Source organism: Streptomyces sp. NPDC057623 (assembly GCF_042800355.1).
Lineage (GTDB): Bacteria > Actinomycetota > Actinomycetes > Streptomycetales > Streptomycetaceae > Streptomyces.
Genome location: NZ_JBHVGZ010000047.1, coordinates 1 through 56,533, shown reverse-complemented (window position 1 = coordinate 56,533; position 56,533 = coordinate 1). Strand labels below are relative to the sequence as shown.

Sequence of the window (56,533 nt, the reverse complement as noted above, 5' to 3'; positions counted from 1 at the left end):
GCAGCTCGTCGATGTTCGCGTGCGGGTACTCGACGCCCAGCTCGATGCCGTACGGGGACACCTCGCCGCCCACCCAGCCGTCCGTGCCGGGCTGGCCGAGGTCGAGGCGGCCACCGAGGAGGGCGTCGAAGGCGGCCTTGCCCGCCGCCGCGTCCAGGCTGCCGTTCTCACCGTAGGCCTTGGGGTGCTCGGGGTGCGGGGACCAGTAGGCGCGGGTGCGGATCGCCTCCAGCGCCTGGTCGAGGGTGGGCCGGTGCTTGGCGATCAGCTCGTGGGCGGTCAGTTCGGCGGCCATGCGGGACCAACTCCTCGTTTCCAGAGCTCTCCGTCGAGCTCATGACCTGGGCAGAAACATGGGCAGGAACAGGCAGTCAGAGTTAGAGTAACCGAACGATCGGTCGGTTCAAGGGGGTCCGCCGCATCTGTGGAAAACCCCGTGCGGGAGGATCGCGCACATGACAGCACTCGACCTCAACAGCCCCGTGGCCGTCGTCGGCACCGGCACCATGGGCCAGGGCATCGCGCAGGTCGCGTTGATCGCGGGCCATCCCGTACGGCTGTACGACGCCGCTCCCGGGCGTGCCCAGACCGCGGCCGACGCGATCGGCGCCCGCCTCGACCGGCTCGTCGAGAAGGAGCGCCTCGCCGGCGCCGACCGCGACGCGGCCCGCGCCCGGCTGCTGCCCGCGCAGTCGCTCGCCGACCTCGCGGACTGCACCCTGGTCATCGAGGCCGTCCTGGAGCGCCTGGACGTCAAACAGGAGCTGTTCCGGGAGCTGGAGGGCATCGTCGGCGAGGACTGCCTGCTGGCCAGCAACACCTCGTCCCTGTCGGTGACGGCCATCGGTGGTGCTCTGGAGAACCCCGGCCGCTTCGTCGGCCTGCACTTCTTCAACCCCGCGCCGCTGCTGCCGCTCGTCGAGGTCGTCTCCGGGTTCGCCAGCGACGTCACGTCGGCCACGCGCGCGTACGAGACGGCACGGGCCTGGGGCAAGACGCCGGTCGCCTGCGCGGACACCCCCGGCTTCATCGTCAACCGCATCGCCCGGCCCTTCTACGCCGAGGCCCTCGCCGTCTACGAGGCGCAAGGAGCCGACCCGGCCACCATCGACGCCGTTCTGCGCGAGTGCGGCGGCTTCAAGATGGGCGCGTTCGAGCTCACCGACCTCATCGGGCAGGACGTCAACGAGTCCGTCACGCACTCCGTGTGGCAGTCCTTCTTCCAGGACGTGCGCTTCACGCCCTCGCTCGCCCAGCGGCGCCTGGTGGAGGCGGGCCGGCTCGGCCGCAAGAGCGGACAGGGCTGGTACGACTACTCCGACGGGAACGGGGCCGCCGAGCGCGACGAGCCGCACACCGCGGAGAAGAGCCGGCCGCCCGCCCATGTCGTCGTCGAGGGTGACCTGGGCCCGGCCTCCGAGCTGCTCGCGCTGATCCGCGAGGCGGGCATCCCGGTGCGCGAGGAGGACGAGGACCACGGCACCCGCCTGGTGCTGCCGAGCGGTGGCCAGCTCGCGCTCGCCGACGGCCAGACGTCGGTGGAGTTCCGGGACGTCGTCTATTTCGACCTCGCCCTGGACTACCGCCGGGCCACCCGGATCGCCCTGTCCGCCTCCCAGGACACCTCGCCCCAGACCCTCGCCGAGGCCACCGGCCTCTTCCAGGCGCTCGGCAAGAACGTCAGCGTCATCGGCGACGTCCCCGGCATGATCGTCGCCCGCACGGTCGCCCGGATCGTCGACCTGGCGCACGACGCCGTCGCCAAGGGCGTGGCCACCGAGGAGGACATCGACACCGCGATGCGCCTCGGAGTGAACTACCCGCTCGGCCCCTTCGAGTGGAGCCGCAGGCTCGGCCGCAACTGGGCGTACGCCCTCCTCGACGACCTGCACCTGCGCGACCCCTCCGGGCGCTACGCGCCGTCCCTGGCGCTGTACCGCCACGCGTACGCCTCCGACAAGCGGGAGGGCAACACCTCATGACCACGGCCAAGCGCGACACGTACACCCCGGAGACGCTGCTCTCCGTCGCCGTGCAGGTCTTCAACGAGCGCGGCTACGACGGCACCTCCATGGAGCACCTCTCCAAGGCGGCCGGCATCTCCAAGTCGTCGATCTACCACCACGTCAGCGGCAAGGAAGAGCTGCTGCGCCGCGCGGTCAGCCGTGCTCTCGACGGGCTCTTCGGGATCCTCGAAGAGGAGCACGCGCGCGTGGGGCACGCCGCCGACCGGCTGGAACACGTCGTCCGGCGCATGGTCGAGGTGCTCATAGGCGACCTGCCCTACGTGACGCTGCTGCTGCGCGTGCGCGGCAACACCGACACCGAGCGGTGGGCCCTGGAACGGCGCCGCGACTTCGACCACCAGGTCGCCGAACTGCTGAAGGCGGCCGCCGCGGACGGGGAGGTGCGCGCCGACGTGGAGGTACGTCTGGCGACCCGGCTCGTCTTCGGGATGATCAACTCGATCGTGGAGTGGTACCGCCCGGACGGCCGCGGCATGAACGAACGCGAGGTCGCCGAGACGGTGGTGCGGCTGATCTTCGGGGGCCTGCGGCAGGCGGGCTGACCGCCCCTGGCGGGGCCGTCCCCGGCGCCTCGGCGAGCTGAGTACAGGCGCGTGGGCGGGTGAGTACGCCGACGGATGTCCGGGGCGGTGCGGGCTGGTGGGCTGTGCCGCATGACCCAGAACGACGTACGGCCCTCCGACGCCGATCCGACGTGGTGGAAGGCGCCGCTCGTGGCCACGGTGCCCGGACTTCCCCTCCTCTTGTGGGAGTTCATCATGGGCGCCGAGAAAGCCCTCGGCGCCATCGGCGGCGCGGTGTACTGGGCGTTCGGCCTGCTCGCCCTCGCCTGGGCGCTGCCGCACCGCCGGTCCGTGCGGATGCTGCGGGTGACGGCTGCCGTCGCCGGGCTCGTCTGCGCGATCCTTCCGTTGCTGCTCCTGGTGTGGATGGGCATGTGGATGGCCTCGGCCTGACGGCTGGGGCGGACCGCTCAGCCCTGTGGCTCCAGGTCCTCCTCCTCGAACACCAGCAGCGTGCGGGTGCTGAGTACCTCCGGGATCGCCTGGAGGCGGGTGAGGACCAGCTCGCGCAGGGCGCGGTTGTCGGGTGTGTGCACCAGGATCAGTACGTCGAAGTCGCCGCCCACCAGGGCGATGTGCGCGGCGCCGGGCAGCAGGCGCAGCTGCTCGCGGACCGTGCGCCAGGTGTTCTGGACGATCTTGAGGGTGATGTACGCCGACGTTCCGTGGCCCGCCCGCTCGTGGTTGACGCGGGCACCGAACCCGCGGATGACGCCGTCCTCGACGAGGCGGTTGATGCGGGCGTAGGCGTTGGCGCGTGAGACATGGACCCGCTCGGCGACCGACCGTATCGACGCGCGGCCGTCGGCCTGGAGCATCTGGAGGATGTCCTGATCGATGGCGTCGAGCGGGCGGGCTGGTGGCAGGAGGGAGCCGCCGTCCGGGCTTTCGGCCATTTGTTCAGGCGACATGTCCCCCCACCTTCCTCCTGTGGACGTACTGCGTTCATTGGAGGCTGTGGAGAACCGTTTGTCCACAGCCTGAGGCCGCCTGTAGCCAAAATGTGCCGACGACCGAACAATCGGTAGGGAGGCGCGTCACCGAAGCCGCGCCTCCCGTAGCCACTCCCACGAGGAGGTGCCGTCATGACGGTCATGGAGCAGCGGGGCGCGTACCGGCCATCGCCGCCGCCCGCCTGGCAGCCCCGTATGGACCCCGCGCCGCTGCTGCCCGACGCCGAGCCGTACCGCGTCCTCGGGACCGAGGCGGCGACGAAGGCCGACCCGGGCCTGCTGCGCCGGCTGTACGCCGAGCTGGTGCGCGGCCGCCGGTACAACACGCAGGCCACCGCGCTCACCAAGCAGGGTCGCCTCGCCGTCTACCCCTCCAGCACCGGCCAGGAGGCCTGCGAGGTCGCCGCCGCGCTGGCTCTGGAGGAGCGCGACTGGCTGTTCCCCAGCTACCGCGACACCCTCGCCGCCGTGGCGCGCGGGCTGGACCCCGTGCAGGCCCTGACCCTGCTGCGCGGCGACTGGCACACCGGCTACGACCCGCACGAGCACCGCGTGGCGCCCCTGTGCACGCCGCTCGCCACCCAGCTCCCGCACGCCGTCGGTCTCGCGCACGCCGCCCGCCTCAAGGGCGACGAGGTGGTCGCGCTCGCCATGGTCGGCGACGGCGGCTCCAGCGAGGGCGACTTCCACGAGGCGCTGAACTTCGCCGCCGTGTGGCGGGCACCGGTCGTCTTCCTCGTCCAGAACAACGGCTTCGCGATCTCCGTCCCGCTCGCCAAGCAGACCGCGGCCCCGTCGCTGGCCCACAAGGCCGTCGGCTACGGCATGCCCGGCCGCCTGGTCGACGGCAACGACGCGGCCGCTGTGCACGAGGTGGTCGGCGACGCCGTACGGCACGCCCGCGCGGGCGGCGGGCCCACGCTGATCGAGGCGATCACCTACCGCATCGACGCCCACACCAACGCCGACGACGCGACCCGCTACCGAGGCGACTCCGAGGTCGAGACCTGGCGCGGGCACGACCCGATCGCCCTCCTGGAGCACGAGCTGACCGAGCGCGGCCTGATCGACGAGGCCGGCATCCAGGCCGCCCGCGACGCCGCCGAGACCATGGCCGCCGACCTGCGCGAACGCATGAACCAGGACCCGGCCCTCGACCCGATGGACCTGTTCGCCCACGTGTACGCCGAGCCCACCCCGCAACTGCGCGAACAGCGGGCGCAGTTGCGGGCCGAGCTCCAGGCCGAGTCGGAAGGGTCGCACCGATGACCACCGTCGCCGTCAAGCCGGCCACCATGGCGCAGGCCCTCACCCGCGGGCTCCGCGACGCCATGGCGGAAGACCCCGCCGTGCATGTCATGGGCGAGGACGTCGGCACCCTCGGCGGTGTCTTCCGGGTCACCGACGGGCTCGCCGAGGAGTTCGGCGAGGACCGCTGCACGGACACGCCGCTGGCCGAGGCGGGGATTCTGGGCACGGCGGTGGGCATGGCCATGTACGGCCTGCGCCCGGTCGTGGAGATGCAGTTCGACGCGTTCGCCTACCCGGCGTTCGAGCAGCTGATCTCGCACGTCTCCCGCACCCGCAACCGCACGCGCGGCAAGATGCCGCTCCCGATCACGATCCGCGTTCCCTACGGCGGCGGCATCGGCGGCGTCGAGCACCACAGCGACTCGTCCGAGGCGTACTACATGGCGACTCCGGGGCTCCATGTCGTCACGCCCGCGACCGTCGCCGACGCCTACGGCCTGCTGCGCGCCGCCATCGCCTCGGACGACCCGGTGGTCTTCCTGGAGCCCAAGCGGCTGTACTGGTCGAAGGACGCCTGGAACCCTGAGGACCCGCAGACCGTTGAACCGATTGGCCGCGCGGTGGTGCGGCGCTCGGGGAGGAGCGCCACGCTCATCACGTACGGTCCGTCCGTGCCCGTCTGCCTCGAAGCCGCCGAGGCGGCGCGGGAGGAGGGGTGGGACCTGGAAGTCGTCGACCTGCGCTCGCTGGTGCCGTTCGACGACGAGACGGTCAGCGCCTCGGTACGGCGGACCGGGCGAGCGGTCGTCGTACATGAGTCGGGCGGGTTCGGCGGACCGGGAGGGGAGATCGCGGCCCGGGTCACGGAGCGCTGCTTCCACCACCTGGAGGCGCCGGTGCTGCGCGTGGCCGGGTTCGACATCCCCTACCCGCCGCCGATGCTGGAGCGTCACCACCTGCCCGGCGTGGACCGGATCCTGGACGCCGTGGGGCGTCTTCAGTGGGAGGCGGAGAGCTGATGGCCCAGGTGCTGGAGTTCAGGCTGCCGGATCTCGGCGAGGGCCTGACCGAGGCGGAGATCGTGCGCTGGCTGGTCGAGGTCGGCGACGTCGTCGCGGTCGACCAGCCGGTCGTCGAGGTCGAGACGGCCAAGGCGATGGTCGACATCCCCTGCCCCTACGCCGGTGTGGTCACGGCCCGCTTCGGCGAGGAGGGCAAGGAGCTTCCCGTGGGCGCGCCGCTGCTGACGGTGGCCGTCGGGGCGCCCGCCTCCGGCGCCGAGACCGAGGGCTCCGGGAACGTGCTGGTGGGGTACGGCACCTCCGAAGCACCGGCACGGCGCAGGAGGGTACGGCCGCAGGCGCCGATGCCTGCCGCACCCGCCCCGGCTGCCCCACCCGCGGAACCCGCGTCCGCCAACGGCAATGCCACCGCCCCGGAGCCGGCCGACGGACCCGTGCCGGTCATCTCCCCCCTCGTACGCCGCCTCGCCCGTGAGAACGGCCTGGATCTGCGGGAGCTGCACGGTTCCGGGCCCGACGGGCTCATCCTGCGGGCCGACGTGGAGTACGCGCTGCGCGCCGCCGAGGTGCACGGGCGGACGGCACAGCCCCCGGCCGCTCCGCACACGCCCGTGACGCCGGTGCCGGCGCCCTCCGCCGCCGTCCCGCCCGCGCAGCCCCCTGCCCGTTCCTCCGCCGCCCCCGCCGGTCTCCGCGTTCCCCTCAAGGGCGTTCGCGGCGCCGTCGCGGACAAGCTCTCCCGCAGCCGGCGGGAGATCCCGGACGCCACCTGCTGGGTGGACGCCGACGCGACGGAACTCATGCGGGCGCGGACGGCGATGAACGCCGTCGGCGGGCCGAAGATCTCCCTGCTCGCCCTGCTGGCCCGGATCTGCACCGCCGCCCTGGCCCGGTTCCCCGAGCTCAACGCCACGGTCGACATGGAGGCCAGGGAGATCATCCAGCTCGACCATGTGCACCTCGGGTTCGCGGCCCAGACCGAGCGGGGACTCGTCGTCCCGGTGGTGCGGGACGCGCACGCGCGGGACGTGGAGTCGCTGACCGCGGAGTTCGCCCGGCTCACCGAGGCGGCCCGCACGGGCACCCTCACCCCGGCGGAACTCACCGGCGGCACCTTCACGTTGAACAACTACGGCGTGTTCGGCGTCGACGGCTCCACGCCGATCATCAACCACCCCGAGGCCGCGATGCTGGGTGTCGGCCGCATCATCCCCAAGCCCTGGGTGCACGAGGGAGAGCTTGCGGTGCGGCAGGTGGTCGAGCTCTCGCTCACCTTCGACCACCGGGTCTGCGACGGCGGCACCGCGGGCGGGTTCCTGCGGTACGTGGCGGACTGCGTGGAACACCCGGCGGTGCTGCTGCGCACGCTGTGACGGATCCCCCGGGGCCCGCTGCTTCCCCCGCGTTCCCTGTGATCGTGGGGGCACGCATACTCGGGGGGTGACCGCGTACGAACCGACGGGCGCGCGAGACGCCGCCGATGCCGGGCACGACGTCGCGTACGACGCCGTCGTGCTCGCCGGGGGCGGCGCGCGGCGGCTCGGCGGTGTGGACAAGCCCGGGGTGCGCGTCGGTGGGCGCCCGCTGCTCGACCGGGTGCTCGCCGCCTGCGCCGACGCGCGGACCACCGTCGTCGTCGCCGAGCCCCGGCCAGCCGCGCGGCCGGTGACCTGGGCGCGTGAGGACCCGCCCGGCGGCGGCCCGCTCGCCGCCCTGGACGCCGGCCTGCGGCACACCACGGCGGAGCAGGTCGTCGTCCTCTCGGCCGACCTGCCGTTCCTCGACGAGGGCACGGTACGGCGGCTGCTGGCCGCCCTGCGCACCAGCGGCGCCGACGGCGCGCTGCTCACCGACGCCGACGGCCGCGACCAGCCCCTCGTCGCCGCGTACCGCGCGCCCGTACTGCGCCGTGAACTGGCCGCGCTCACCCGAGGGAACGACGGTCTCACCGGCCTCCCCCTGCGCCGGCTGACCGGCGCGCTCGGTCTCGTCCGCGTCCCCGACCCCGTCGCGTCCTTCGACTGCGACACCTGGGACGACATCGCCACCGCCAGGGCACGCATCAGGGAGCATGGGCACGTGTTGGATGAATGGATTTCCGCAGTCAAGGACGAACTGGGCCTCGACCTCGACGTCGACACCAAGCTGCTGCTGGACCTCGCCCGCGACGCCGCCCACGGCGTGGCGCGGCCCGCGGCCCCGCTGACCACCTTCCTCGTCGGGTACGCGGCAGCGCGGGCCAAGGGCGGTGAGGGCGGCCCCGAGGCCGTCGCCGAGGCTTCCCGCAAGGCCGCCGCCCTCGCCCTGCGCTGGGCGGAAGAGGCCGCGGCCGCACCGTCCGCCACGGCCCCAGAAGCGGCCCCCGACAGCCGTCCGGACGCCGGATGACCCCCCGCGGCATCCGCGCCGACGAGGACGCCGAGGACCTCGACGTCGAGGAGGTGCTCGCTCTCGTGAACGAAGGCAACGGCCACCACACCCCGGCCGACCACGTGCCCGCACCCACCCCGCGCACCACCGGCCCCGACCAGCCCGACCGGCACCAGGCGGACCGGCACCAGGCGGACCGGCCCAGCCCGGACCAGCACAAGCCGGATCGCCACCACAAGGCCACCCCCTGGCCCGAGGCCCGCGAGATCGCCGCCCGCGCCGGCCACGCCGCCCTGGCCGGCACCCGGGCCGCCGGCCGCGCTCCCGTCTCCGTCCCCCTCGACGACGCCCTCGGTCTCGCCCTGGCCGCCCCCCTGACCGCCTCCACCGACCTGCCCTCCTTCGACACCTCGGCCATGGACGGCTGGGCCATCGCGGGCCCCGGCCCCTGGGCCGTGCGGGAGGAAGGCGTGCTGGCCGGGCACGCCGAGCCCGAGCCGCTCACCGACGGGGAGGCCGTCCGTATCGCGACCGGCGCCCGCATCCCCCCGGACACCACCGCCGTCCTGCGCAGCGAGCACGGACGCACCGACACCAAGGGCCAGCTGCACGCCACCCGGGAGGTCCAGCCCGGTCAGGACATCCGCCCACGCGGCCAGGAGTGCCGTAGGGGCGACGACCTGCTCGCCGTCGGCACCGTTGTGACCCCGGCCGTGCTGGGCCTGGCGGCCGCCGCCGGATACGACACCCTCAGCGCCGTACCCCGCCCCCGCGTCCAGGTCCTCGTCCTCGGCGACGAGTTGCTCACCGCGGGGCTGCCGCACGACGGGCTGATCCGTGATGCCCTCGGCCCGATGCTGCCGCCCTGGCTGCGCGCACTCGGCGCCGAGGTCACGGCCGTACGCCGTCTCGGCGACGACGCCAAGGCCCTGCACAAGGCGCTCACCACCTCCGCCGCCGACCTCATCGTCACCACCGGCGGCACCGCGGCCGGCCCCGTCGACCATGTCCACCCCACCCTGCACCGCATCGGTGCCGAACTCCTGGTGGACAGCGTCAAGGTGCGGCCCGGCCATCCGATGCTGCTGGCCCGTGTCAAGGAGAACCAGCACCTTGTCGGTCTGCCCGGCAACCCCCTCGCCGCCGTCTCCGGCCTGCTCACGCTCGCCGAACCCCTGCTGCGCGCACTGGCGGCACGCCCCGCCCCGGAGCCCTACACGCTGCCGCTGAAAGACGCGGCACACGGGCATCCGTACGACACCCGGCTCATCCCCGTCGTGCTGCGCGGCGACCATGCCGTGCCGCTGCACTACCACGGTCCGGCCATGCTGCGGGGAATGGCGGCGGCCGATGCCGTCGCCGTCGTGCCGCCGGGCGGCATTCGCGCCGGACAGGAGGCCGAACTGCTCGACCTGCCCTGGGCGATGGCCGGCATCGAGGTGTGTTTCACGTGAAACTTCCGGGCCAGGACGCGATCGCCCGTCGGGCGGACGAGAGGGTCGCGACCTATCGGGTGAAGCTTCCGAAGAAGATCGTGGAGCATCCGTTCCGGCAGGTCGCCAAGCGGGTTCTGCTGGCGCTGTCGCTGCTCGTTCTGACCGCCTTGATCGTCTACGCCGACCACGAGGGCTACAACGACAGCTCCGACGGCTCCGTCGACCTCCTCGACGCCTTCTACTACGCGACCGTCAGCCTCTCCACCACCGGATACGGCGACATCACCCCGGTCAGTGACGCCGCCCGGCTCACCAACATCTTCGTCATCACGCCCATGCGAGTGCTGTTCCTGATCATCCTGGTCGGCACCACGCTCGAGGTCCTCACCGAGCGGACCCGCGAGGAATGGCGTCTGAACCGCTGGAGGTCCACCTTGCGCGACCACACCATCGTCGTCGGATTCGGCACGAAGGGGCGCTCGGCGATTCAGACCGTCTGTGCGACGGGCCTGAAGAAGGAACAGGTCATCGTGGTCGACCCGAGTTCCAAGGTGATCGAGGCGGCCGTCGCGGACGGGTACGCCGGAGTCACGGGGGACGCGACACGCAGCGAGGTCCTGAAGCGGGCCGAAGTGCACAAGGCGCGGAAGATCATCATCGCCACCCAGCGGGACGACACGGCCGTCCTGGTGACCCTGACGGCCCGGCAGCTCAACCGCGGCGCGAAGATCGTGGCCGCGGTGCGCGAGGAGGAGAACGCGCCGCTGCTGAAGCAGTCCGGCGCCGACGCGGTCATCACCAGCGCCAGCGCGGCCGGCCGGCTGCTCGGCCTCTCCGTGCTCAGCCCCGCCGCCGGCATGGTCCTGGAGGACCTGATCCAGCAGGGCAGCGGGCTCGACATCGTCGAACGGCCGGTCATAAAGGCCGAGGTGGGCAGGCGGCCGCGGGAGATGGACGACCTGGTGGTGAGCGTCCTGCGCGGGCACCGTGTGCTCGGATACGACGATCCGGCCGTCGGGACACTGGAGTTGACGGACCGGCTCATCACCATCGTGCGGGCGACGCCGGGCAGTCAGGTCGCACCCGACGACCGGCGTCTGCCCCCGGGGATGAAGCCCGTCTGACGCCCCGGGGGAGGAAGGCCGTCCGACGCCCCCGCCCCCCCGGCGGATGAAGGCTTTCTGACGTCCGGTCCGGCTACTTGCGGTTGTACAGCCGCATCGTGATCGGCCCGAAGACCACCACGAACAACGCCGCCCAGCCCAGCGACCAGGCGATCTCGTCCGCCGGCCAGTCGCCCGCCATCATTCCGCGGACGGCCGAGGACAGATGGGTGATCGGGCTGTTGTTGACGAAGGCCTGGAGCCAGCCCGGCATGGTCTTCGGGTCGACGAAGACGTTGGACAGGAAGGTGAGCGGGAAGATCACCATCATGCTGACGCCCATGACCGACTTCTCGGACCGCAGCATCAGCCCGAACATCGTCCAGATCCACGAGAACGCGAACGAGAAGGCGACCAGCAGCGCGATCCCGGCGAGCACTCCGCCGACGCCGCCGTCCGGGCGGTAACCGAGGATGATGCCGACGGTGAGCATCACGACGGACGCGATGGTGTAGCGCAGGGCGTCGCCCAGCAGATAGCCGACCATGGTCGACGGCCGCCAGATGGGCAGCGAACGGAACCGGTCGAAGACACCCTTCTCGATGTCGGTGTTCACCGAGACCCCTGTGTACATCGTGATCATCACGACCGACATCACCAGGATGCCGGGCAGCAGGAACTGGATGTACTCCTTCGGGGACCCGGCCAGGGCGCCCCCGAACAGGTACGTGTACATCAGCACCATCATGATCGGGAACGCGGTGACGTCGAAGAGCTGCTCCGGCACATGCTTGATCTTCAGGATCGCCCGCCAGCCGAAGGTCATGGAGGCCGACCAGGCGCTGGGCCGCGGCGGTCGCTCCCCGGAGACCAGCAGAGCGGCGAGCGACTCGGCGCTGACGGGGGCGAGTTCCTTGCTCTCGGTCTGCGTCACGGTGCTCATGCCGCCACCTCGTCCTTGTCGTCCTTGTCGCCCTTGCCGGCGTTGCCGTCGTTTTCGGGGGCGTCATGCGTGTCGTGTCCGGTGAGGGCGAGGAACACCTCGTCCAGGCTGGGCTGGCCCAGCGAGAAGTTGTCGACGGTGATGCCGGTGCGGGCCAGCTCGGCGAGCGCGCGGGCGGCCTGTTCCGCCGCGCCCCGGCCGTTGTTCGCCCCGGAGCCGACGCGGGCGGTGAGCGCCACGGGATCGGGCTCCAGTTGCACCTCCGTGTCCAGGGCCAGCCGCAGCACCTGCTGGGCCTGTGGCCGCTGCGCCGCGTCCCGCAGCCGGAGATGGACGGACCCGGCGCCGACGGAGGCCTTGAGCTCGCCCTTGGTCCCCTCGGCGATCACCTTGCCGCGGTCGATGACGGCGATCCGGGACGCCAGCTGGTCGGCCTCGTCCAGGTACTGCGTGGTCAGCAGCACGGTGGTGCCCTGGGCGACGACCGCCCGCACGATGTCCCACACCTGGTTGCGGCTGCGCGGGTCGAGACCGGTCGTCGGCTCGTCGAGGAAGAGCAGGTCGGGGGTGTTGAGGATGGACGCGGCGATGTCGATACGGCGCCGCATGCCGCCGGAGTAGTTCTTGACCTGCTTCCCGGCCGCGTCCGAAAGCCCGAAGGCCTCCAGGAGCTGCCCGGCCCGCTCCCGCGCGGCGTGCTTGCCGTGTCCGAGGAGCCGGGCCAGCAGAACCAGGTTCTCCGTGCCGGTCAGGTCCTCGTCCACGGAGGCGTACTGGCCGGTCAGGCTCACCCGGCCGCGCACCTCGTCGGCCTCGCGGACGACGTCGTGGCCGAAGACATGGGCCTCGCCGCCGTCGGGTCGTAGGAGGGTGGCGAGCATCTTCACCGTGGTGGTCTTGCCGGCGCCGTTCGGGCCGAGGACGCCGTAGACCGCGCCGGCCGGAACCGCGAGGTCCACGCCGTCGACTGCCCGTGTCTCACCGAACGTCTTCACCAGGCCCGCGGTCTCGATCGCGAGACCGGACGTCGTCTGCGTGCTCATGCTTCGGGGTCCTTCCGAGTGGCCTTCCGCGTTCTTGGGCTACGCATGGGGAGACTTTTACGGTCGCGCAAACTCATCGGTGCCGCACAGGGATTTTCGACCGGACCCGTCCAAGGGCCGAGGGACATGGGTCCGGGGACCGAGGCGGACCGCGCTCATGCGGTACCCGCACCCGGGCGAAAGGCCACGACGGGAGTACGCCCACCAGGGCGCGCGGGCCGGGGGTAGCGTCCGTCCCATGCATGCGATCACGATTCCCGAACCTGGTGGGCCCGAGGCGCTGGTGTGGGACGAGGTCCCCGATCCCGTGCCCGGTGAGGGCGAGGTACTGGTCGAGGTGGTGGCCGGGGCCGTCAACCGCGCCGACATCCTGCAACGGCAGGGCTTCTACAACCCGCCTCCCGGCGCCTCCCCCTACCCCGGCCTGGAGTGCTCCGGCCGGATCGTCGAGCTCGGCCCCGGCGTCTCCGGCTGGGCCGTCGGCGACGAGGTGTGCGCGCTGCTCTCGGGCGGCGGCTACGCGGAGAAGGTCGCCGTCCCGGCCGGCCAACTGCTGCCCGTGCCCAAGGGCGTGAGCCTCACCCGGGCCGCCGCCCTGCCCGAAGTGGTGTGCACGGTCTGGTCGAACGTCTTCATGGTGGCCCACCTGCGTCCCGGCGAGACCCTGCTCGTGCACGGCGGCTCCAGCGGCATCGGCACCATGGCCATCCAGCTCGCCAAGGCCGTCGGCGCCAAGGTCGCCGTCACGGCGGGCAGCAGGGAGAAGCTCGACCGGTGCGCCGAGCTGGGCGCCGACATCCTGGTCAACTACCGGGAACAGGACTTCGTCGCCGAGGTCAAGAAGGCCACCGACGGGGCCGGCGCCGACGTGATCCTCGACAACATGGGCGCCAAGTACCTCGACCGCAACGTCCAGACCCTCGCCGTCAACGGCCGCCTCGCCATCATCGGCATGCAGGGCGGCGTCAAGGGCGAGCTCAACATCGGCGCCCTCCTGGCCAAGCGAGGCGCCGTCAGCGCGACCTCCCTGCGTGCCCGCCCCCTCGACGAGAAGGCGGCGATCGTCGCGGCCGCACGCGAGCACGTCTGGCCCCTGCTGGACGCCGGCCATGTCCGCCCGGTCGTCGACCGCGAGGTCCCGATGAACGACGCGGCCGAGGCGCACCGGGTGCTGGAGGAGAGCGGTCATATCGGCAAGGTGCTCCTGGTGGCGCCGTAGCACCGGTCACCGGCCTGATCCGACGGACACCCGCCCAGGGCCCGTCCGGCGGAAAGGGCCCTAGCCGCGCCGCAGCCGTAGCCCGACGAAGGCGAGGCCCAGACCGAGCCCGACGAGGACCAGGCCGGTGCCCAGCGGCAGGACCTGCAGTACGGGCTCGGCGGAGTCCTCGGCACGCACCACCGGCTGTCGTACGGGCGGGTCCGGTGAGGCGGACGCCGCCGCGGAGGTGTCTTCGGCATCCTCGGCGTCCTCGTCGGCGCTGTCCGAACGGCCGGGCGGCGCACTCCCGCCGTCGTCCTCGCCCTCCGACTCCGACCGCGCCGAGCCGTCACCCGCCTCTTCGTCCTCCCCCGCGTCCTCGTCCCGGTCCGGCTTCTCCGCCGGTACCGCTTCCTCGTCCTCCAGCGGCCCCTTCTCCCGCCCCGGCCGCTCCCGCCCCTCACCCGCCCGGCTTCCGGCCCGGGAGGGCCCGTCGGAGGGGCTGGGACGGGCCGCGGCGGCCCCGTGGGCGCTGGCGGTGGGGGGCACCCCGGAATGCCGGGCCTTCCTGGCCTCCCGGGACTCCCCGGATCCGCCGGACTCACCTGGCCTCTCCGGCCTCCCTGACCTGCCAGGCTTCCCGGGCTCCCCCGACCCGGTGGCCGAGGAGGCGGAAGGACCCGGGGACCCACTCGCAGCGGTCGAGGAAGGCCGGGACCCGGCCGTCGGGCTGGGGCCGCCGGGACGGGAGTCGGAGGCGCCCCCAGGGGCGGCCGAGCCCGCGGAGGCAGCCGTAGGGAGACCCGCGGGCGCGGACGGGACCCGGGAGGCAGCCGGCGATCCGGACGGGGCCCCCGGCGCAGCCGGACCACGGGGACCCTCGAAGCCGTACGCCGCCCCGGCCGTCCCGTACGGCCCCACCACCAGCCCGGCCGCCAGCACTCCCAGCGTCCCCGCCGTCCGCAGCGCCTCCGTCGACAGGCCGCGCGGGCCACCGCGAACAACGCGCGGCCGCCCCCGCCGCCCCGGCACGACCCCCAGCCATGAAGTCATGGGACAAGCCTCACAGCACATGGCACACCCGGCATTCCGGACTCCGCCACCCGACCGAATCCGACGAGACGGCCGCCGGAATCTCCCGCGGCGTAAACGGTGGATCACCCCACACAGGGGGCACCACGATGATGAGCTGTACGGGTGCGAGAGAATGGCGGCATGGAGATGCCGAGGAACGAAAGGTCGTCCGAGACGCCCCAGATCCTGGTCGTGGGCCAGGACGGGATGGCGCTCAGCGGAGGCAACGGAGACGAGGACTCCCGCGAGATCCCGGTGACGGAGCAGGTCGAGCAGCCGGCGAAGGTCATGCGGATCGGCAGCATGATCAAGCAGCTGCTCGAAGAGGTGCGCGTGGCTCCGCTGGACGAGGCGAGCCGGGTCCGGCTGAAGGAGATCCACGCCAGCTCCGTGAAGGAGCTGGAGGACGGCCTGGCCCCGGAACTCGTCGAGGAGCTGGAGCGGCTCTCCCTGCCGTTCACGGACGAGGCGACACCGAGCGACGCGGAACTGCGGATCGCGCAGGCCCAGTTGGTCGGCTGGCTGGAGGGCCTCTTCCACGGCATCCAGACCACGCTCTTCGCCCAGCAGATGGCCGCGCGCGCCCAGTTGGAGCAGATGCGCCGCGCCCTTCCGCCGGGGGTCGGTGGCCACGAGGAGGGTGGCGAACACCGCCAGGGCGGACCGTACCTGTAAGACACCCGTAAGACATCCGACGCGTATGCGAAGGGCCCGGCAGCAGCTGCTGCCGGGCCCTTTCACCTGGGCGGTACCACGTTCGCCGGGATCACTCCGGATTGCCCGTGGAGACCTGGAACTCCAGCTCCGGCGGGTTGTCCGGATCCATGTCGTAACGCGCCGTGGGCGACTGCCGCATGACGGTGCCCTCGCCGAACGTGTTCTCGTTGACGTCGACCTTCTTGTACTTCCAGTTCGCGGCATCGAGGCACTTGACGACGGACGGCCAGTACTTGAAGGAGAAGTCCGGCATCTGCACCTTGTCGGGATCGAGAAGCGACTCCCGCGGCTCGGTGCACTCGGTCGTCTCGACCGTGTCACCGCTGTCCCCCGCCCGGTATCCGGGGGCCTTCGACGTCGACGTCGTGGCGGTCGAGCCACCGCTCCCGCCGCTTCCGCCCTCGTCGTCGGTGCCGCCGCCGAGCGTCAGGGCCGCGATCAGGCCGCCCACCGCGACGACGGACACGATGACCGAGCCGACGATCACCGGCCGGTTGCTCTTGCCGCCGCCCGAACCGGGCTGCGGCTGGGGCGACATGGTGTACGGCGGCGGGGTCGGGTGGCCCGGCTGCGGGGAGTACGAGGCGGGCGGCGGCGTCTGGTAGCCGGGCTGCTGCGGGTAGCCGTACGCCGGCGAGGGCATCGACGGCGGCGGGGTGCCGTACGGGTTCGGGGGCGGGGTCTGCGGATACGGCGTCTGGACCGGGCCCGCGGGCGGCGGCGCCTGGCCGACCGGCGGGAACACCGAGGCGCCGACACCCTGGCCGTGCTGCGTCTGTGCGCCTGGCACGATGCTGGGCGGAGCCGCCTGGAAGGACGCGACCACGCGCAGGCACTCGTCACGCATGGCCTCGGCGCTCGGGAAGCGCTCGTTCGGGTTCTTCTTCAGGGCGCGGGCGACCAGCGCGTCCACGGCCGGGGGCAGCGCGCGGTTGATCGAGGACGGAGCCACCGGCTCCTCCTGCACATGCGCGTACGCGATCGCCAGCGGCGAGTCCGCGTCGAACGGCAGTCGCCCGGTGACGAGTTGGAAGAGCATGATGCCGACCGAGTAGAGGTCGGAGCGGGCGTCCACACCGCGGCCGAGTGCCTGTTCCGGCGAGAGGTACTGCGGGGTGCCGACGACCATGCCGGTCTGTGTCATGGACGTCACACCGGACTGCATGGCGCGCGCGATGCCGAAGTCCATCACCTTGACGACGCCGCGCTTGTTCATCATCACGTTGCCCGGCTTGATGTCCCGGTGGACCAGGCCCATCTCGTGGCTGATCTCCAGCGCCGCGAGCACATCCGCGGTGATCTTCAGCGCCTTGTCGGCGGGCACCGCGCCGAACTGGCGGACGTCCTCGTCGAAGACCGAGCTGAGCGGGCGGCCCTCGATGTACTCCATGACGATGTACGGCATCGTCGTGCCGTCGAGGTCTTCCTCGCCGGTGTCGAAGACCGAGACGATATTGGTGTGCGTGAGCTTCGCCACGGCCTGGGCCTCGCGGCGGAAGCGCTCACGGAACGCCTGCTCGCGGCCGAGTTCGGTGTGCAGGGTCTTGACCGCGACCTGCCGGTCGAGCACGGAGTCGTACGCGAGATGCACCGAGGCCATACCGCCCTCGCCGAGCAAGTCGCGCAGCTGATAGCGGCCGCCGGCCAACGCCCGCCCCGCGTACCGGCCCTGCGCGCCGTCCTGGCTCATGTTCTGCGTCCCCCGTACCCTCTCGGGCGCCTGCGACCCTCGTGAACCGAGTGATCCCGAGTGATCCAATGTGCTATTCCCGGCCAAGTCTGCCCCACGGCACTGACAGGTCAAGCGCGGTGCCCGTTCCGTGACCGTACGCGAAGGGAGCGTCGCGGAAGCGTTACAAGGGTCGTACGGCCGGTGCACAGAATTTGCACGAGTGGACGGGGTACCGGTTTGATGGCCGGTCCGGCTCCTTCCGGTTGGGGCGGCCGTCTCGGACCGGCGGCTTGCGCGGAGGCTGTAGCGTGGCCGACGGAGACCGTAACAACACCGCGCGCACCGCGGGCAGAAACGACGGCGAGGACTGATGGCACAGCAGCAGCGCGCTCAGGGCCCGTCCGACCCCGAGGCGGCTGGCGGCGGTATGTCAGATTCGCCGGAGATGTGGGGTAACGGCGGGCTTGTCGGGGACGGCCGTTATCGGCTGACCCGCAGACTCGGCCGGGGCGGCATGGCCGAGGTGTTCGCGGCCGAGGACGTGCGCCTCGGACGCACCGTGGCGGTCAAGCTGCTGCGCTCCGACCTCGCCGAGGACCCGGTGTCCAAGGCCCGCTTCACGCGCGAGGCCCAGTCGGTGGCCGGCCTCAACCACCACGCGATCGTCGCCGTGTACGACTCCGGCGAGGACGTCGTGGGCGCCCACAGCGTGCCGTACATCGTGATGGAGATCGTCGAGGGCCGCACCATCCGCGACCTCCTGCTCAACGCCGAGGCGCCGGGGCCCGAGCAGGCCCTGATCATCGTCTCCGGCGTCCTGGAGGCGCTCGCCTACTCGCACCAGCACGGCATCGTGCACCGCGACATCAAGCCCGCCAACGTCATCATCACGCACAACGGCGCCGTGAAGGTGATGGACTTCGGCATCGCCCGCGCCCTGCACGGCGCGCAGTCGACGATGACGCAGACCGGCATGGTCATGGGCACCCCGCAGTACCTGTCGCCCGAGCAGGCGCTCGGCAAGGCGGTCGACCACCGCTCCGACCTGTACGCGACGGGCTGCCTGCTCTACGAACTCCTCGCGCTGCGGCCCCCGTTCACCGGCGAGACCCCGCTGTCGGTGGTCTACCAGCACGTCCAGGACATCCCGACCCCGCCGTCCGAGGTCTCCGACGCCACGCCGCCGGAGCTCGACGGCCTGGTCATGCGCTCGCTCGCCAAGGAGCCGGACGACCGGTTCCAGACGGCCGAGGAGATGCGCGGCCTCGTCCAGTACGGCCTGCAGATGCTGTACGACCAGGGCGGCCACACCGGCACCTGGAACACCGGCCCGGTGGCCGTGCACGAGGGCCGGCACACCCCGGCGTCCGGCTTCGCGAACACCACCGTCATGGGTCACCCCGGCGACTCGGGGTCCGGCACGACCCAGATCCCGCAGCCGATCCTGCCCAACCGGTACGGGGGCGGTGACGACGGCGGCTTCGAGGGGCACGGCAACAAGGGCGGCGGCCGCGGCAAGCTGTGGATCCTCGCCGTCTTCGCGGTGATCGCGATCGCGGCCGGCGTCGCGCTGGCGCTGCAGAACGGCGGCGGTGGCGGCGGTGGCGGCGACACCACGCAGACGCCGACCACGTCGCAGACCACCGACGAGGACAAGGCGACCGACGAGGCGACCGACGAGGCGACCGAGGAGCCGACCGACACGGTCACGGACGACGGCACCGGCACGGGCACCGACCCGACCTACGAGCCGACGCAGGATCCCACGTACGAGCCGACCGAGGACCCGACCGTCGAGCCGACCGAGGACCCGACCACGGCCGAGCCGACGGAGGATCCGACGGAGGAACCGACGGAGGATCCCACGGAGGACCCCACGCAGGATCCGACGGAGGAGCCGACGGCTCCCACGGGCGGCGCCATCGGCGGCGGCGCCTGAGCGGACCGGCCTCCCGGCGCGGTCGCGCCGACACCCCACGACCCACCCACGCGCGCGTGCGGCCCGGAAACGGGCTCCACGCGCGCGTGGCGTTTACGGCCGATGGCTGGATCGTTCTGCATCCATAACCTGACTTATCCGTTTTCATGCCCGAGACCAGCGTCACACCGGTTCAGTGACCTCATCCTCGGCGACTCTTCCCGTGACCTGGGTCACCGATATAACGTGCCGTTGTTCCGGCCCCCTGCAAGGCTGTGACCAGGACTTGTTCCGGACTTTCGCGATTTACTTGGAAATCCAAGCAAAAACGCAGGTCAGGAGGGGTTTCACAGAAATGTGGAGCACTGGGTAACGTGCCTTGTGCAGGGCGCTCGCCGGGGCACCTGTCACGCCTGTCCCCCAACGAGCCGCACCCACCCTGTGCGTCCGTAGGGCTTCAGGTGAGCCGCACTGGCACCCGGCGAACCCGGGTAGCCGGACCGACGGAGGAGCACACGTGACCGTGGAGAGCACTGCCGCGCGAAAGCCGCGACGCAGCGCCGGTACCAAGAGCACGGCCGGCAAGACAACCGCAAGGAAAACGCCGAGCACGGACCCCGAGCTCGTGCAGCTGCTGACGCCCGAGGGCAAGCGGGTCAAGAACGCCGAGTACGACAAGTACGTCGCCGGCATCACCCCCGAAGAGCTCCGCGGCCTCTACCGCGACATGGTGCTCACCCGCCGCTTCGACGCCGAGGCCACCTCCCTCCAGCGCCAGGGCGAGCTGGGCCTGTGGGCGTCGCTGCTCGGCCAGGAGGCCGCGCAGATCGGCTCCGGCCGCGCCACCCGCGAGGACGACTACGTCTTCCCGACCTACCGCGAGCACGGCGTCGCCTGGTGCCGCGGGGTCGACCCGACCAACCTGCTCGGCATGTTCCGCGGCGTGAACAACGGCGGCTGGGACCCGAACAGCAACAACTTCCAGCTCTACACGATCGTCATCGGTTCCCAGACCCTGCACGCCACCGGCTACGCCATGGGCATCGCCAAGGACGGCGCCGACAGCGCGGTGATCGCCTACTTCGGCGACGGCGCCTCCAGCCAGGGCGACGTGGCCGAGTCCTTCACCTTCTCCGCGGTCTACAACGCCCCCGTGGTGTTCTTCTGCCAGAACAACCAGTGGGCGATCTCCGAGCCGACCGAGAAGCAGACCCGGGTGCCGCTCTACCAGCGCGCGCAGGGCTACGGCTTCCCCGGCGTCCGCGTCGACGGCAATGACGTCCTGGCCTGCCTCGCCGTGACGAAGTGGGCGCTGGAGCGTGCCCGCAGCGGCGAGGGGCCGACGCTGGTCGAGGCGTACACGTACCGCATGGGCGCCCACACCACCTCCGACGACCCGACGAAGTACCGGGCCGACGAGGAGCGCGAGGCGTGGGAGGCGAAGGACCCGATCCTGCGTGTTCGCCGGTACCTGGAGGCTTCAAACCACGCGGACGAGGGATTCTTCGCGGAACTGGAGAACGAGAGCGAGGCGTTGGGCAAACGAGTGCGCGAAGCGGTCCGAGCCATGCCGGACCCGGACCACTTCGCCATCTTCGAGAACGTGTACGCGGACGGGCATGCGCTCGTCGACGAGGAGCGCGCTCAGTTCGCCGCCTACCAGGCGTCGTTCGCAGACGCAGAGGGGGGTCACTGAGATGGCTGAGAAGATGGCTCTCGCCAAGGCGATCAACGAGTCGCTGCGCCGCGCCCTGGACTCGGACCCCAAGGTCCTCATCATGGGCGAGGACGTCGGCAAGCTCGGCGGCGTCTTCCGGGTGACGGACGGCCTCCAGAAGGACTTCGGCGAGAGCCGCGTCATCGACACCCCGCTGGCCGAGTCGGGCATCGTGGGCACGGCGATCGGTCTCGCCCTGCGCGGCTACCGCCCCGTGGTGGAGATCCAGTTCGACGGCTTCGTCTTCCCGGCCTACGACCAGATCGTCACGCAGCTCGCGAAGATGCACGCGCGCTCGCTGGGCAAGGTCAAGCTGCCGGTCGTCGTCCGCATCCCCTACGGCGGCGGCATCGGCGCGGTCGAGCACCACAGCGAGTCCCCCGAGGCCCTCTTCGCGCACGTGGCGGGCCTGAAGATCGTGTCCCCGTCCAACGCGTCGGACGCCTACTGGATGATGCAGCAGGCCATCCAGAGCGACGACCCGGTGATCTTCTTCGAGCCCAAGCGCCGCTACTGGGACAAGGGCGAGGTCAACACTGAGGCCATCCCGGGTCCGCTGCACAAGGCGAAGGTCGTCCGCGAGGGCTCGGACCTCACCCTGGCCGCCTACGGCCCGATGGTGAAGCTCTGCCAGGAGGTCGCCGACGTGGCCGCCGAGGAGGGGCGGAACCTGGAGGTCCTGGACCTGCGCTCGGTCTCCCCGCTCGACTTCGACTCCATCCAGGCCTCCGTCGAGAAGACCCGCCGTCTCGTCGTGGTCCACGAGGCCCCGGTGTTCTTCGGCTCGGGCGCGGAGATCGCCGCCCGGATCACGGAGCGCTGCTTCTACCACCTGGAGGCCCCGGTGCTGCGGGTGGGCGGCTATCACGCCCCGTATCCGCCGGCGCGTCTGGAGGAGGAGTACCTGCCGGGCCTGGACCGGGTACTCGACGCCGTCGACCGTGCCCTGGCGTACTGAGGAGAGGGTCGTGACGACGATGACGGAAGCGTCCGTGCGCGAGTTCAAGATGCCCGACGTGGGCGAGGGACTCACCGAGGCCGAGATCCTCAAGTGGTACGTCCAGCCGGGCGACACGGTCACCGACGGCCAGGTGGTGTGCGAGGTCGAGACCGCCAAGGCGGCCGTCGAGCTGCCCATCCCGTACGACGGGGTGGTCCGCGAGCTGCACTTCCCCGAGGGCACCACGGTGGACGTCGGTACGGCGATCATCGCGGTGGACCTGGCGGGCGGGGCGGCCCCGGTCGCCGAGGCGCCGGCCCAGGCTCCGGCCGAGCCGGAGGAGGCCAAGCCCCAGACCAGGCAGCCGGTGCTGGTCGGCTACGGCGTGGCGGCGTCCTCGACGAAGCGCCGCCCGCGCAAGGGAGCCGACGTCCCGCGCCAGGAGCCCGCCACGGCGGCGCGGGCACCGCAGTCCGAGCTGAACGGCCACCACGGCCCCGCCGCGACCGTGACGCCTCCCCGGCCGCTGGCGAAGCCTCCGGTGCGCAAGCTGGCGAAGGACCTGGGGGTCGACCTGACGACGGTCGCCCCGACCGGCCCCGACGGCATCATCACGCGTGAGGACGTCCACGCGGCGGTGGCCCCGCAGGCCCCGGCCGCCGAACCGGTGCCGCAGGCCGCCCCGGTCGCCGCGCCCGCCGCCGCTCCGGCGCCGGTGGTCGCGTACGACACTGTCCGCGAGAGTCGGATCCCGGTGAAGGGCGTCCGCAAGGCGACGGCGGCGGCGATGGTCGGCTCGGCGTTCACGGCGCCGCATGTCACGGAGTTCGTGACGGTGGACGTGACGCGCACGATGAAGCTGGTCGAGGAGCTCAAGGCGGACAAGGAGTTCGCGGGCCTGCGCGTGAACCCCCTGCTGCTCGTCTCCAAGGCCCTGCTGGTGGCGATCCGGCGGAACCCTGAGGTCAACGCTTCCTGGGACGAGGCCAACCAGGAGATCGTGCGGAAGCACTACGTCAACCTGGGCATCGCGGCGGCGACCCCGCGCGGCCTGATCGTCCCGAACATCAAGGACGCCCACGCCAAGACGCTTCCTCAGCTGGCCGATTCCCTCGGCGAGTTGGTGTCGACGGCGCGGGACGGCAAGACCACGCCCGCCGCGATGCAGGGCGGCACGGTCACCATCACCAACGTCGGCGTCTTCGGCGTCGACACCGGCACCCCGATCCTCAACCCCGGTGAGTCCGCGATCCTCGCGGTCGGCGCGATCAAGCTCCAGCCGTGGGTGCACAAGGGCAAGGTGAAGCCGCGTCAGGTCACGACGCTGGCGCTCAGCTTCGACCACCGGCTGGTGGACGGGGAGCTGGGCTCCAAGGTCCTGGCGGACGTGGCGGCGATCCTGGAACAGCCGAAGCGGCTGATCACCTGGGCGTGAGCCCGGGGAGGTAGCGAAAAAGGGGCGGCCACTGTCGAGTGGCCGCCCCTTTTCGTGGAGCTGCGCCTGGGCCTCACAGGGCCTCAGTGAGCCTCAGCGCGAGTCAGCTGATCTTGGTGTAGCCGTAGTTGATCAGCTTCTTCACGTCTGCCGTGCGGTTGGCCGCCGAGGAGGAGGTCAGCACGGCGCCGATCACCGACTCGCCGCTCTTCGTGGCGGCGAAGACGAGGCAGTACTTGGAATCGGTGCCGGAGCCGGTCTTGATGCCGAGCGTGCCGTTCCAGCCGAGCAGCGTGTTGGTGTTCGTCCACGCCGCCATCGTGCGGGTGGCACCGGTCTTCGTGATCGTCTTCGCCGTGTACGACTTGGTCTTCACGATGGTCTTGAACGTGGAGTTCTTCATCACGCTGCGGGCGACCTTTGTCAGGTCACGCGGCGTCGAGGCGTTGGAGCCGTTGCTTATGCCGTCGAACGAGTCGAACTTCGTGTTGGTCATGCCCAGGCTCTTGGCCATGGTGTTCATCTTGCCGATGAAGTTCTTCGTGCGCGCCGAGACGGTAGAGCCGGAACCGAACTTGTCGGCGAGGGCCATGGCGGCGTCGCAGCCGGACGGCAGCAACATCCCGTAGAGCAGCTGACGAACGGTGACCTTGTCGCCGACGATCAGCCTGGCGGACGAGGCGCCCTTGGAGACGATGTAGTCGCTGACCTCCTTCTTGATCGTGACCTTGGTGTCCAGGTTCAGGTTCGACTGCGAGAGCACGACCTTCGCGGTCATGACCTTGGTGGTGGAGGCGGTGAGCCTCTTGGTGTCCGCCGCCTTGGTGAACAGGGTCTTGCCGTTCGCGCTGTTCATCAGGAACCCGCCCTTGGCGGTGATCGAGGGCGCGGTGGCGGCCTGCGCGGGCGCCGCGGTGACGGCTCCGGAGGCGAGGACCGCACCGGTCGTGAGCGCGACGGCTACGGCTCTGCGGACGCGCATGCCCTTTATGGCAGTGATCAACTGAAATACCCCGATTGCGTCGAATGCCCCGAAAGTGCGGCCGAGTTGGAGGGGAAAGAAAGAGGGGCCGCACGTGTGTGACACGTAACTAGCACAGAAGGTTGTGCAACGCCTGGGGTGGATGTTGCTTCTTTGCCGGAAGATTCCGCTGTGGGGTCCGCATGCTGGAATGTCCACGCCATGCGTACGTGTTGTATCTATGCTGTGGCCATGCCTTCCGCTCCGCCCGCACCCCTCAAGCAGCCGCCCGCCGCCGACCGCGTCTACGCCCATGTCAAGCAGGGCGTACTGGACCGGCGTTACGAGGGCGGGACCCTTCTCACCGAGGGCGAGCTCGCCGAGGCCGTCGGAGTCTCGCGCACCCCGGTCCGGGAGGCGCTGCTGCGGCTGGAGGTCGAAGGGCTGATCAAGCTCTACCCGAAGAAGGGCGCACTGGTCCTGCCGGTCTCCGCACAGGAGATCAAGGACGTGGTGGAGACGCGGATGCTCGTCGAGGAGCACGCGGCGCGCAAGGCCGTGCCCGCGACCCCCGGGCTCATCGAGCGCCTGGAGGAACTGCTCGCGCGGCAGAAGGCACAGGCGGCGGCCGGCGATCTCGCCGGAGCGGCCGTCACCGACCGCTGCTTCCACGCGGAGATCGTCCGCAGCGGCGGCAACGAGATCCTGTCGCGGCTCTACGACCAACTGCGCGACCGGCAACTGCGCATGGGCGTCGCCGTCCTGCACTCCCACCCCGACCGGATCGCCAAGACACTGGTCGAGCACGAGGAGATCCTTCAGGCCCTGCGCTCCGGGGACGCCGAGGCGGCCGTCGGGCTGGTCCACCGGCACATCGGCTGGTTCTCGCACCTGGCGCGCGGTGAAGAGCGATGAGGACCACCGTGCTGCCGGGTGACCCTCCGGGCGGCCGCCGCGCCTTCGCCGTCTGGGGCATAGGCGTCTCGGTCTACTTCGTCGCCGTCATCTTCCGTACGTCCCTCGGGGTCGCCGGCCTCGACGCCGCGGACCGCTTCGACGTGAACGCCTCGGCCCTGTCGACGTTCTCGATCCTCCAGCTGCTCGTCTACGCGGGCATGCAGATACCCGTCGGCCTGCTCGTCGACCGGCTCGGCACCAAGAAGGTGCTGGGCCTGGGTGTGGTGCTCTTCACAGCGGGCCAACTGGGCTTCGCCTTCTCCCCGTCGTACGGCACGGCCCTCGCCTCGCGCGCCCTGCTGGGCTGCGGCGACGCCATGACGTTCATCAGCGTGCTGCGGCTGGGCAGCCGCTGGTTCCCCGCCCGGCGCGGTCCGCTGATCGCGCAGCTCGCGGGCCTCGCGGGCATGGCCGGCAACCTCGTCTCCACACTGGTGCTGGCACGGCTGCTGCACGGGGTGGGCTGGACGGCGGCGTTCGCGGGCAGCGCGGGCGCGGGTGCCGTGGTGTTCGTGTTGCTGCTGCTGTTCCTCAAGGACCACCCCGAGGGGCACGAGCCGGAGCCGCTGCCGCACCAGGGCGCGGCGTACGTACGACGCCAGATCGCCGCCTCCTGGCGGGAGCCGGGCACCCGGCTGGGGCTGTGGGTGCACTTCACCACCCAGTTCCCGGCGATGGTGTTCCTGCTGCTGTGGGGGATGCCGTTCCTGGTGGAGGCACAGGGGCTGTCCCGCGCGACGGCCGGTGAACTGCTCACCCTCGTCGTCCTGTCGAACATGGTGGTGGGCCTGGTCTACGGCCAGGTCGTCGCCCGGCACCACGAGGCGCGGCTGCCGCTGGCGCTGGGCACGGTGGGGGCGACGGCGGTCCTGTGGGCGACGACGCTGGCCTGGCCCGCCGACACGGCGCCGATGTGGCTGCTGATCGTGCTGTGCGCGGTGCTCGGGGCGTGCGGGCCGGCCTCGATGCTCGGCTTCGACTTCGCGCGTCCGGCGAATCCGCCGGAGCGGCAGGGGACGGCGTCCGGCATCACCAACATGGGCGGTTTCGTGGCCTCGATGACGACGCTGTTCGCGATCGGCGTCCTGCTGGACGCGACCGGGGACGACTACGCCGTCGCCTTCTCGGTGGTGTTCGTCCTCCAGGCGCTCGGCGTGAGCCAGATTCTGCGGCTGCGCAAGCGGGCGGCGCGCAGGGAGCGGGAACGGCTGGTGGCCAGCAGGGTGGAGACGGTGCACGTTCCCGCGTAGCCGGCGGGGCGCGGGGCGGGAACCACCGGGCGGGCGGGCCACACCGGGTGACGTGCTACAGGGCCGGGACGAGCGTGAGGTACGCGAAGCCCAGGACACCGCGGTAGCTCATCCACTGGGCGCGGTGGCGGTCCAGGCGGTCGCGGGTCTCGGCGGCCAGAGGGTGATCGGGATGCCGGGCCAGCCACACCTCCACGTCCGCCTGGTACGCGGACTCGAACTCCTCCCACTCGTCGAGGCCGGCCGTCTCGGTCCACTCCGGGCGGAAGCCGGCGGCTACGGCGAGGTCGAGCAGGGTGGCGAGGTCATGGTGGTCGGAGGCGGAGGCTCGCGGCCACATGCCCTTGAGTTCGGCGGGGGTCGGGGTGCGTTGCCAGAAGCTCTCGCCCAGCAGTACGCGCCCGTCGTCGGTGACGAGGCCGCGTAGTGCGCGCAGGGCCTCGCTGGTGTGCTGGGGCGGCTCGGTCGTGCTCAGCGCATGGCTCGCTCCGACGCACAGGACCAGGTCGGCGCAGCCGCGGGAGGTCGCGACGGCGGACTCCTCGACGAAGTCGGCCCTGTGCGCCAACCCCCTGGCCTCGGCGTTCTGGCGGCCTCGGGCGAGGTCTTCGGCATGGAGGTCGATGCCGACGCCTGTCGCTTCGGGGACGGCGGTCAGCACGCGCAGCATCAGTTCGCCCCAGCCGCAGCCGATGTCCAGGACGGTGGTGGGGTCGGTGCGGGCGAGGCGGTCGACGAGGGGTTGCGCCCGGGCCTCGGACAGGGGGCCGTGGAAGGTGAGCCGGGTCAGACGTGGGGGGTGGTCGGCCGGGATGGCGAGGTGGGTGTGGGTCACGGCGGGACGTTAGCCGTGCGGATGGAGCGGGCGACAGCGGGTTTTCGCCCCCGCCGCCCCTACCCGTCCCATCCCGAGGTGCGCCGCCCCTTCGACCCCGCTGGGGCTGTCGCCCCTACCCCGCTCCGGCCCGAAGGGCCTCGTCCTCAGACGCCGGACGGGCTGAGTGCCCTACTGCGTCACCGTGAAGTTGCGCAGGATCGCCGCCGCCAGGTCCGTGTCGCCCTCCGCCTTCACGCGGTCCGCCGCCGCCTCCGGGGTGACACGGCCGCAGGCGAGGCGGACGTAGGTCTCCCAGTCGAGGGTGAGGGTGGCGGCGGGGCCCAGGGCGGGGGCCGTTTCGAGGGTGCCGCGGCCCTGGATGTCTACGCGGATCGTGCGCAGGAACTCGATCGGGCCGTGGACGTCGAGGACGATCGCCGAACTGCGGGGGGCGTCGGACTTGGTGGCGACGATCTCGGGCAGCCTGCCGAGCAGGACGTCGCGGGCCACGTGCGCGCCGGGGGAGTCGAGGTTGCCGGGGCGGCCGAGGGCGGCGCGCAGGTCCTGCTCGTGGACCCAGACGTCGAACGCGTGGGTCCGCATCGACTCTTCGAGGGTGAGCTCCGCGCCGAGCGGGCCGCGGACCTTCGTGCCCGGGTCGCGGGACTCGTTGCGCAGCTGGCGGTTGCGGCGGATGACCGTGTACTCCAGCTCGGACGTCATCTCCGGTGCCGTGTGGTGGCGGCGGACGTCGACCTGCATCTCCATGTAGCGCTGCTGGTCGTTGGTGACGTGGAAGAGGTCGCGCGGGAGCGTGTGGATGGGGCGCGGGTCGCCGAGCATCTCGCAGTCCAGGCCGATGACATGCGACACGACGTCGCGGACCGACCAGCCGGGGCAGGGCGTGCGCCGATTCCACTCGCCCTCCACAAGCGGCGTCACCAGCTCGGATATCGCTTCGATCGAGTGGGTCCAGGCGTCGGCGTAGGGCTGGAGGGTGGGATGCAGACTCACGGAACGGGACCCCTCGGCGGTCGGTACACGGGCGGTTTGTGGCGGCGTTGCCAGTGGGAGGTGGCGGCTGTCGGCGGGTGTCTTGAAACGCTAAGTTACGCTGCTGTGAGGCACCCCGGCAGTGCTTTCGTGTGACGATCGTAGGCCCGTAGGGAAGCCTGTGTGGACCGCTCGAATGCCAGGACGGTGGTAGTGTGCGCGCCTCTTTGCTCCAGATCGACGTCAATGAGGGCGAATCGGTCGAATCGCGCCGGGTGAGGGTTGCCTCGCTGGTGCGGGAACAGGCCGGGTCGGCCGAGCTCGTGGTCCTGCCCGAGCTGTGGACCACCGGCGCCTTCGCCTACGAGGAGTTCGGCAGCGAGGCCGAGCCGCTCGAAGGGCCGACGTACGAGGCGATGGCGAAGGCGGCGAGCGACGCGGGCGTGTGGCTGCACGCGGGCTCGATCCCCGAGCGGGACCCTGAGGGTCCCCTCTACAACACGTCCCTCGTCTTCTCTCCCTCCGGTGATCTGGTCGCCGCCTACCGCAAGATCCATCGGTTCGGCTTCGACAAGGGCGAGGCCGTGCTGATGGGCGCGGGAGCGGAACTGGTGACAGCGCGCCTGCCCGAGACCACGATCGGCGTGGCCACCTGTTACGACCTCCGCTTCCCCGAGTTGTTCCGCGGCCTCGTCGACGCCGGCGCCGAGACCCTGGTCGTCCCGGCGGGCTGGCCGGAACGCCGCCGGGCGCACTGGACGCTGCTGGCTCAGGCGCGGGCGGTGGAGAACCAGGCGTTCGTGCTCGCCTGTGGAACGGCCGGGACGCACGCGGGAGTTCCACAGGCCGGTCACTCGATCGTGGTGGACCCCTGGGGCGAGGTGCTGGCGCAGGCCGGCCCGGGAGAGCAGGTTCTGACGGTGGAGTTCGACCCGGGGAAGGTCGCGGTGACGCGGGATCAGTTCCCGGCGCTGAAGGACCGGATGCTGGGGCTGGCGCCGCCGCGCCGCTGAGGGCGGGGGCGGGGGCGGTGACGCCCGAGGGCCCAGCCGGCCTCAGTCGTCCTTACGCTCCTTCTCCGCCAGGTGGATCACACACACCGCGACCGCGATCAGCAGCGCCGGATCCGCGTCGTCCCGGACGACGTCCACGCCGTAGGTCTCCCGCACGTGCAGCCACCGCCGGGAGACCACGGCCAGCAACTCGCCGTCGTACTCGACGGCGAACTCCCGGTCGAGGATCTTGCCGCTGACGTCGAGTTCCGTGCTGCCGTCCGCCAGGGACACCCGGTAGTGGTTGCGCAGCAGGGACAGCCGTTTGCGGCGGATCGTGGCGAGCGGTTCGCCGTCCCGCTCGATCACCATCGTGTCGCGCAGGGCGAGCATCTTCTGGTGGATGTCGATGAGGACGCGCCCCTGGGTGTCCTTCAGCTCGAAGGTGTCCCGCAGCCGCATCGCCTTGCCGTCGACGAGGAACACCTTGCTGCCCCGGTCGTCCTCGATCCAGTAGTCGTCACCGAAGCCGAGGAGCCGGTCGCGTACGAGGAATCTCATGACACGAGGCGTTCCCCGCCGTCCGCTCCGAAACGCCGCCTGTAGGCCGACGGGCTGAGCCGCGTCCCGCGCCGCACGGTGTCAGTGCCCGGTGGCACCCTTGGGGCATGAACGACTCCGCACCTCGTCGCGTCCGCGTCCGTGCCCCCGAGCTGGTCGGCAAGGGCGGCTGGCTGAACACGGGCGGCCGCCCGTACGGCCTCGCCGACCTGCGGGGACGCATCGTGATCCTGGACTTCTGGACGTTCTGCTGCATCAACTGCCTGCACGTCCTGGACGAGCTCAGAGAGCTGGAGGAGAAGCACCGGGACACCGTGGTCGTCATCGGCGTGCACTCGCCGAAGTTCGTGCACGAGGCCGAGCACCAGGCGGTCGTCGACGCGGTGGAGCGGTACGGCGTGGAGCATCCCGTGCTCGACGACCCCGAGCTCGCCACCTGGAAGCAGTACGCGGTGCGGGCCTGGCCGACGCTGGTCGTGATCGACCCGGAGGGCTACGTCGTCGCGCAGCACGCCGGTGAGGGGCATGTGCACGCCATCGAGCGGCTGGTGAGCGAGCTGGAGGCCGAGCACGAGGCCAAGGGCACGCTGCGGCGCGGCGACGGGCCGTACGTGGCTCCGGAGCCGGAGCCGACGGTGCTGCGCTTCCCGGGCCGGGCGCTGCTGCTGCCCTCCGGGAACTTCCTGGTCAGCGACACGACCCGGCACCAGCTGGTGGAGCTGGAAGGGGACGGTGAGACGGTCGTCCGGCGGATCGGCCAGGGCAGCCGTGGCATGACCAGCAGCACCTGGAACCGCTCGCGGTTCAACGAGCCGCAGGGCCTGGCGCTGCTGCCGGACGGCTCCGTGGTCGTCGCTGACACGGTGAGCCACGCCCTTCGGCGCTTCGACCCGGAGAGCGGCCGGACCACCACCCTGGCGGGCACCGGCTACCAGTGGATGCAGGGTGACCCCACTTCAGGGCCCGCGCGCGAGGTCAACCTGTCCTCACCGTGGGACGTGGCGTGGTGGCAGGGCAAGGTCTGGATCGCCATGGCCGGCATCCACCAGCTGTGGACGTACGACCCGGACGAGGACACCGTCTGCGTCGCCGCGGGCACCTCCAACGAGGGCCTCGTCGACGGCCCGGCCGCCGAGGCCTGGTTCGCCCAGCCGTCCGGCCTCGCCGTCTCCCCGGACGGGGAGCGCCTCTGGCTCGCCGACTCCGAGACGAGCGCCCTGCGCTGGATGGACCGCGAGGGCACCGTCCACACCGCCGTCGGCACCGGACTCTTCGACTTCGGGCACCGTGACGGAGCCGCCGGACAGGCCCTGTTGCAGCACCCGTTGGCGGTGACGGCCCTGCCCGACGGATCGGTCGCGGTCAGCGACACGTACAACCACGCCCTGCGGCGCTACGACCTCGCGACCGGCGAGGTCACCACCCTGGCCACGGATCTGCGGGAGCCGTCGGACGCGGTGCTCGTCGGGGACGACATCGTGGTGGTCGAATCGGCGCGGCACCGGCTGACGCGGCTGCGGCTGCCGGAGGAGGCCGTGCGGGTGGACGCGGTCGCCCATCGCACCCAGCGCGCCGCCACCGAAGTCGCCCCGGGCAAGGTTCGGCTGGACGTGATCTTCCAGGCTCCGGCGGGGCAGAAGCTGGACACGCGGTACGGTCCGTCGACCCGTCTCCTGGTCTCCGCCACCCCGCCCGAGCTGCTGCTCGCCGGCGCGGGCGCCGACACGGACCTGGCCCGCACCCTGGAACTCGACCCGGCCATCCCCGAGGGCGTTCTGCATGTCTCCGCGATGGCGGCTTCCTGCGACGACGACCCGCTCAACGAGTACCCCGCCTGCCATGTCCACCAGCAGGACTGGGGCGTGCCGGTCCGACTGACGGGGACCGGCACGGACCGACTGCCGCTGGTGCTCGCCGGGATGGACAGCGGGACGGAGGCTCAGACGCCGTAGCCGTCGCTGTACCCGTCCCGCCGATGGTGGTGGGGCTCCTCGCCGACGACCGGCGTCGTAGGCGGCACCACCACACGCCTGCGCCGGGCGATGCTGCTGAACGTGGTGACGCCGATCAGCCCGACGATCATCAGAATGACGCCGACCAGGTCGAGATTGACTCCCTCCATGTCCCAGTCGGTCGCGAACGTGAGAATGGCTCCCGCGGCGATGAGGATGATGCATCCGCCGAGGCCCATAGGTGTCGCCTCCCTGGTCCGGTGGTTCCGGTCGGAGGCGGGTACCCCGCCCGTCCCGAACTACCCCTCCAGGAACGCCACCAGCGAGTTCGCCAGCAGATGCGGGTCGTCCGCGCCGCACAACTCCCGTGCGCTGTGCATGGAGAGGATCGCCACGCCGATGTCGACGGTCTTGATGCCGTGCCGGGCCGCGGTGATCGGGCCGATCGTGGTGCCGCAGGGCATCGAGTTGTTGGAGACGAAGGACTGGAAGGGGACATTCGCCTTCTCGCAGGCCGCCGCCCAGACCGCACGGCCCGAACCGTCGGTGGCGTAGCGGTTGTTGACGTTGACCTTCAGGATCGGCCCGCCGTTGACGCGCGGGTGGTGCGTCGGGTCGTGGCGCTCCGCGTAGTTGGGGTGGACCGCGTGGCCCGTGTCGGAGGAGAGACAGACGGTGCCCGCGAAGGCGCGTGCCTTGTCCTCGTACGATCCCCCGCGCGCGAACACCGAGCGTTCCAGGACGCCGCCCAGCAGCGGCCCGTCGGCACCGGTGTCGCTCTGCGAGCCGTTCTCCTCGTGGTCGAAGGCGGCCAGCACCGGGATGGAGGGCAGGGCGGCGCCCGAGCCCGCCACCGCGGTCAGCGCCGCCGCGCCGGCGTGGACCGACAGCAGGTTGTCCATGCGCGGGCCGGCGACGAGTTCCTTGTCCCGGCCCAGGTAGGCGGGCGGCTCCACGGAGTGCACCATCAGGTCCCAGCCGGTGACCTCGCCCGACTCCAGCCCGGCCGTCTCCTCCAGGAAGTCGATCAGGTCGCCGTCGCGCACGTCGTTGCCGAGGCCCCAGATGGGCTGAAGGTGCCGCTGCTTGTCGAGCTTGAGGCCCTCCGCCGACACGGCACGGTCCAGGTGGATGGCGAGTTGCGGGACCCGCAGCAGCGGACGGTCCACGTTGACCAGCCGCGTCGTACCGTCCCGCAGGGCCAGCCGGCCCGCCAGGCCCAGGTCGCGGTCGAGCCAGGAGTTGAGCAGGGGCCCGCCGTAGATCTCCACGGCCACCTGCCGCCAGCCGTGCGCCCCGGTGTCCGGCAGCGGCTTCACGCGCAGGTTCGGGGAGTCCGTGTGCGCGCCGAGGATCCGGAACGGCGTGTGGGGCGCCGCGCCCTCGGGGACGTACCAGGCCACGATCGCGCCACCGCGCAGCACGTACTTGCCGCCGCTCGTCCCGTCCCAGGCGTCCGTCTCCGCGACCTGCCTGAAGCCGGCCTTCTCCAGCCGCTCGGCGGTGTTCGCCACGGCGTGGTACGGCGACGGGCTCGCCGCCAGGAAGGACATGAGGTCGTCGGTGTGGCCGCGGTCGAAGCGGGGGGGTGCGCTCATGGGGTTCACCTTAACGACGTACGAGGGCCCGCTCCCGGTGAAGAGGAGCGGGCCCTCGTAAGGGCGATGTGGATTGTCCGTGAGTGACTGGAACGGGCCGGGACGAGTGGCTGGAACGAGCGCCCGGAAGGCCACTCGACCCTGCCGGGGAGCCGGTGGCCCCGGTCGTGAGCCGCTCGACTCGGCTGTGGAGCCGACGGGTCCGGCTGCGGAGCCGAGGGTCCCGGTCGTGGAGCGGCTCGACTCGGCTGCGGAGCCGATGGTTCCGGCCGGACGTCCCAGGGGCCGGACTGCCGAGCCGATGGACCCCGTCGGAGCTCCGATGGTCCCGGTCATGAGCGCTCGGCTCGGCCGTGGTGCCGATGGCCTGGCTGCCGAGCCGATGATTCCGGCCGGACGTCCCAGGGGCCCAGCTGCGAAGCCGATGGTCCCGGCTGCCGAGCCGATGGGCCCGTCGGAGCTCCGATGGTTCCGGTCGCGACCCGCTCGACTCGGCCGTGGTGCCGATGATCCCGGCTGCGAAGCCCATGGGCCCGGCTGCGGGGGCGCCGGGCGCCGATGGCCCCGGCTGCCCAGCCCATGGTTCCGGCCGGAACTCCGGTGGTTCCGGCCGGTGTGGCGTCGCGGCCCGGACGGTGTTGTCGTCGCGTCCCGGCCGGTGTGGCGTCGCGGCGGTTAGAACGCTGCCTCGTCCAGCTCCATCAGGTCCAGGTCGATGCCCTCGGCGAGCTTGCGGGCGCCGGTGACGCCCGGGAGGACGTTGGCGGCGAAGAACTTGGCCGCCGCGATCTTGCCCGAGTAGAACGCCTTGTCCTTCGCCGACGCCGTCGCCAGCTTCTCGGCGGCGACCGCGGCACCCTTGAGCAGCAGGTAGCCGACGACGACGTCGCCGGAGGCCAGCAGCAGGCGGGTGGTGTTCAGGCCGACCTTGTAGATGTTCTTGACGTCCTGCTCGGTGGCCGCGAGGTCGGTCAGCATCAGGCCGACGATCGCCTCCAGCTCCACGGCAGCCTTGGCGAGCTGCTCGCGGGCCGCGCCGAGCTCCTCGCCGCCCTCGCCGAGCGCCAGGAACTTCTTGATGTCCTCGGCGAGCGAGTTCAGCGCGGCACCCTGGTTGCGGACGATCTTCCGGAAGAAGAAGTCCTGGCCCTGGATCGCGGTCGTGCCCTCGTACAGGGTGTCGATCTTGGCGTCGCGGATGTACTGCTCGATCGGGTACTCCTGGAGGAACCCGGAGCCGCCGAAGGTCTGCAGCGACTGCGCGAGCTGCTCGTAGCCCTTCTCGGAGCCGTAGCCCTTCACGATCGGCAGGAGCAGGTCGTTGAGCGCCTCCAGCGCGGAGGCGTCCTCGCCCGCGGCCTCCTTGACCTGGATCTCGTCCTGGAGGGAGGCCGTGTACAGCACCAGCGCGCGCATGCCCTCCGCGTACGCCTTCTGCGTCATCAGCGAGCGGCGCACGTCCGGGTGGTGCGTGATGGTGACCTTGGGCGCGTTCTTGTCGCCGAAGGCGGCGAGGTCGGAGCCCTGGACGCGCTCCTTGGCGTACTCGAGGGCGTTGAGGTAGCCGGTCGACAGCGTGGAGATCGCCTTCGTGCCGACCATCATGCGGGCGAACTCGATGATGCGGAACATCTGGCGGATGCCGTCGTGCTTGTCGCCGATCAGCCAGCCCTTGGCGGGGTGCTGGTCGCCGAAGGTCATCTCGCAGGTGTTGGAGGCCTTGAGCCCCATCTTGTGCTCGACGTTCGTCGCGTACGCGCCGTTGCGCTCGCCCAGCTCGCCGGTCTCGAAGTCGAAGAGGTACTTCGGGACGAGGAAGAGGGACAGCCCCTTGGTGCCCGGACCGGCACCTTCCGGCCGCGCGAGCACGTAGTGAAGGATGTTCTCCTCCATGTCGTGCTCACCGGACGTGATGAAGCGCTTCACGCCCTCGATGTGCCAGGAGCCGTCCTCCTGCTGGATCGCCTTGGTGCGGCCGGCGCCGACGTCCGAGCCGGCGTCCGGCTCGGTGAGGACCATGGTGGAGCCCCAGGTCTTCTCGACCGCGATCTGGGCGATCTTCTTCTGTACGTCGTTGCCCTCGTCGTAGAGGATGCCGGCGAACGCCGGGCCGGAGGCGTACATCCACACGGCCGGGTTCGAGCCGAGCAGCAGCTCCGCGTACGCCCAGATCAGGGAGCGCGGGGAGGTGGTGCCGCCGATCTCCTCGGGCAGGCCGAGCCGCCAGTACTCGGAGTCCATGAAGGCCTTGTAGCTCTTCTTGAAGGACGCCGGGACCGGCGCGGTGTTCGTCTCGGGGTCGAAGACCGGCGGGTTGCGGTCCGCGTCCGCGAAGGACTCCGCCAGCTCGTTCTCGGCGAGGCGGGTCAGCTCCTCGAGGATGCTTTTCGCGGTATCGGTGTCCATCTCCTCGAACGGGCCGGTGCCATACAGCTTGTCGCGTCCCAGTACTTCGAAGAGGTTGAACTCGATGTCGCGGAGATTCGACTTGTAGTGCCCCATGGCGATGACTCCGTAGAGGGATCGGCGAGGCACTTGATCCTCGCGCTAGTTCACGTACCAACAAGTAGCTACGATGATGCTACCCGTCAGTAATAAGACGCAACCCCGAGACGGTCATCTGTGACAGGTCACACCGAAAGGTCACACCAGAAGGTCACACCGGAAGGTCACACCGGAAGGTCGCACCGGAAGGTCGCACCGGCGGGGTCACACCGGAACCGTCAGGGTCGCGGTGTAGCCGTCGGCCACGCTGCCCTTCAGCGTCGCCATCTGCTGGTCGTAGCCGTCGCTGAAGATGCCGTCGGTCTCCAGGGACAGCCGGCTCAGGTTCGTCACGCTCCGGCTGTAGCCGTCCGAGGCGTACACCGTGTCGCAGACGTCCTTCGGGAACGCGAGCTGCGAGGTGTTGGTGATGGAGGTCGCCGCAGTGGCGTCGGCCAGGCTGCCGTAGACCTCGAAGTGGATGTGCGGCCAGCGGCCCTCGTAGCAGCCCGGGAAGATGCTCTTGAAGGTGACCTGGCCCTTCTCGTCGGCCTCCTGGACGCCGCGCAGGTAGTTCTCGTCGGTGACGCCCTCCGAGTACAGGGAGTACCCGCCCTCCCGGTCGCAGTGCCAGAGGTAGACGGCGGCGCCCTTCTTCGGCGTCCCGCAGCCGGACGCGGCGTCGACGACCGTGAGCGTGACCGTCAGGGGCACGCCCTCGGCGGTGCCGCCCGCGGAGTCGCCGAAGCTCCGGGTGATGTCGCCGCGGACGACGCCGCTCTCCTTCAGGACGTTCACGCCGTTCGAGCCGTCGCCCGGGAAGGGTCCGGCGGTCTCGTCCGGGATCGGCGCGCACTCGGCGGCCGAGGAGCCGGACGCCGAGGTCCCGTCCTGCGAGCTGCACCCCACCAGCGGGACCAGGCCCGCCCCCGCCATCAGCCGGATCATCCGGCGGCGGGCGAGTACGGGAAGGTCGTACGAGAGCCCTCGGTCGTGCTCGTGGACCTCGTCGTCATGGTCACGGTGCATGGCTGTCCCCTTGCCGGAGCGATGTCTTGCGCGGTGTTCCCCCGCTGGGACAGACGCTATGAGCGGCAGCTCCGGGAAACCAGGACGGCTGCTGTCAAGTCACTGTCGAGTCGCTGTCGATCTGCCGGGGCGCCCGTACCGTCCCGCCGCCCCGGCCGCTCTCGGTACGCTTGCGCCCATGTACGGCTACGACCAGAACGTCGGCGCACAGCAGCAGTACGCCCCGCCGCAGCAGCCCATGGCCGGCGGTGCGGGCGGATACGGCCAGCAGCCGCCGCTCTACCCCGAGCCGTCCCCGCCCTCCCTCGCGGACGCGGTGCGGGCCTTCACCACGGGGCAGATGGCCGCCGAGGACTTCCAGCAGGTCTTCGCGACGTCCAAGGTCTACTGCCCGCGCGGTGACAACCCGGGGTTCCTCGCCCTGCACAACACCCAGCAGCCGGTGATCCCGATGTTCACCTCGCTCAAGGAGCTGCGCCGGTACGCGGGCAAGGAGTCCAAGTACTTCGTCATCACCGGCGCCGAGGTGATCGACCTGCTCCCGACCGGCTACGGCTTCGTCCTCGACATGGAGGGCGAGCACCGCATGGTCTTCGACGCGAAGGCCGTGGAGCAGATGGTCGAGTTCGCGATGCGCCGGATGTACGGCGGCTAGGACGGCCCAGGGCCGGTACGCCGGTCCGTCACGCCTCCAGTCGCAGCGCCAGCCCGTCGAGGACCACGTCGAGGCCGTAGGCGAACTTCTCGTCGCGCAGGGCCACCGGGTCCGCGGTCGCCGAGACGGCGTCGGCATAGCCCTCGGCCAGGTGCTCGTGGCCCGCGGCGGCCTGCTGGGCGGCGGGCATCAGGCGGGCGATGAAGTCGGCCTCGGTCTCGCCGGAGCGGGCGACCGTGATGAGCCAGGCGGCCTCCGTGGTGCTCATGCCGGTCACGTACGACAGGAGCGTGTCGATCGGGCCGGACGGCTTCGCGAACCCGGCGGCCGTGAACAGCGCGGCCAGGCGCTCGGAGAACGCCATGAGGTTGGGGCCGAGGTAGGCGAGGCCCGCCTGGCCGAGGACCGAGGAGATCCAGGGGTGGCGTAGGGCGGTCGTACGGAACGAGCCGGCCGCCTCGGCGGCGGCCGCCCGCCAGTCGGGGCTGTCCGCCGGCGGTACGTGGATCTCGGCGGCGACCTCGTCGAAGGCCAGCTCCATCAGCTCGTCCTTGGTCGCCACGTGCCGGTAGAGAGAGGCCGCGCCGGCGTTCAGACGGGTGGCCAGCTTGCGCATGCTCAGTGCCTCCACGCCCTCCGCGTCCAGCATGGCGATCGCCTCCCGCACGATCGTGGCGCGGCTGAGCGTGGGCTGGTCGGACTCGCGCTGGGGGCGGGCCCAGACGGAGGGGATGGAGCTCTGCTTCGTCGATCGGGCGGCCATCGGCACTCCTTCGCATCCCTGCGTACATCGTTCGCATCGAGCGTACAGGAATCGAGGGTTGCGAACACTGTTCCGCTGTGCGTACAGTGTTCGCACCGAAGGAACGGTGTTCACGAAGTCGGAGGGGAACCGTCATGGACGTCAAGGGAACTCGCGATCCACGCCGCTGGTGGATTCTGATCGTGCTCTGCCTGAGCACGCTCGTGCTGGTCGTCGACAGCATGGCGCTGACCGTCGCGGTGCCCGTGATGACCGAGGACATCGGGGCGAGCGCCCAGGACACCCAGTGGATCCTGGACTCCTACATCCTGGTCTTCGCCGGCCTTCTGCTCACCTCCGGCAGCCTGGGCGACCGGTTCGGACGCCGGAAGGTGATGCTGATCGGGCTGCTGCTGTTCGGGGCGGCCTCGCTGGCCGCGACCTGGTGTACCAGCCCCGGCGAGGTGATCGCCGCCCGCGTCGCGATGGGCGTCGGCGGGGCGCTGATCATGCCGTCCACCCTGTCGATCCTCATCACGGTCTTCGACGAGGAGGAGCGCGGCAAGGCGATGGCGGCCTGGAGCTCGGTGTCGATGCTCGGCCTGGTCGGCAGCCCGGTGCTGGGCGGTGTCCTGATCGAGCACTTCTCCTGGCAGTCGATCTTCTTCATCAACGTGCCGATCGTGGCGCTCGCCGTCGTCGCCGGTCTCCTGCTGATGCCGGAGTCCAGGGCGCCCTGGCAGAAGGCGGACCCGCTGGGCGCGGTGCTGTCGGCGGCCGGGATGACGGCCCTGGTCTGGTGGATCATCGAGCTGCCGCAGCACGGGGCGCTGGGCGGCCGTTCCACGATCACCCTGGTGGTGGCGCTGGCCTCCCTGGTCGGCTTCGTGATCTGGGAGAACGTCACCGAGTCCCCGATGGTCCCGCTGGTCCTGTTCCGGCACCGCAACTTCAGCGGCGGCTCGCTCTCCCTGGCGCTCGTCCAGATCGGCAACGGCGGTCTGCTGCTGGTCCTGACCCAGTACCTCCAGTTCGTGCTCGGCTACTCGCCCCTGGAGGCCGGCCTCGCCTTCCTGCCGCTGGCGATCACCGCCCTGATCGGCAACGGAGTGGGCGTCAAGCTCGCCGCGAAGTACGGCAACCGGTGGGTGATCCTCGCGGGGATGCTGCTGATGGTGGCCTGCTTCGCCCTGCTGGCCACGGTCTCGGCGGACTCCGGCTTCGCGGTCCCGGCCGTGGCGCTCGGTCTCCTCGGCCTCGGTGCGGGTCTGGCGATGCCGGCCGCGGTCGGCGCCCTGATGGGCACCATCCCCGAGGACAAGGCGGGCGTCGGCTCCGCCCTGAACGACACCGTCCAGCAGGCCGGCACCGCGCTGGGCATCGCGATCCTCGGCTCGCTGCTGTCGAGCGGCTACGCGGAGCGGATGCCCGAGGGGGCGCCGGAGGAGGCGAGGCACTCGATCGCCGGGGCGGTGACCGGTGGTGACGCCCCTCTGGTCGCGGCGGCCCGCGAGGCCTTCACCGCCTCGATGTCCACCACCTTCACGGTCAGCGCGATCGGTGTCCTGGCGGCGGCGCTGCTGGCGACCCTGGTGATGCGGGAGGACCGGCGGCGGCCGGCGGTCGCGGAGCACCTGCCCGCCGCCGACCGTGCCCCCGGCAAGCAGCCCGAACCGGCCGTCTGACCACGCCGTCCCGGCTCTTGCTGGCACACTGAGCCGCCCCCGAAACACCGGGTCCTTGTGACGAAGGCCGGCACCCACCCCGGGTGTCGGCCTTCGGCTGTGCCCGGAGGGAATGTCCTGCGGGTCTTTCCCGTTGGGGGTGGCAGAAAGTTCAATGCTCAACTAAACTGGCCGCACAAGGAGGTACCGACATGCCTGCAGTGACCGTCGAGAACCCGCTGACGCTGCCCCGCGTCGCCGCACCCGCGGAGGCCGTGGACCGTCCCGTGCTCGCCGTCACGACCGCGCCGAGCGGTTTCGAGGGCGAGGGCTTCCCGGTGCGCCGGGCGTTCGCCGGGATCAACTACCGCCACCTGGACCCGTTCATCATGATGGACCAGATGGGCGAGGTGGACTACGCGCCGGGCGAGCCCAAGGGCACCCCCTGGCACCCGCACCGCGGCTTCGAGACCGTCACCTACATCATCGACGGGATCTTCGACCACCAGGACTCCAACGGCGGCGGTGGCACCATCACCAACGGCGACACCCAGTGGATGACGGCCGGCAGCGGACTCCTCCACATCGAGGCCCCGCCGGAGTCCCTCGTGCTGTCCGGCGGTCTCTTCCACGGCCTGCAGCTGTGGGTGAACCTCCCGGCCAAGGACAAGATGATGGCGCCGCGCTACCAGGACATCCGCGGCGGCAACGTCCAGCTGCTCACCACCCCCGACGGCGGCGCGCTGCTGCGGGTCATCGCCGGTGAGCTGGACGGCCACCAGGGCCCCGGCATCACCCACACCCCGATCACGATGATCCACGCGACGCTCGCCCCGGGCGCGGAGATCACCCTGCCGTGGCGCGAGGACTTCAACGGCCTCGCCTACGTCCTGGCGGGCCGGGGCACGGTCGGTGCCGAACGCCGCCCGGTCGAGCTGGGCCAGACGGCGGTCTTCGGCGACGGCGGTTCGCTGACCGTCCGTGCCGCCGAGAAGCAGGACTCCCACACGCCGGACCTGGAGGTCGTCCTCCTCGGCGGGCAGCCGATCCGTGAGCCGATGGCCCACTACGGCCCCTTCGTCATGAACACGCGTGACGAACTCCAGCAGGCCTTCGACGACTTCCAGAAGGGCCGCCTGGGGACGATCCCGGCGGTGCACGGAATGAGCGAGAGCGGGCCGTCCGGGGCCTGACCCCCCTGCCCTTCGCCCGACCCCTGCCTGACTCGACGAGGCCCGGAGCCGCGCCCTGTGGTGCGGCTCCGGGCCTTTCGGCACCCTTCACCCACCCGGTCCGCCCGCGCACGACAGCTCCGCCCGGTCCGTGATCCGCTGGAACCGTGCAGGCCCCGACCCCGCTGCTCCCCGACCCCGTCCGGCGGCTCGCCGCCTGGTGCGTCGTCGTGTTGCTCGTCGCCGGGGTCGTCTACGTCGGGATCCGGCTGGCCGTGGAGTTCAGTACGGCGGTCGTGCCCGTGCTTCTCGCGCTGCTCGGTACGGCGCTGCTCGGGCCGTTGCACCGGCGGCTGGTGAAGGCCGGGGTGAACCGGTCCTTCGCCGCCGGGCTCACCTGCGTCGCCGTCGTGGGCGTCGTCGGTGGGGCCGTGTACATCGTCGTCGCCGCGATCGTCGGGACCGGCGATGAGATCATCGCCGCGCTCAAGCAGGCGGCCGAGGATCTCGCCGACCACTTCGGGGCCGCCGGGACCTCGCTGGACGACGTCGCCTCCAACGCCCGGGAGCTGCTCACCAAGTTCGGCGGTACGGCCGCCTCCGGGGTCATCAGCGGGGTCAGCGTCGTGGGCGAGAGCATCGCCATGGCCGTACTCGCGCTGCTGCTCGTCTTCTTCTTCCTGCGGGACTCCGACCGGGCCGCCGACGCCTTGCGGTCCGCCGTCCCGGGCGGGGCCGGGGACGTCGTGGAGGCCATGGCGCGGCGGGCGTTCCAGGCCGTGGAGGGGTTCATGCGCGGGACCACCTTCGTCGCCCTCATCGACGCCCTCTGCATCACCGTCGGGCTGCTGGTCCTCGACGTCCCGGGCGCGGTCGGGCTGGGCGCGCTCGTCTTCGTCGGGGCCTACATCCCCTACCTGGGCGCCTTCATCTCGGGGGCGGTCGCCGTGCTGGTCGCGCTCGCCGACCGGGGGTTCGTGATCGCGCTGTGGGTGCTGGCCATCGTCCTCGCCGTGCAGGTCCTGGAAGGGCATGTGCTGACGCCCATGATCCAGAGCCGGACCGTGCAGATGCACCCGGCCCTCGTCATGGTGGCGATCACCGCGGGGGCGTCCGTGGCCGGAGTCCTCGGCATGCTCCTCGCCGTACCCCTCACCGCCGCCGCCTTCGGCGTCGTCAACGAACTCAGGGACCGTTACGCGGGCCCGGAGCCCCCCACACCCCCGGAGCCCCGGGTGTGAACCGAGGTGTTACGCGGGCTCGGAGCCCGTAGTGCCGTCGGCGGGCGCGGGGGTTTCGGCGCCGTCCGCCTCGTAGAGCTCGAACCAGATGCTCTTGCCCTCGCCCCGTGGGTCCACGCCCCATGCCTGGGCCAGCAGTTCGATCAGTATCAGGCCGCGCCCGGACGACGCCAGTTCTCCGGGCCGGCGTTTGTGCGGCAGGGCGTCGCTGGTGTCCGTCACCTCGACGCGTATGCGGCGGTCCCCCGCGACACCGCGCACCTCGGCGAGGAGCAGGGCGTCGGCGTCGGTGTGGACGAGGACGTTGGTGAGCGTCTCGGACAGGAGCAGGACCGCCGAGTCGACCTGGTCCTCGCAGGCCCAGTCGTGCAGCAGCTCGCGCAGCTGTTGCCGGGCCACCGAGACCCGCTCCGGCTCGTCCTGCGCGACCGTGAGCATGGTCCGCCGGATCGTGGGCCGCACGGTCACCGTCTCGCCGCAGCCGCAGCCCTCCCCCTCGCGGCACAGCAGCAGCACCGCTATGTCGTCCTCGCGCCGGTCGGCGAGCGGGCCGGTGGTGTGGTGGGAGGACGGACCGTGGACGGCCTGGACGAGGGCGTCGGCGAGTGCCTCCAGGTCGCCGTCGTGGTCCTCCAGGATCGCGCGGATGCGCTTCCAGCCGGTCTCCAGGTCGTGGCCGCCGGTCTCGATCAGGCCGTCCGTGCAGAGCAGCATGGTCTCGCCGGGTTCCAGGGTGATCCGGGTCGTCGGGTAGTCGGCGTCCGGGTCGATGCCCAGCGGCAGCCCGCCGGCCGTCGGGCGGGACAGCACCGTGCCGTCGGTCATGCGGATCGCCGGGTCCGGATGGCCGGCGCGGGCGATGTCCAGCAGGCCGGTCGCGGGGTCGACCTCCACGTACAGGCAGGTCGCGAAGCGCAGCTCGGACGGGTCCTCGCCGGGGGAGCCGAACGTCATCCCGTGCAGAAAGCGGGAGGCCCGGGAGAGGACGGCGTCGGGCCGGTGGCCCTCGGAGGCGTAGGCGCGCAGCGCGATCCGGAGCTGGCCCATCAGGCCCGCCGCCCGCACGTCATGGCCCTGGACGTCGCCGATGACCAGGGCGAAGCGGCCTCCCCCGAACTCCGTGCGGGAGGTGCCCCCGGGCAGGGGGATCATGTCGTACCAGTCGCCGCCGACCTGGAGCCCGCCCCCGGTCGGGACATAGCGCGCGGCCACGCTCATGCCCGGTATCTCGGGGCCCAGCTGGGGCAGCATCGAGCGCTGGAGGCCGTCCGTCAGCTCCCGCGCTGACTCCGCGGCCTCGGCGCGGGAGAGCGCCTGGGCGAGCATGCGGGCCACCGTCGTCAGCACGGACCGCTCGTCGGGCGTGAAGGCGACCGGATAGGTGAACGCCGCCATCCAGGCACCCATCGTGCGGCCGGCCACGGTCAGCGGCAGGAACGCCCAGGACTGCCGGTTGAAGTGCGCGGCGAGCGGCCAGGTGAGCGGGTAGCGGTCCTTGTACTGCTCGGGCGTGGAGAGGTAGACGGCACGGCCGGTGCGGACCACCTCGGCGGCCGGGTAGTCGGTGTCCAGGGCCATGTGCGAGAAGGGGCTCTCGTCGCCGGGCTGATGGCCGTGGTGGCCGGTGATCGTCAGACGGTCGCCCGTCACCCCGAACACCGCGAGGCCGTCCGGTGAGAAGCCCGGCATCGACAGTCCGGCCGCGACCCGCAGCACCTCCGCCGTCGACCGCGCCTCGGCCAGCGCCCGGCCCGCGTCCAGCAGGAACGCCTCCCGTGAGCGCCGCCAGTCACCGGTGACCGCCGTACGCCCGGCCGGGGTCCCCGGCGTCGGTTCGGTGACCTCCTGGAGGGAGCCGGTCACCTCGTACGACCGTTTCGCGCGGTCGAAGGAGGCGTGGAAGCGGCTGCGGCCGACCCGGATGACCCGGCCCCGCTCGTCCATGATCCGCACGCGTGCCTCGCCGAGCGTGCCCTCGGCCACGGCGAGCTGGATCACCCCGCTGATCTCGTTCCAGTCGACCGGGTGCAGACGGGAGCGCACCTGGGCCTGGCTGAGGGTGGCCTGTTCAGGGGGCAGCCCGAGCAGCCGTGCCGCCTCCGCGTCGACCGTGACCAGTCCGGTGGCGGTGTTCCAGTGCCACAGTCCGGTAGCGAGGGCGGCGAGAACCTCCCCCACGGCGGGCAGGGGCTCACCAGTGCGCATTGCCCCACTGTAAGAAGAGGTGATCGCAGACTGCCACCGAAGCTGTACGGGGCATCCGGTCGGGAGTGGCACGGGTGGGCCCACGGGCGCGGCGAAATGGTGGGGAGCCGATCTTGGGGTCCCCGGTAGGCTTGGGGGAAGTTTCACGTGAAACAGCCCCCCGATCCGCGAAGACTGGATGAAACGACGATGCATCGGTACAGGTCCCACACCTGCGGCGAGCTCCGCTCCTCTGACGTCGGCACCGACGTCCGACTGAGTGGCTGGCTGCACAATCGGCGCGACCTGGGCGGCATCCTCTTCATCGATCTGCGCGATCACTACGGCATCACGCAGCTCGTCGCCCGTCCCGGCACGCCCGCGTACGAGGCCCTGGACAAGCTGTCCAAGGAGTCCACGGTCCGGATCGACGGCAAGGTCGTCTCCCGCGGCGCCGAGAACATCAACTCCGAGCTGCCCACCGGCGAGATCGAGGTCGAGGTCGGCGAGGTCGAGCTGCTCGGCGCCGCCGCCCCGCTCCCCTTCACGATCAACACCGAGGACGGGGTCAACGAGGAGCGGCGCCTCGAGTACCGCTTCCTGGACCTGCGCCGCGAGCGCATGCACAAGAACATCCTGCTGCGTACGTCGGTGATCAGCGCGATTCGTCACAAGATGACGGCCCTCGGGTTCAACGAGATGGCTACGCCGATCCTGTCCGCGACCTCCCCCGAGGGTGCCCGCGACTTCGTCGTCCCGTCCCGGCTGAACCCGGGCAGGTTCTACGCCCTGCCGCAGGCGCCGCAGCAGTTCAAGCAGCTGCTGATGATCTCCGGCTTCGACCGCTACTTCCAGATCGCGCCCTGCTTCCGCGACGAGGACGCGCGCGCGGACCGCTCGCCGGGCGAGTTCTACCAGCTCGACGTCGAGATGAGCTTCGTCGAGCAGGAGGACGTCTTCCGGCCGATCGAGCAGCTCATGACGGAGCTGTTCGAGGAGTTCGGCGGCGGCCGCCACGTCACCTCCCCGTTCCCGCGGATCCCGTTCCGCGAGGCGATGCTGAAGTACGGCTCGGACAAGCCGGACCTGCGCGCCCAGCTGGAGCTCGTCGACATCACCGACATCTTCGAGGGCTCGGAGTTCAAGGCGTTCGCCGGCAAGCACGTGCGGGCGCTGCCGGTGCCGGACGTCTCCGCGCAGCCCCGCAGGTTCTTCGACCAGCTCGGTGACTTCGCGGTCTCCCAGGGCGCGAAGGGCCTGGCCTGGGTCCGTGTCGCCGAGGACGGCTCGCTGACCGGCCCGATCGCCAAGTTCCTCACCGAGGAGAACGTCGCCGAGCTGACCAAGCGCCTGTCGCTGGCCGCCGGTCACGCGGTGTTCTTCGGCGCGGGCGAGTTCGACGAGGTCTCGAAGATCATGGGCGCGGTGCGGGTCGAGGCCGCCAGGCGTGCCGGGCACTTCGAGGAGGGCGTCTTCCGGTTCTGCTGGATCGTCGACTTCCCGATGTACGAGAAGGACGAGGACACCGGCGCGATCGACTTCTCGCACAACCCGTTCTCCATGCCGCAGGGCGGTCTGGAGGCCCTTCAGACCCAGGACCCGCTGGACATCCTGGGCTGGCAGTACGACATCGTCTGCAACGGCGTCGAGCTGTCCTCCGGCGCGATCCGGAACCACGAGCCGGAGATCATGCTCAAGGCCTTCGAGATCGCGGGCTACGACCGTGACACGGTCGAGGAGAAGTTCGCCGGCATGCTGCGCGCCCTGCGCTTCGGCGCCCCGCCGCACGGTGGCATCGCGCCCGGCGTCGACCGCATCGTCATGCTGCTCGCCGACGAGCCGAACATCCGCGAGACGATCGCCTTCCCGCTCAACGGCAACGCCCAGGACCTGATGATGGGCGCGCCGACGGAGCTGGAGGAGGCGCGGCTGAAGGAGCTGCACCTGTCGGTGCGCAAGCCGCAGCCGAAGTAGGCGGCATTATTCGCCGTAAAGATCGGTGACATGACTGCAAGTGGCTCGGAACCGGCGTCGGTTCCGAGCCACTTTCGTTTACGCCGCTCATGCAGGGCTCTCACCCAGCCCTTACCTAACCTACTGACAGGCGCGGTCCCTAACTTCCCTGCACATGACGGGAAACCAGACGGGAAACCAGTCGGCCGCAGGGCCGAAACACAAGCGGGACCTCACGCGTCGCAAGGTCGTCGTGGCCGGCGCCGGAGCAGCCGCGGCGGTGGGCGTGGGCGGCACGGTCGCCGCGGGTGCCTTCGCGGGGGAGACGAACGGCAAGGCGGCCGCGAGCAGCACCGCCACCGGTGCCGAGACCTGCTACAAGCTCACCTCGGAGACCACGGAGGGCCCCTACTACATCGACGCGGACAAGCTCCGCCAGGACATCACCGAGGACAAGGAGGGCATCCCGCTCACCCTCCGCATCAAGGTGATCGACGCCGAGACCTGCAAGCCGGTCGGCAACGCGGCCGTGGACATCTGGCACTGTGACGCGCTGGGCCTGTACTCGGGCTACGAGAGCTTCTCGAACGGCGGCGGGGGCGGTACCCCGCCCACGGACGCCCCGTCGGGCACCCCGACCGACGTGCCGTCCGGCACCCCGACCGGTGAGCCTCCGTCCGGTGGCGGCGGTGGCGGCGGGCACGAGGAGCCGACCAGCGACACCCGCTATCTGCGCGGTACATGGCGGACGGACCGGAAGGGCTTCGTCACCTTCAGGACCGTCTTCCCCGGCTGCCAGGGCCGCTGTGTCCACATCCACACCAAGGTGCATGTGAGCGGTGAGTGGACGGACGCCGGTTACGAGGGCGGCACGACCTGCCACACCGGCCAGTTCTTCTTCGACGAGGAGACGGTGCTGCTCTCCGCGGAGGTGGAGCCGTACTCGACGTCCACGACGGAGCGCACCACGCTCGACGAGGACACGATCTACGACCAGAGCGGCACGACCGGCGGGCTGCTGAAGCTCAAGTACAGGAAGAACGACATCGCCAAGGGCGTCCTCGCCACCCTCACGGTGGGTGTCGACCCGGAGGCCACCAACACCGGAACCTGACCGGCGGACGTACGGGGACGCGGGGCGGATGTGTGCGGACACGTTCGCCCCGCATTCACATGTATGGACATCAGCTCAACCCGTTGACCCGGAAGGCGCCCCTCCGTAGGGTTCCCCAGGCCCGCGTACGTGATGTCAGTTCACGTATGTGCACAACCGAGGGGAGACAACGATGTCGGAAGGCGTGCTGGTGGATGCCGAGCGCCGCGCGGTCGGCAAGTTCCTGCGCCGGATGCTGCCGATCCTCGTGCTGATGCTGCTGGTCAACCAGATGGACCGGACGAACGTCGGCTTCGTCCAGGACGAGCTCAGGGCCGACGTCGGGGTGAGCGCCACGGCGTACGGTCTCGGCGCGGGGCTGTTCTTCATCGGGTACGCCCTGTTCGAGGTGCCCAGCAACATGCTCCTGGAGCGGTTCGGCGCCCGGGTCTGGCTGACCCGCATCATGATCACCTGGGGTGCGGTGATCGTGGCGATGTGCTTCATCCACAACGTGTGGATGTTCTACGGCCTGCGCTTCCTGCTCGGCGTCGCCGAGGCCGGCTTCTTCCCCGGGGTGCTCCTCTACTTCACCCAGTGGCTGCCCGACTCCAGCCGCGGCCGGGCCAGCGCCGTCTTCCTGGGCGGTTCGGCCACGGCGTACATCGTGACCGGGCCCATCACGGGCGCGCTGTTGGAACTGCACGGGGCGGGCGGGATCGCCGGCTGGCGCTGGATGTTCGCGCTGGAGGGGGCCTTCTCGATCCTGGTCGGATTCATCGCCGGCTTCTTCCTCGTCTCCCGTATCCAGGACGCCCGTTGGCTCACCCAGGAGGAGAAGGACGCGCTCAGCGAGGCCGTCGCGCGGGACAAGGAGGCACGTGACCGTGCCCCCAGGACGTCCCGGCTGAAGCTGCTCCTCCACCCCCAGGTCGCCCTGCTGACCGCGGTGTTCTTCGCGATGGCGCTCACCGGATACGCGATCACCTTCTGGCTGCCGAGCCTGGTCGACGACATCGGCGGGCTGTCGCCCTTCCAGGTCGGCCTGCTCACGGCCGTGCCGTGGATCTGCGCGGTGATCGCGATGTACACGATGGCCCACTTCACCGACCGTGCCCCGGACCGCCGCCCGTACCTGGCGATCGCCCTCGTCCTGTCGGCGGTCGGCACCTTCCTGGCCACCCTCGGCTCCCCGTGGTTCGGCCTCGCCGCGCTCACGCTGGCCGCGGTCGGCGGGAAGTGCGCGGCCACCCTGTTCTGGCCGATGGCCCAGTCGGGGCTCGACCTGAAGATCGCGGCGCCGGGGCTCGCCCTGGTCAACTCCATAGGAAACCTGGGCGGTTTCGTCTCACCGACCCTCTTCGGCTACCTCCAGGACACCACGGGCAGCACCAACGGGGGCCTGTACACCCTCTCCGCGGCCTCCGTCCTCGCGGTGTGCGGCGTGGCGTTCATCCACCGGTCGCGGACGGCCGCCCCGTCGGTCCCGGAGACCGCGGCGACGACACGGGCGTGAACGCGGAAGGGGGCGGCCCCGAAGGACCGCCCCCTTCACCGGGCTCGGGTCGTCAGATGACCCAGAGCAGGCCGTTGCCGCCGAGGTCGGTGCTGTGCTGCTGGGTGAGGCCGACCGAGGACGCCGTGAACAGTCGGCTGCCCGTGGCCGTCGGGCGGGAGCTGCCGCCGGGGAACACCCAGACGGCACCGGTGGAGTTGTTCTCGTTCGCCGCGCCGACGAACAGCTCGGGCCTGCCGTCCCTGTTCACGTCCCCGGCCGAGACCGTCGTACCGAAGAAGTCGTCGGTCTCGGAGGCGCCGGGGACGCCCGCCGTGTCCTGGGAGAAGGTGTACGCACCGGTGCCGAGCTCGCCCGTGCGGCGGCCGGGGACGACGGTCACCTGACCGGCGCGGGACTTGGCGAGGTCCTCGTACGGGGAGCCGATGACGATGTCGGCGAGCCCGTCCCGGTTCAGGTCCGCCACGGCCAGCGCACCGCCGAAGGCATCGCCGCTCTCGCTCGCGCCGGGCACTCCGGCGGTGTTCTGGGTGAGCTGCACGGGCACGGCGTCCTTCGAGATGCCGCTCGCCGACCCGTACCAGACCAGCACGCGGCCACCCAACGCGCCATCGGCGCCCGCGACCTCGGGCTCGTCGGGGTCGCCGGCCACGAGGTCGGCGTATCCGTCGCCGTTGAGATCGCCGGCGGCGACGATGAGGCCGTCGCCCCGCAGCTCCTCCCCGTAGGCGAACGTCGTGTAGAGGCTGCCGCCGGTCGGGTTGCCGTTGCGGGACGTGGCGACTGCGGGGTCGGGCACGGCGTCACCGTCGAAGTCGCCGAGCGTGGCGGATTCGAGGGAGGCGGTGTTCTCGTTCACCGTGACCGAGCCGTAGCGGCCGGCGCGGGTGAACGGGCCCGTGAACTCCACGGACCCGTCCCAGCCGGCCACCGCCACCCGGGTCCTCGTACCCGCGCCGGTGCTGAGCGCGGCCACGTCGAGCCCGTAGGAGTTGGGATTGTTGGCCGGCGTCGGCAGGTTCGTCCCGCTCGTCAGACCGCTCCTGCCGCCCCAGAGAACCGTCACCGCACCGGCGTTGGCGCCCGTGTCGGTGTCCTCGTACGGCGACGAGACCACCAGGTCGGCATACCCGTCCCGGTTCAGGTCGGCCGTGGCGGTGGCGGCCCCGAAGCGGTCGTACGCCTCGGCCGTGCCCGGCACCCCGGAGGTGTTCTGCGTGACGGTCTTGCGGCGGGTCGCCGACAGGCCCGAGGCCGAGCCGTACAGGACGACGACGGCGCCCGCGGCCTCCTTGCCGGACACGTTCGCGCCGGGCGCGGGCAGGACGGCGTCGCGGTAACCGTCGCCGTTGAAGTCGCCGGGGGCGGCTCCGTGCACCGCGGCCGCCGGGACCGCCGGTAGCAAGGTCCCGGCGATCAGACCTGCGACGACGAGCGCGGACGTACCCCATCTGCCCATGTGAGTCCTCTCCACTGCACTATCGACTCGCCCTGTATGAAAGGAACTTGCTGCGAAGGAACCTGCTACGAAAGGAACTTGTAGCCGCTCCACCCGCTCGCGATCTTCACCCGCGAGCCGAACGACCCCTTCCCGTCCCCGCTGTTGCGCCAGACGTTGCCGCTGGTGTCGCGGGAGACGAGGTCCGGGCGGCCGTCGTCGGTGATGTCGCCGACGCCGACGACGGCGTTGTAGCTGCCGCCCCAGTCGGTGAACACCTTCACTCGGGCGGCGAAGGTGCCGTCGCCCTTGCCGTTGTAGCGCCAGAGGGTGTTCGCCGTGTCCTGGGCGAGGAGGTCGGGCCTGCCGTCGCCGGTGATGTCGCCGACCCCGACGATCTTCTTGTAGCCCTTCCAGCTGTCGTAGAGCTTGACGCGGGCCGCGAGCTTGCCGGTGCTGGTGCCCTTGTAGAGGTAGACCGTGCCCGTGGAGGAGTTCCGCGCGATCAGGTCCGGCCGGCCGTCACCGCTGACGTCACCCGGCGAGGTCAGCACGTTGTACTGCGTCCAGCCACTGGTCGCGAGGGTCGTGTACGACGTCGACGGCTTGACCGCCGCGCCGCAGCCCGGCTTGTACAGCCGCAGCGCGCCGCTGCTGTAGCGCACGAGGACGTCGTTGCAGCGGTCGCCGCTCAGGTCGCCGAAGGGGATCGCCATGATGCTCGTCGCCCAGCCGGTGCCCGTGTACTTGTCGCCGAACTTGCCCGTCCCGGTACCGGAGTGCCAGGTCAGGCCGCCGGAGGAGTTCAGGGTGAGCAGGTCGCCGCGGCCGTCGGGGCCGTCGGGACTGACGAAATCGCGCCGGACCGCCGCCCCGCGCTGGAGGAAGGCCTCGCCGGTGGTGACCGTGTTCTCCGTGGCGGCGGCGAGGCCGGTCGCCCTCAGCGTCCACTTGAACCAGCCGGTGGTGAAGTAACTCCCGTCGGCCTTCTTGCCGTTCCAGGACACCGAGATTCGGTCCGGGGTCGCGCCGCCGGTGACCTTGTGGGTGGCTTTGCCGTTCGCGCCGTCCTGCACCGAGGTGAAGGTGAGCGACCAGGAGCTGACCGGGCGGGACAGCACCCACTGGCCCTCCAGGGGCATGCCCGAGCTCACGTAGCTGCCGACCGACGTCTCGAAGGCCGTCACCGCGGACGGGGCGATGCCCGTGGTGGTGACGTGTGTGCGCTCGTAGTCGTCGAACCAGGCGACCAGACCGGTGTACTCGTCGACCGTCCAGCGGTAACGGCGGTCCGCCGTCAGGCCGTTGGCAGCAAGGTCGGAGGCGATCACCCGAGTGCTCCCGGTGGCCGACTCGGTGAGCACCAGGGTGCCCGCGCCGTGGTCGTGGCGGACGGTGAAGCCGTCGCCGAGGAGCACGTCACCGGGGGCGACCGCCTTCGACGTACCGGCCTTGGAGTCGTAGACGCCCGCCGAGTCCGTCCCGCAGGCCCAGTACACCCAGCGGCCCGCCGCCTGGAGTTCACTCGGCACACAGGCCAGGCCCGGCACGGTCACCGTGCTGAGCGTCTTCTCCAGCGGGATGCTGTACGAGGTGAGCCGGCCGGCGGTGGTGGTGGCGCTCCAGAGGGTCGAGCCGTTCAGGGCGGCGGCGCGCACGGACCGCTTCAGCTTCTGGCCCTGGCCGAACTCGCCGACGTACTGCGCCGGGGCGGTGCCGCCGGAGTTGTAGACGGCGTAGTCGTCGGAGACGTCCACGATCGCGCCGCCCTGGCCGCCGAAGTCCAGGTAGTGGCCGCCGAGGGCCTTGAGCCGGTCGTCGCCGAGGCTCTCGCCCTCGTCGGTGCCGCCGTTCGTGTCGAGGTAGACGTCCTCGGCGGAGAGGTTGCCCCACAGCGCCGCGCAGGTGGTCCCCGCGTACGGGCAGACCGGCCCGTTCATCGAGCCGCTCTCCGTGGCAGCGGCCGCCGTCAGCGTGGTGGAGCCGTTGGTGGTGAGCGTGCGCAGCGAGGTGGTGTCCGTGGTGGTACTGGCCGTGTCGTCCTCGGCGACGCGCAGGCTGCCGCGGCTGAGCGCGATGCCCGTCTTGGCGTTCTCCACCGCCGGCGCCTGCTGGACCTTCTCCAGCCCGAGCGTGCCGTCCTCGGCCTGGCTGACCCGCTGCACCCACCAGTCGTTGATGTCGGTGCCGCCGCTGACCAGCGCGCTCTTGTCACCGGCGGCCAGCGTGAACTCGCCGGCGCTCGCCAGCAGGGTCTGCTGCACCGAGGGGTCGTCGATGTCGACCGCGAGCAGCCTGGAGCCGAGCGAGCTGGAGGACAGCGGCAGCAGCAGCCAGTCGCCGACCAGGACCGGGTCGCCGTCGAGCGCGCCCGGGTGCGCGGGCAACGTGACGACCTGCTCGGCGGCGGTGAGGTCGCTGCGGGACTTCAGGTGCAGCTCGGCGGTGCCGGACTGGTACCAGCCGATGCGGTCCTCGCTCATGACGTAGTGCGAGGCGTAGGTGGCGTCGGCGAACACATCGGTGTTCACGGCCGAGGCGACGTCGATGTAGCCGATTCTGCCGGTGTCGACCGACCAGAGCACGCCCGAGGAGTCCGCGGCGAGGACGTCGTCGCTCCCCACGGCCGTCGGATCACCGGTCACCTTGCGGGCGTGCCACTCGCCGTCGACCTTGTCGATCAGGGAGTAGGTGGTGACGACCGTGTCCCCGGCCAGGGCCCGGTAGTAGCCGTGCGTGGTGGAGCCGGGCCAGCTCAGGTTCCTGGCTGTGGCCGTGGCCGGGTCCCAGAGGGCGACGGTCGAGGCGTTCACCGACGACGACGGCAGGGCGACCAGGTCGCCGTCCGACCCGTACCAGGCCGTACGGCACTCGGAGTCGATGTAGTAGCAGGTCGAGGACGGGGCGTAGACGCTGCCGTCGGCCTTCTCGACGGTGACGGTCCGGCCCGTCGCGTAGTCGGTCCACAGCATCCCGGCCCGGCCGGTCTGCCGGTGCAGGAAGCCGCTGTCGCCCGCGACGTACGGGCGGTCGGTGCGTGGTGCGGTGGAGCTGGGGTCGACCAGCGTGATCGCGGTGGTCGAGGCTTCGGCCGCTTCCGCGGAGCCGCCGCCCTCCGACAGGACCACAACGGATGCGGCCGCGACGGCGAGCGCGAGCGAGGAGACGGCGGCGGCCAGCCCGCCCCGTCTCAGGGCGTGTCTGCCCACGTGATGTTCCCTCCCCCACGAGGGCCCGTGCCCTCGCACAAGTGGCCGGATCTTATCAGGGGTTTATGCCGGGCAGAGGGCGCGTTCGCGCAGGTGAAGGGGGTGGGGCGGGGCCGGTCTTCAGGGGATCGCCGGGATCGCCAGGGATCGTCACTCCCCGTCCGCCGGCGGCCTGAGCGCCTCCTCCTCCAGCAGCCGCTCCGCGATGTCGTCCGCCCACGCCCGGACCCACCGGCGCAGCACCGGCACCGACTCCGCGTCCAGGCCGCCCGCGACGAACTCCCGGTCGTCCCACAGCTCCGTGGCCTCCAGACGGGACTGGAGATCCGCCAGGTCGAACTCGTCCCAGGCGTGGCGGCGGCCCAGTTCCTCCAGGTCGGGGTAGCTCCAGTGGCCCGCGGCCAGGTAGACGTCGGCGAGGTCGCGCACGGCACCCCGGTCGGTCAGGGCCCGGACCTTCGTGCCGATGAGGTCCTCCAGGGACAGGGCCGGGCCGAGGCCGGTCGGCACCGTGGGCCGCCAGAAGGTCTCCTTCAGCAGGTCGACCGCGCGTTCCGCACCCGTGTCGGGGTCGTCGGGGTCCGCGACGAGCAGCCGGGCCGAGAGCGGGTCGGCCTCCAGCGGACGTACCCGCCAGCCGCGTTCCCTCAGGCCGTGGCGGACCATCGCCGCGATCTGGTCCATGGGCTCGGGGTGCTCGGTCGCCAGCTCCACCGACCGCACGTGCCGGGCGGTCAGACCGTGCGCCCGGACCGCGCAGTCGCCGGCCAGGACGAGCGGGTAGCGGGCGCCGACGGCGAGGACGTCGGGCAGGAGGTCGCGGTGCGGGGGCAGCATGGTGGCCCCGATTATCGCGGCCGCGTCCGGATGGACGTACCGCCAACATGCCGACGGCGACACGACTCGACGCGATCAGCCGCGCTCCGCCCGCCGTCACACATGTCCGGTGCCCGGCGTCAGTGCTGTGACCCGACTTCCCTCACCGAGGAGCCCGCCATGTATGTCGCCCACGTCGTCGTCACCGTCCTGGCCGCTGTGATGGCCGGGTTCTCGGCCGCCGTGCTGCTGATGCGCGCCGAGTGGATCGTGCGGGCGCTCACCGACTACCGGGTGCCGCGCTCGTGGTGGACCTGGCTCGGACTGGCCAAGGGCGCGGGCGCCGTGGGCCTGCTGGTCGGCCTCTTCGTGCCGGTGATCGGGGTGCTGGCCGGGATCGGGCTGGTCCTCTACTTCGCCGGCGCCGCCGTGACGGTGGCCAGGGCCCGCTGGTACGCCCACATCCCGTACCCGCTCGTCTACGCCGCCCCCGTCGTCGGCGCACTGGCGCTCGGCCTCGCCGCCTGACGCCGGAAAAGGAGACCCGGGCCGGAGCGGTGCACCCCGCCCCGGCCCGGGTCACTTCGCCACAGTCCTACGTCCGCCCGTCCCTACTTCGCCACGAACTGCGTGAGGATCGCCTGCACCTCGTAGATGTCGACGCCCTTGGTGAACGTCTTCTCGATCGGCGTCGCCGACCCCGAGAGCCAGATCTTCAGCTCGGCGTCCAGGTCGAAGGTGCCCGCGGTCTCGACCGCGAAGTGTGTGATGCTGCGGTACGGAACGGAGTGGTACTCCACCTTCTTGCCGGTGATGCCCTGCTTGTCGACCAGGATCAGACGGCGGTCGGTGAACAGGATGGTGTCCCGTATCAGCTGGTACGCCGCGTGCACCTGCTCCCCGTGCCCCAGCAGACGCGCGAAGTCCTGCTGCGCCTGGCCCGTGTCGACGGTGTGCGCGTTCCCGAACAGTGCCATGGATGGATCCCCCCACTTGACGGCCTTGCGTGATCTTCGCAATGTACAGCGCCTCGGGGGCGTCCAGGCATAGAGGCCCAAACGATCAGGTGTCGTACGAACCGTCCCAGGGTGCCCCGAACCCCAGGTGGTCCGGATAGAGCTCGGCCCACGCCTCGCCGTCGTCCTCTCCGGTGACCAGGCCGAACAGGACCCCGTCGAAGGTGAGTTGGAAGGGGCGGACCGCGATGTCCGTGTACGTCCGGCGGGGGAGGCTGCGCAGCCGGGTCGCGAGGTGGGCGCGGGCACGGGCGAGCACCGAGTCGCCGCCCTGCGGGGCACGCTGCTGCTCGGCCCAGGTGCCCGCGCACCAGATCTCCGAATCGCGGTACCTGCCCTCGGAGTCGAAGGTGTGCAGGACCGAATAGAGGCGTTTGTGCTCTTCCCAGCCGGTGTCGAGGTCGAACCCCTTGGGGAAGGCGTAGATGACCGACCCCATGAACTGCCCGTCTGCGTAACAGCCGATCGCCTCGGTCCGGCCGTGCGGCTCGTAGGCGATCGGGATGACCTCAGGGACTGCCATGGCGGAAACCATACGGTCGGCAGGCGGGGCATGGTGGCGGTGGGGGGGCGATCCTTGCCAACCGCATGGGCAACATCCGCGTGATGTCCCCGAGTTGACCACCGATCAGTCAATAAATTCACAGCAACCTTTCCGATCTCCGCGACCACGAAGGAATCGGAAGCCCGCTCACGCGGGCTCGCTCGCCGGAGCGCGAGTCTCACCGAAGCACGTAAGGACTCATTCGTGGCATCCGCTTCCCCCGTTACCTTCTAGACGGCCCCGATCTTGGGGCTCCCGGCCTTCTGGCCCGGCATGACTTTTGCCCCCTGTCGACCATGACCCGGGGGGTG

Annotated in this window: 48 protein-coding genes (1 of these 48 cut by a window edge); 27 read left to right on the top strand and 21 right to left on the bottom strand. The window is 71.0% G+C overall.

Annotation, left to right across the window (positions count from 1 at the left end; translation table 11 throughout):
- Nucleotides 1–295, bottom strand: the beginning of a protein-coding gene (paaN, locus tag ACFU95_RS34645; protein ID WP_383836161.1) for a phenylacetic acid degradation protein PaaN. Its footprint begins 1,397 nt before the window's first position; the window shows 295 of its 1,692 coding nt (coding positions 1–295); it begins with the start codon at nt 293–295; its stop codon lies off the left edge, out of view.
- A 160-nt stretch (nt 296–455) separates the two neighbouring features.
- Between paaN and ACFU95_RS34640 the strand changes: the two genes are divergently transcribed.
- The 3 genes from ACFU95_RS34640 (at nt 456) to ACFU95_RS34630 (ending at nt 2,983) form a co-directional block, all read left to right on the top strand.
- Nucleotides 456–1,982 (top strand): 3-hydroxyacyl-CoA dehydrogenase, encoded by a 1,527-nt coding sequence (locus tag ACFU95_RS34640; RefSeq protein WP_383836158.1) that lies wholly within the window; start codon nt 456–458, stop codon nt 1,980–1,982.
- Nucleotides 1,979–2,569, top strand: coding sequence for a TetR/AcrR family transcriptional regulator (locus ACFU95_RS34635; protein WP_383836156.1), 591 nt, complete (start codon nt 1,979–1,981; stop codon nt 2,567–2,569). Before ACFU95_RS34640 ends, ACFU95_RS34635 begins: the two co-directional genes overlap by 4 nt.
- 111 nt (nt 2,570–2,680) lie before the next feature.
- Nucleotides 2,681–2,983 (top strand): hypothetical protein, encoded by a 303-nt coding sequence (locus ACFU95_RS34630; protein ID WP_383836153.1) that lies wholly within the window; start codon nt 2,681–2,683, stop codon nt 2,981–2,983.
- Between the two features lie 17 nt (nt 2,984–3,000).
- Here ACFU95_RS34630 and ACFU95_RS34625 read toward each other — a convergent pair whose 3' ends face one another.
- Entirely contained in the window at nt 3,001–3,486 is a 486-nt protein-coding gene (locus tag ACFU95_RS34625) for an Lrp/AsnC family transcriptional regulator (RefSeq protein WP_383836216.1), read from the bottom strand.
- Nucleotides 3,487–3,675: 189 nt separating this feature from the next.
- Between ACFU95_RS34625 and pdhA (ACFU95_RS34620) the strand changes: the two genes are divergently transcribed.
- From pdhA (ACFU95_RS34620) to ACFU95_RS34595, 6 genes are all read left to right on the top strand, one after another.
- Nucleotides 3,676–4,812 carry a pyruvate dehydrogenase (acetyl-transferring) E1 component subunit alpha gene (gene pdhA / locus ACFU95_RS34620; protein WP_383836150.1) on the top strand — a complete coding sequence of 379 codons (1,137 nt, stop codon included), beginning with the start codon at nt 3,676–3,678 and terminating at the stop codon, nt 4,810–4,812.
- Nucleotides 4,809–5,813 (top strand): alpha-ketoacid dehydrogenase subunit beta, encoded by a 1,005-nt coding sequence (locus tag ACFU95_RS34615; RefSeq protein WP_383836147.1) that lies wholly within the window; start codon nt 4,809–4,811, stop codon nt 5,811–5,813. The genes pdhA (ACFU95_RS34620) and ACFU95_RS34615 overlap by 4 nt, the downstream gene beginning before the upstream one ends.
- Nucleotides 5,813–7,189 carry a dihydrolipoamide acetyltransferase family protein gene (locus ACFU95_RS34610; RefSeq protein ID WP_383836144.1) on the top strand — a complete coding sequence of 459 codons (1,377 nt, stop codon included), beginning with the start codon at nt 5,813–5,815 and terminating at the stop codon, nt 7,187–7,189. The genes ACFU95_RS34615 and ACFU95_RS34610 overlap by 1 nt, the downstream gene beginning before the upstream one ends.
- Before the next feature lie 67 nt (nt 7,190–7,256).
- The gene (locus tag ACFU95_RS34605; protein WP_383836141.1) at nt 7,257–8,204 is read left to right on the top strand and encodes an NTP transferase domain-containing protein; all 948 of its coding nucleotides are present in this window, start codon (nt 7,257–7,259) and stop codon (nt 8,202–8,204) included.
- Complete coding sequence (locus ACFU95_RS34600) at nt 8,201–9,640, top strand: molybdopterin molybdotransferase MoeA (protein ID WP_383836138.1); 1,440 nt, start codon at nt 8,201–8,203, stop codon at nt 9,638–9,640. Before ACFU95_RS34605 ends, ACFU95_RS34600 begins: the two co-directional genes overlap by 4 nt.
- Complete coding sequence (locus ACFU95_RS34595) at nt 9,637–10,746, top strand: potassium channel family protein (RefSeq protein ID WP_383836135.1); 1,110 nt, start codon at nt 9,637–9,639, stop codon at nt 10,744–10,746. The genes ACFU95_RS34600 and ACFU95_RS34595 overlap by 4 nt, the downstream gene beginning before the upstream one ends.
- Nucleotides 10,747–10,819: 73 nt before the next feature.
- Here ACFU95_RS34595 and ACFU95_RS34590 read toward each other — a convergent pair whose 3' ends face one another.
- Together ACFU95_RS34590 and ACFU95_RS34585 are read right to left on the bottom strand one after the other, a co-directional pair.
- On the bottom strand, nt 10,820–11,668 hold the full coding sequence (locus ACFU95_RS34590; RefSeq protein WP_383836132.1) for an ABC transporter permease: 849 nt from the start codon (nt 11,666–11,668) through the stop codon (nt 10,820–10,822).
- On the bottom strand, nt 11,665–12,711 hold the full coding sequence (locus ACFU95_RS34585; protein ID WP_383836129.1) for an ATP-binding cassette domain-containing protein: 1,047 nt from the start codon (nt 12,709–12,711) through the stop codon (nt 11,665–11,667). The genes ACFU95_RS34590 and ACFU95_RS34585 overlap by 4 nt, the downstream gene beginning before the upstream one ends.
- A 238-nt stretch (nt 12,712–12,949) precedes the next feature.
- Here ACFU95_RS34585 and ACFU95_RS34580 point away from each other — a divergent pair, with 238 nt between their 5' ends.
- Nucleotides 12,950–13,930, top strand: a complete 981-nt coding sequence (locus ACFU95_RS34580; protein ID WP_383836126.1) for an NAD(P)H-quinone oxidoreductase — start codon at nt 12,950–12,952, stop codon at nt 13,928–13,930.
- Between the two features lie 60 nt (nt 13,931–13,990).
- Here the strand turns inward: ACFU95_RS34580 and ACFU95_RS34575 are convergent, their stop codons facing one another.
- Nucleotides 13,991–14,461 (bottom strand): hypothetical protein, encoded by a 471-nt coding sequence (locus tag ACFU95_RS34575; RefSeq protein ID WP_383836123.1) that lies wholly within the window; start codon nt 14,459–14,461, stop codon nt 13,991–13,993.
- Between the two features lie 666 nt (nt 14,462–15,127).
- Between ACFU95_RS34575 and ACFU95_RS34570 the strand changes: the two genes are divergently transcribed.
- Nucleotides 15,128–15,661: a bacterial proteasome activator family protein gene (locus tag ACFU95_RS34570; RefSeq protein ID WP_383836120.1), complete on the top strand. Its 534-nt coding sequence runs from the start codon at nt 15,128–15,130 to the stop codon at nt 15,659–15,661.
- A gap of 91 nt (nt 15,662–15,752) precedes the next feature.
- Here ACFU95_RS34570 and ACFU95_RS34565 read toward each other — a convergent pair whose 3' ends face one another.
- A complete protein-coding gene (locus ACFU95_RS34565; protein WP_383836117.1) occupies nt 15,753–17,393 on the bottom strand; it encodes a protein kinase in 1,641 nt (546 codons plus the stop codon).
- A gap of 352 nt (nt 17,394–17,745) precedes the next feature.
- Here ACFU95_RS34565 and ACFU95_RS34560 point away from each other — a divergent pair, with 352 nt between their 5' ends.
- The 4 genes from ACFU95_RS34560 (at nt 17,746) to ACFU95_RS34545 (ending at nt 23,385) form a co-directional block, all read left to right on the top strand.
- On the top strand, nt 17,746–19,314 hold the full coding sequence (locus tag ACFU95_RS34560; protein WP_383836114.1) for a protein kinase: 1,569 nt from the start codon (nt 17,746–17,748) through the stop codon (nt 19,312–19,314).
- A 496-nt stretch (nt 19,315–19,810) separates the two neighbouring features.
- Nucleotides 19,811–20,989 carry a pyruvate dehydrogenase (acetyl-transferring) E1 component subunit alpha gene (gene pdhA, locus ACFU95_RS34555; protein ID WP_383836111.1) on the top strand — a complete coding sequence of 393 codons (1,179 nt, stop codon included), beginning with the start codon at nt 19,811–19,813 and terminating at the stop codon, nt 20,987–20,989.
- Between the two features lies 1 nt (nt 20,990).
- Nucleotides 20,991–21,968, top strand: coding sequence for an alpha-ketoacid dehydrogenase subunit beta (locus ACFU95_RS34550; RefSeq protein ID WP_383836109.1), 978 nt, complete (start codon nt 20,991–20,993; stop codon nt 21,966–21,968).
- Between the two features lie 10 nt (nt 21,969–21,978).
- Entirely contained in the window at nt 21,979–23,385 is a 1,407-nt protein-coding gene (locus ACFU95_RS34545; RefSeq protein ID WP_383836106.1) for a dihydrolipoamide acetyltransferase family protein, read from the top strand.
- Nucleotides 23,386–23,488: 103 nt separating this feature from the next.
- Here ACFU95_RS34545 and ACFU95_RS34540 read toward each other — a convergent pair whose 3' ends face one another.
- Nucleotides 23,489–24,367, bottom strand: a complete 879-nt coding sequence (locus ACFU95_RS34540) for a D-alanyl-D-alanine carboxypeptidase family protein (RefSeq protein WP_383836103.1) — start codon at nt 24,365–24,367, stop codon at nt 23,489–23,491.
- A gap of 231 nt (nt 24,368–24,598) precedes the next feature.
- On the opposite strand from ACFU95_RS34540, the gene ACFU95_RS34535 reads away from it, so the two are divergent.
- A complete protein-coding gene (locus ACFU95_RS34535; protein ID WP_383836100.1) occupies nt 24,599–25,261 on the top strand; it encodes a GntR family transcriptional regulator in 663 nt (220 codons plus the stop codon).
- On the top strand, nt 25,258–26,553 hold the full coding sequence (locus ACFU95_RS34530; RefSeq protein ID WP_383836097.1) for a nitrate/nitrite transporter: 1,296 nt from the start codon (nt 25,258–25,260) through the stop codon (nt 26,551–26,553). The genes ACFU95_RS34535 and ACFU95_RS34530 overlap by 4 nt, the downstream gene beginning before the upstream one ends.
- A gap of 55 nt (nt 26,554–26,608) precedes the next feature.
- Here the strand turns inward: ACFU95_RS34530 and ACFU95_RS34525 are convergent, their stop codons facing one another.
- The gene (locus tag ACFU95_RS34525; protein ID WP_383836094.1) at nt 26,609–27,388 is read right to left on the bottom strand and encodes an SAM-dependent methyltransferase; all 780 of its coding nucleotides are present in this window, start codon (nt 27,386–27,388) and stop codon (nt 26,609–26,611) included.
- 171 nt (nt 27,389–27,559) lie between these two features.
- A complete protein-coding gene (locus tag ACFU95_RS34520; RefSeq protein ID WP_383836091.1) occupies nt 27,560–28,384 on the bottom strand; it encodes a maleylpyruvate isomerase family mycothiol-dependent enzyme in 825 nt (274 codons plus the stop codon).
- Between the two features lie 194 nt (nt 28,385–28,578).
- Here ACFU95_RS34520 and ACFU95_RS34515 point away from each other — a divergent pair, with 194 nt between their 5' ends.
- A complete protein-coding gene (locus tag ACFU95_RS34515) occupies nt 28,579–29,376 on the top strand; it encodes a carbon-nitrogen family hydrolase (RefSeq protein ID WP_383836088.1) in 798 nt (265 codons plus the stop codon).
- A gap of 42 nt (nt 29,377–29,418) precedes the next feature.
- Here ACFU95_RS34515 and ACFU95_RS34510 read toward each other — a convergent pair whose 3' ends face one another.
- Entirely contained in the window at nt 29,419–29,916 is a 498-nt protein-coding gene (locus ACFU95_RS34510; RefSeq protein ID WP_383836085.1) for an LURP-one-related/scramblase family protein, read from the bottom strand.
- 107 nt (nt 29,917–30,023) lie between these two features.
- On the opposite strand from ACFU95_RS34510, the gene ACFU95_RS34505 reads away from it, so the two are divergent.
- Nucleotides 30,024–31,868: an NHL domain-containing thioredoxin family protein gene (locus ACFU95_RS34505; protein ID WP_383836082.1), complete on the top strand. Its 1,845-nt coding sequence runs from the start codon at nt 30,024–30,026 to the stop codon at nt 31,866–31,868.
- Here ACFU95_RS34505 and ACFU95_RS34500 read toward each other — a convergent pair.
- The 4 genes from ACFU95_RS34500 to ACFU95_RS34485 all read right to left on the bottom strand — a co-directional run bounded on the left by ACFU95_RS34500 (nt 31,856) and on the right by ACFU95_RS34485 (nt 36,979).
- Nucleotides 31,856–32,107 (bottom strand): DUF6458 family protein, encoded by a 252-nt coding sequence (locus ACFU95_RS34500; protein WP_383836079.1) that lies wholly within the window; start codon nt 32,105–32,107, stop codon nt 31,856–31,858. The genes ACFU95_RS34505 and ACFU95_RS34500 overlap by 13 nt on opposite strands.
- A gap of 60 nt (nt 32,108–32,167) precedes the next feature.
- Nucleotides 32,168–33,466: a M18 family aminopeptidase gene (locus ACFU95_RS34495; protein WP_383836076.1), complete on the bottom strand. Its 1,299-nt coding sequence runs from the start codon at nt 33,464–33,466 to the stop codon at nt 32,168–32,170.
- Nucleotides 33,467–34,141: 675 nt separating this feature from the next.
- The gene (locus tag ACFU95_RS34490) at nt 34,142–35,968 is read right to left on the bottom strand and encodes an acyl-CoA dehydrogenase (RefSeq protein WP_383836214.1); all 1,827 of its coding nucleotides are present in this window, start codon (nt 35,966–35,968) and stop codon (nt 34,142–34,144) included.
- Nucleotides 35,969–36,175: 207 nt separating this feature from the next.
- Nucleotides 36,176–36,979 carry an intradiol ring-cleavage dioxygenase gene (locus ACFU95_RS34485; RefSeq protein ID WP_383836073.1) on the bottom strand — a complete coding sequence of 268 codons (804 nt, stop codon included), beginning with the start codon at nt 36,977–36,979 and terminating at the stop codon, nt 36,176–36,178.
- 178 nt (nt 36,980–37,157) lie between these two features.
- Between ACFU95_RS34485 and ACFU95_RS34480 the strand changes: the two genes are divergently transcribed.
- Nucleotides 37,158–37,634, top strand: a complete 477-nt coding sequence (locus ACFU95_RS34480; RefSeq protein WP_383836070.1) for an SseB family protein — start codon at nt 37,158–37,160, stop codon at nt 37,632–37,634.
- A gap of 28 nt (nt 37,635–37,662) precedes the next feature.
- Here the strand turns inward: ACFU95_RS34480 and ACFU95_RS34475 are convergent, their stop codons facing one another.
- Nucleotides 37,663–38,397 carry a TetR/AcrR family transcriptional regulator gene (locus tag ACFU95_RS34475; RefSeq protein ID WP_383836067.1) on the bottom strand — a complete coding sequence of 245 codons (735 nt, stop codon included), beginning with the start codon at nt 38,395–38,397 and terminating at the stop codon, nt 37,663–37,665.
- A 134-nt stretch (nt 38,398–38,531) separates the two neighbouring features.
- On the opposite strand from ACFU95_RS34475, the gene ACFU95_RS34470 reads away from it, so the two are divergent.
- From ACFU95_RS34470 to ACFU95_RS34460, 3 genes are all read left to right on the top strand, one after another.
- Complete coding sequence (locus ACFU95_RS34470) at nt 38,532–40,061, top strand: MFS transporter (protein WP_383836064.1); 1,530 nt, start codon at nt 38,532–38,534, stop codon at nt 40,059–40,061.
- A gap of 191 nt (nt 40,062–40,252) precedes the next feature.
- Complete coding sequence (locus tag ACFU95_RS34465; protein WP_383836061.1) at nt 40,253–41,233, top strand: pirin family protein; 981 nt, start codon at nt 40,253–40,255, stop codon at nt 41,231–41,233.
- A gap of 146 nt (nt 41,234–41,379) precedes the next feature.
- The gene (locus ACFU95_RS34460; RefSeq protein ID WP_383836058.1) at nt 41,380–42,453 is read left to right on the top strand and encodes an AI-2E family transporter; all 1,074 of its coding nucleotides are present in this window, start codon (nt 41,380–41,382) and stop codon (nt 42,451–42,453) included.
- Between the two features lie 9 nt (nt 42,454–42,462).
- Here the strand turns inward: ACFU95_RS34460 and ACFU95_RS34455 are convergent, their stop codons facing one another.
- On the bottom strand, nt 42,463–44,658 hold the full coding sequence (locus ACFU95_RS34455) for a SpoIIE family protein phosphatase (RefSeq protein WP_383836055.1): 2,196 nt from the start codon (nt 44,656–44,658) through the stop codon (nt 42,463–42,465).
- Between the two features lie 189 nt (nt 44,659–44,847).
- Here ACFU95_RS34455 and aspS point away from each other — a divergent pair, with 189 nt between their 5' ends.
- The 3 genes from aspS (at nt 44,848) to ACFU95_RS34440 (ending at nt 49,199) form a co-directional block, all read left to right on the top strand.
- Nucleotides 44,848–46,611 (top strand): aspartate--tRNA ligase, encoded by a 1,764-nt coding sequence (gene aspS, locus ACFU95_RS34450; protein ID WP_383836052.1) that lies wholly within the window; start codon nt 44,848–44,850, stop codon nt 46,609–46,611.
- Nucleotides 46,612–46,765: 154 nt separating this feature from the next.
- Nucleotides 46,766–47,704 carry an intradiol ring-cleavage dioxygenase gene (locus ACFU95_RS34445; protein ID WP_383836049.1) on the top strand — a complete coding sequence of 313 codons (939 nt, stop codon included), beginning with the start codon at nt 46,766–46,768 and terminating at the stop codon, nt 47,702–47,704.
- Between the two features lie 172 nt (nt 47,705–47,876).
- Nucleotides 47,877–49,199 carry an MFS transporter gene (locus tag ACFU95_RS34440; protein ID WP_383836046.1) on the top strand — a complete coding sequence of 441 codons (1,323 nt, stop codon included), beginning with the start codon at nt 47,877–47,879 and terminating at the stop codon, nt 49,197–49,199.
- 52 nt (nt 49,200–49,251) lie between these two features.
- Here ACFU95_RS34440 and ACFU95_RS34435 read toward each other — a convergent pair whose 3' ends face one another.
- The 3 genes from ACFU95_RS34435 to ACFU95_RS34425 all read right to left on the bottom strand — a co-directional run bounded on the left by ACFU95_RS34435 (nt 49,252) and on the right by ACFU95_RS34425 (nt 54,683).
- A complete protein-coding gene (locus tag ACFU95_RS34435) occupies nt 49,252–50,658 on the bottom strand; it encodes a VCBS repeat-containing protein (protein WP_383836042.1) in 1,407 nt (468 codons plus the stop codon).
- A gap of 65 nt (nt 50,659–50,723) precedes the next feature.
- Complete coding sequence (locus ACFU95_RS34430; RefSeq protein WP_383836039.1) at nt 50,724–53,846, bottom strand: FG-GAP repeat domain-containing protein; 3,123 nt, start codon at nt 53,844–53,846, stop codon at nt 50,724–50,726.
- A 150-nt stretch (nt 53,847–53,996) separates the two neighbouring features.
- The gene (locus ACFU95_RS34425; RefSeq protein ID WP_383836036.1) at nt 53,997–54,683 is read right to left on the bottom strand and encodes a nucleotidyl transferase AbiEii/AbiGii toxin family protein; all 687 of its coding nucleotides are present in this window, start codon (nt 54,681–54,683) and stop codon (nt 53,997–53,999) included.
- 159 nt (nt 54,684–54,842) lie between these two features.
- On the opposite strand from ACFU95_RS34425, the gene ACFU95_RS34420 reads away from it, so the two are divergent.
- Complete coding sequence (locus ACFU95_RS34420; protein WP_383836034.1) at nt 54,843–55,190, top strand: DoxX family protein; 348 nt, start codon at nt 54,843–54,845, stop codon at nt 55,188–55,190.
- Nucleotides 55,191–55,273: 83 nt separating this feature from the next.
- On the opposite strand, the gene ACFU95_RS34415 is transcribed toward ACFU95_RS34420, so the two are convergent.
- The gene (locus ACFU95_RS34415) at nt 55,274–55,639 is read right to left on the bottom strand and encodes a PH domain-containing protein (protein WP_383836031.1); all 366 of its coding nucleotides are present in this window, start codon (nt 55,637–55,639) and stop codon (nt 55,274–55,276) included.
- A gap of 85 nt (nt 55,640–55,724) precedes the next feature.
- Entirely contained in the window at nt 55,725–56,201 is a 477-nt protein-coding gene (locus ACFU95_RS34410) for a hypothetical protein (protein ID WP_383836028.1), read from the bottom strand.
- Nucleotides 56,202–56,533 lie beyond the last annotated feature (332 nt).

Excerpts from the sequence above, each read along its gene's own strand:
- ACFU95_RS34640 (WP_383836158.1), top strand. The coding sequence starts at position 456 with ATGACAGCACTCGACCTCAACAGCCCCGTGGCCGTCGTCGGCACCGGC.
- ACFU95_RS34635 (WP_383836156.1), top strand. The coding sequence starts at position 1,979 with ATGACCACGGCCAAGCGCGACACGTACACCCCGGAGACGCTGCTCTCC.
- ACFU95_RS34630 (WP_383836153.1), top strand. The coding sequence starts at position 2,681 with ATGACCCAGAACGACGTACGGCCCTCCGACGCCGATCCGACGTGGTGG.
- ACFU95_RS34625 (WP_383836216.1), bottom strand. The coding sequence starts at position 3,486 with ATGGCCGAAAGCCCGGACGGCGGCTCCCTCCTGCCACCAGCCCGCCCG.
- pdhA (WP_383836150.1), top strand. The coding sequence starts at position 3,676 with ATGACGGTCATGGAGCAGCGGGGCGCGTACCGGCCATCGCCGCCGCCC.
- ACFU95_RS34615 (WP_383836147.1), top strand. The coding sequence starts at position 4,809 with ATGACCACCGTCGCCGTCAAGCCGGCCACCATGGCGCAGGCCCTCACC.
- ACFU95_RS34610 (WP_383836144.1), top strand. The coding sequence starts at position 5,813 with ATGGCCCAGGTGCTGGAGTTCAGGCTGCCGGATCTCGGCGAGGGCCTG.
- ACFU95_RS34600 (WP_383836138.1), top strand. The coding sequence starts at position 8,201 with ATGACCCCCCGCGGCATCCGCGCCGACGAGGACGCCGAGGACCTCGAC.
- ACFU95_RS34590 (WP_383836132.1), bottom strand. The coding sequence starts at position 11,668 with ATGAGCACCGTGACGCAGACCGAGAGCAAGGAACTCGCCCCCGTCAGC.
- ACFU95_RS34585 (WP_383836129.1), bottom strand. The coding sequence starts at position 12,711 with ATGAGCACGCAGACGACGTCCGGTCTCGCGATCGAGACCGCGGGCCTG.
- ACFU95_RS34580 (WP_383836126.1), top strand. The coding sequence starts at position 12,950 with ATGCATGCGATCACGATTCCCGAACCTGGTGGGCCCGAGGCGCTGGTG.
- ACFU95_RS34570 (WP_383836120.1), top strand. The coding sequence starts at position 15,128 with ATGGAGATGCCGAGGAACGAAAGGTCGTCCGAGACGCCCCAGATCCTG.
- ACFU95_RS34565 (WP_383836117.1), bottom strand. The coding sequence starts at position 17,393 with ATGAGCCAGGACGGCGCGCAGGGCCGGTACGCGGGGCGGGCGTTGGCC.
- ACFU95_RS34560 (WP_383836114.1), top strand. The coding sequence starts at position 17,746 with ATGGCACAGCAGCAGCGCGCTCAGGGCCCGTCCGACCCCGAGGCGGCT.
- ACFU95_RS34550 (WP_383836109.1), top strand. The coding sequence starts at position 20,991 with ATGGCTGAGAAGATGGCTCTCGCCAAGGCGATCAACGAGTCGCTGCGC.
- ACFU95_RS34540 (WP_383836103.1), bottom strand. The coding sequence starts at position 24,367 with ATGCGCGTCCGCAGAGCCGTAGCCGTCGCGCTCACGACCGGTGCGGTC.
- ACFU95_RS34535 (WP_383836100.1), top strand. The coding sequence starts at position 24,599 with ATGCCTTCCGCTCCGCCCGCACCCCTCAAGCAGCCGCCCGCCGCCGAC.
- ACFU95_RS34530 (WP_383836097.1), top strand. The coding sequence starts at position 25,258 with ATGAGGACCACCGTGCTGCCGGGTGACCCTCCGGGCGGCCGCCGCGCC.
- ACFU95_RS34510 (WP_383836085.1), bottom strand. The coding sequence starts at position 29,916 with ATGAGATTCCTCGTACGCGACCGGCTCCTCGGCTTCGGTGACGACTAC.
- ACFU95_RS34505 (WP_383836082.1), top strand. The coding sequence starts at position 30,024 with ATGAACGACTCCGCACCTCGTCGCGTCCGCGTCCGTGCCCCCGAGCTG.
- ACFU95_RS34500 (WP_383836079.1), bottom strand. The coding sequence starts at position 32,107 with ATGGGCCTCGGCGGATGCATCATCCTCATCGCCGCGGGAGCCATTCTC.
- ACFU95_RS34495 (WP_383836076.1), bottom strand. The coding sequence starts at position 33,466 with ATGAGCGCACCCCCCCGCTTCGACCGCGGCCACACCGACGACCTCATG.
- ACFU95_RS34490 (WP_383836214.1), bottom strand. The coding sequence starts at position 35,968 with ATGGGGCACTACAAGTCGAATCTCCGCGACATCGAGTTCAACCTCTTC.
- ACFU95_RS34485 (WP_383836073.1), bottom strand. The coding sequence starts at position 36,979 with ATGCACCGTGACCATGACGACGAGGTCCACGAGCACGACCGAGGGCTC.
- ACFU95_RS34480 (WP_383836070.1), top strand. The coding sequence starts at position 37,158 with ATGTACGGCTACGACCAGAACGTCGGCGCACAGCAGCAGTACGCCCCG.
- ACFU95_RS34475 (WP_383836067.1), bottom strand. The coding sequence starts at position 38,397 with ATGGCCGCCCGATCGACGAAGCAGAGCTCCATCCCCTCCGTCTGGGCC.
- ACFU95_RS34470 (WP_383836064.1), top strand. The coding sequence starts at position 38,532 with ATGGACGTCAAGGGAACTCGCGATCCACGCCGCTGGTGGATTCTGATC.
- ACFU95_RS34465 (WP_383836061.1), top strand. The coding sequence starts at position 40,253 with ATGCCTGCAGTGACCGTCGAGAACCCGCTGACGCTGCCCCGCGTCGCC.
- ACFU95_RS34455 (WP_383836055.1), bottom strand. The coding sequence starts at position 44,658 with ATGCGCACTGGTGAGCCCCTGCCCGCCGTGGGGGAGGTTCTCGCCGCC.
- aspS (WP_383836052.1), top strand. The coding sequence starts at position 44,848 with ATGCATCGGTACAGGTCCCACACCTGCGGCGAGCTCCGCTCCTCTGAC.
- ACFU95_RS34445 (WP_383836049.1), top strand. The coding sequence starts at position 46,766 with ATGACGGGAAACCAGACGGGAAACCAGTCGGCCGCAGGGCCGAAACAC.
- ACFU95_RS34440 (WP_383836046.1), top strand. The coding sequence starts at position 47,877 with ATGTCGGAAGGCGTGCTGGTGGATGCCGAGCGCCGCGCGGTCGGCAAG.
- ACFU95_RS34435 (WP_383836042.1), bottom strand. The coding sequence starts at position 50,658 with ATGGGCAGATGGGGTACGTCCGCGCTCGTCGTCGCAGGTCTGATCGCC.
- ACFU95_RS34425 (WP_383836036.1), bottom strand. The coding sequence starts at position 54,683 with ATGCTGCCCCCGCACCGCGACCTCCTGCCCGACGTCCTCGCCGTCGGC.
- ACFU95_RS34420 (WP_383836034.1), top strand. The coding sequence starts at position 54,843 with ATGTATGTCGCCCACGTCGTCGTCACCGTCCTGGCCGCTGTGATGGCC.
- ACFU95_RS34415 (WP_383836031.1), bottom strand. The coding sequence starts at position 55,639 with ATGGCACTGTTCGGGAACGCGCACACCGTCGACACGGGCCAGGCGCAG.
- ACFU95_RS34410 (WP_383836028.1), bottom strand. The coding sequence starts at position 56,201 with ATGGCAGTCCCTGAGGTCATCCCGATCGCCTACGAGCCGCACGGCCGG.